General features: G+C 49.3%; 48 protein-coding genes. 28 read left to right on the forward strand and 20 right to left on the reverse strand.

Annotated features, from left to right (window positions below; translation table 11 throughout):
* Positions 1–72: 72 nt before the first annotated feature.
* Together COV46_08010 and COV46_08015 are read right to left on the reverse strand one after the other, a co-directional pair.
* The gene (locus COV46_08010) at positions 73–1,824 is read right to left on the reverse strand and encodes a phosphoenolpyruvate synthase (protein ID PIR16472.1); all 1,752 of its coding nucleotides are present in this window, start codon (positions 1,822–1,824) and stop codon (positions 73–75) included.
* Positions 1,825–1,954: 130 nt separating this feature from the next.
* Positions 1,955–3,208 (reverse strand): glutamate dehydrogenase, encoded by a 1,254-nt coding sequence (locus COV46_08015; GenBank protein PIR16473.1) that lies wholly within the window; start codon positions 3,206–3,208, stop codon positions 1,955–1,957.
* 169 nt (positions 3,209–3,377) lie between these two features.
* On the opposite strand from COV46_08015, the gene pyrG reads away from it, so the two are divergent.
* The 5 genes from pyrG to COV46_08040 are packed head-to-tail and all read left to right on the forward strand — an operon-like array spanning position 3,378 to position 8,937.
* Complete coding sequence (gene pyrG, locus COV46_08020; protein PIR16526.1) at positions 3,378–5,063, forward strand: CTP synthetase; 1,686 nt, start codon at positions 3,378–3,380, stop codon at positions 5,061–5,063.
* Between the two features lie 53 nt (positions 5,064–5,116).
* Positions 5,117–6,607: an RNA polymerase sigma-54 factor gene (gene rpoN / locus COV46_08025; protein PIR16474.1), complete on the forward strand. Its 1,491-nt coding sequence runs from the start codon at positions 5,117–5,119 to the stop codon at positions 6,605–6,607.
* A complete protein-coding gene (gene raiA / locus COV46_08030) occupies positions 6,607–6,906 on the forward strand; it encodes a ribosomal subunit interface protein (GenBank protein ID PIR16475.1) in 300 nt (99 codons plus the stop codon). The genes rpoN and raiA overlap by 1 nt, the downstream gene beginning before the upstream one ends.
* Positions 6,907–6,916: 10 nt before the next feature.
* A complete protein-coding gene (gene trxB, locus COV46_08035) occupies positions 6,917–7,852 on the forward strand; it encodes a thioredoxin-disulfide reductase (protein ID PIR16476.1) in 936 nt (311 codons plus the stop codon).
* Positions 7,853–7,896: 44 nt separating this feature from the next.
* Entirely contained in the window at positions 7,897–8,937 is a 1,041-nt protein-coding gene (locus COV46_08040) for a hypothetical protein (GenBank protein PIR16477.1), read from the forward strand.
* Between the two features lie 66 nt (positions 8,938–9,003).
* Here the strand turns inward: COV46_08040 and COV46_08045 are convergent, their stop codons facing one another.
* Together COV46_08045 and COV46_08050 are read right to left on the reverse strand one after the other, a co-directional pair.
* Positions 9,004–9,465, reverse strand: a complete 462-nt coding sequence (locus COV46_08045) for a single-stranded DNA-binding protein (GenBank protein PIR16478.1) — start codon at positions 9,463–9,465, stop codon at positions 9,004–9,006.
* A 64-nt stretch (positions 9,466–9,529) separates the two neighbouring features.
* A complete protein-coding gene (locus COV46_08050; GenBank protein ID PIR16479.1) occupies positions 9,530–10,210 on the reverse strand; it encodes a hypothetical protein in 681 nt (226 codons plus the stop codon).
* A 215-nt stretch (positions 10,211–10,425) separates the two neighbouring features.
* Here COV46_08050 and lgt point away from each other — a divergent pair, with 215 nt between their 5' ends.
* The 8 genes from lgt to maf all read left to right on the forward strand — a co-directional run bounded on the left by lgt (position 10,426) and on the right by maf (position 17,808).
* Positions 10,426–11,214: a prolipoprotein diacylglyceryl transferase gene (lgt, locus tag COV46_08055; GenBank protein PIR16480.1), complete on the forward strand. Its 789-nt coding sequence runs from the start codon at positions 10,426–10,428 to the stop codon at positions 11,212–11,214.
* The gene (locus COV46_08060) at positions 11,211–11,747 is read left to right on the forward strand and encodes a hypothetical protein (GenBank protein ID PIR16481.1); all 537 of its coding nucleotides are present in this window, start codon (positions 11,211–11,213) and stop codon (positions 11,745–11,747) included. Before lgt ends, COV46_08060 begins: the two co-directional genes overlap by 4 nt.
* Positions 11,748–11,820: 73 nt before the next feature.
* Positions 11,821–14,592: an isoleucine--tRNA ligase gene (locus COV46_08065; protein ID PIR16482.1), complete on the forward strand. Its 2,772-nt coding sequence runs from the start codon at positions 11,821–11,823 to the stop codon at positions 14,590–14,592.
* Between the two features lie 27 nt (positions 14,593–14,619).
* Entirely contained in the window at positions 14,620–15,114 is a 495-nt protein-coding gene (lspA, locus tag COV46_08070) for a signal peptidase II (GenBank protein PIR16483.1), read from the forward strand.
* A 94-nt stretch (positions 15,115–15,208) separates the two neighbouring features.
* The gene (locus tag COV46_08075) at positions 15,209–15,994 is read left to right on the forward strand and encodes a hypothetical protein (protein PIR16484.1); all 786 of its coding nucleotides are present in this window, start codon (positions 15,209–15,211) and stop codon (positions 15,992–15,994) included.
* A 2-nt stretch (positions 15,995–15,996) separates the two neighbouring features.
* Positions 15,997–16,674, forward strand: coding sequence for a hypothetical protein (locus COV46_08080; GenBank protein PIR16485.1), 678 nt, complete (start codon positions 15,997–15,999; stop codon positions 16,672–16,674).
* A gap of 57 nt (positions 16,675–16,731) precedes the next feature.
* Positions 16,732–17,157 carry a ferritin gene (locus COV46_08085; protein PIR16486.1) on the forward strand — a complete coding sequence of 142 codons (426 nt, stop codon included), beginning with the start codon at positions 16,732–16,734 and terminating at the stop codon, positions 17,155–17,157.
* A gap of 3 nt (positions 17,158–17,160) precedes the next feature.
* Entirely contained in the window at positions 17,161–17,808 is a 648-nt protein-coding gene (gene maf / locus COV46_08090) for a septum formation protein Maf (GenBank protein ID PIR16487.1), read from the forward strand.
* Here the strand turns inward: maf and COV46_08095 are convergent.
* Both COV46_08095 and COV46_08100 read right to left on the reverse strand, forming a co-directional pair.
* On the reverse strand, positions 17,761–18,717 hold the full coding sequence (locus COV46_08095) for a tRNA dihydrouridine synthase DusB (protein ID PIR16488.1): 957 nt from the start codon (positions 18,715–18,717) through the stop codon (positions 17,761–17,763). The genes maf and COV46_08095 overlap by 48 nt on opposite strands.
* A gap of 41 nt (positions 18,718–18,758) precedes the next feature.
* A complete protein-coding gene (locus COV46_08100; protein PIR16489.1) occupies positions 18,759–19,223 on the reverse strand; it encodes a tRNA-specific adenosine deaminase in 465 nt (154 codons plus the stop codon).
* A 152-nt stretch (positions 19,224–19,375) separates the two neighbouring features.
* On the opposite strand from COV46_08100, the gene COV46_08105 reads away from it, so the two are divergent.
* Positions 19,376–20,347, forward strand: coding sequence for a hypothetical protein (locus COV46_08105; protein ID PIR16490.1), 972 nt, complete (start codon positions 19,376–19,378; stop codon positions 20,345–20,347).
* A gap of 19 nt (positions 20,348–20,366) precedes the next feature.
* Positions 20,367–21,404, forward strand: coding sequence for a radical SAM protein (locus tag COV46_08110; protein PIR16491.1), 1,038 nt, complete (start codon positions 20,367–20,369; stop codon positions 21,402–21,404).
* Positions 21,405–21,424: 20 nt separating this feature from the next.
* Here COV46_08110 and bamA read toward each other — a convergent pair whose 3' ends face one another.
* The 3 genes from bamA to mpl are packed head-to-tail and all read right to left on the reverse strand — an operon-like array spanning position 21,425 to position 28,703.
* Complete coding sequence (gene bamA, locus COV46_08115) at positions 21,425–24,115, reverse strand: outer membrane protein assembly factor BamA (protein PIR16492.1); 2,691 nt, start codon at positions 24,113–24,115, stop codon at positions 21,425–21,427.
* The gene (locus COV46_08120) at positions 24,112–27,297 is read right to left on the reverse strand and encodes a hypothetical protein (GenBank protein PIR16493.1); all 3,186 of its coding nucleotides are present in this window, start codon (positions 27,295–27,297) and stop codon (positions 24,112–24,114) included. The genes bamA and COV46_08120 overlap by 4 nt, the downstream gene beginning before the upstream one ends.
* On the reverse strand, positions 27,294–28,703 hold the full coding sequence (gene mpl, locus COV46_08125) for a UDP-N-acetylmuramate:L-alanyl-gamma-D-glutamyl-meso-diaminopimelate ligase (protein PIR16494.1): 1,410 nt from the start codon (positions 28,701–28,703) through the stop codon (positions 27,294–27,296). Before mpl ends, COV46_08120 begins: the two co-directional genes overlap by 4 nt.
* Before the next feature lie 109 nt (positions 28,704–28,812).
* On the opposite strand from mpl, the gene COV46_08130 reads away from it, so the two are divergent.
* Positions 28,813–29,313 (forward strand): gamma carbonic anhydrase family protein, encoded by a 501-nt coding sequence (locus tag COV46_08130; GenBank protein PIR16495.1) that lies wholly within the window; start codon positions 28,813–28,815, stop codon positions 29,311–29,313.
* Here the strand turns inward: COV46_08130 and COV46_08135 are convergent.
* Positions 29,310–30,410, reverse strand: coding sequence for a serine hydrolase (locus tag COV46_08135; GenBank protein ID PIR16496.1), 1,101 nt, complete (start codon positions 30,408–30,410; stop codon positions 29,310–29,312). The genes COV46_08130 and COV46_08135 overlap by 4 nt on opposite strands.
* Positions 30,411–30,490: 80 nt before the next feature.
* Positions 30,491–31,417, reverse strand: a complete 927-nt coding sequence (locus COV46_08140; protein PIR16497.1) for an LD-carboxypeptidase — start codon at positions 31,415–31,417, stop codon at positions 30,491–30,493.
* Between the two features lie 139 nt (positions 31,418–31,556).
* Here COV46_08140 and COV46_08145 point away from each other — a divergent pair, with 139 nt between their 5' ends.
* Positions 31,557–32,078, forward strand: a complete 522-nt coding sequence (locus tag COV46_08145; GenBank protein ID PIR16527.1) for a hypothetical protein — start codon at positions 31,557–31,559, stop codon at positions 32,076–32,078.
* Here COV46_08145 and COV46_08150 read toward each other — a convergent pair.
* A complete protein-coding gene (locus tag COV46_08150; GenBank protein ID PIR16498.1) occupies positions 32,075–32,494 on the reverse strand; it encodes a hypothetical protein in 420 nt (139 codons plus the stop codon). The two genes, COV46_08145 and COV46_08150, sit on opposite strands and share 4 nt — an antisense overlap.
* Positions 32,495–32,591: 97 nt before the next feature.
* Positions 32,592–32,924 carry a hypothetical protein gene (locus COV46_08155; GenBank protein ID PIR16499.1) on the reverse strand — a complete coding sequence of 111 codons (333 nt, stop codon included), beginning with the start codon at positions 32,922–32,924 and terminating at the stop codon, positions 32,592–32,594.
* A 128-nt stretch (positions 32,925–33,052) separates the two neighbouring features.
* Between COV46_08155 and COV46_08160 the strand changes: the two genes are divergently transcribed.
* Both COV46_08160 and COV46_08165 read left to right on the forward strand, forming a co-directional pair.
* Positions 33,053–33,853 (forward strand): hypothetical protein, encoded by an 801-nt coding sequence (locus tag COV46_08160; GenBank protein PIR16500.1) that lies wholly within the window; start codon positions 33,053–33,055, stop codon positions 33,851–33,853.
* Entirely contained in the window at positions 33,850–35,193 is a 1,344-nt protein-coding gene (locus COV46_08165; protein PIR16501.1) for a hypothetical protein, read from the forward strand. The genes COV46_08160 and COV46_08165 overlap by 4 nt, the downstream gene beginning before the upstream one ends.
* Here the strand turns inward: COV46_08165 and COV46_08170 are convergent.
* Positions 35,162–36,217: a 4-hydroxy-2-oxovalerate aldolase gene (locus COV46_08170; GenBank protein ID PIR16502.1), complete on the reverse strand. Its 1,056-nt coding sequence runs from the start codon at positions 36,215–36,217 to the stop codon at positions 35,162–35,164. The genes COV46_08165 and COV46_08170 overlap by 32 nt on opposite strands.
* 34 nt (positions 36,218–36,251) lie before the next feature.
* Positions 36,252–37,451, reverse strand: a complete 1,200-nt coding sequence (locus COV46_08175) for a hypothetical protein (GenBank protein ID PIR16503.1) — start codon at positions 37,449–37,451, stop codon at positions 36,252–36,254.
* Between the two features lie 86 nt (positions 37,452–37,537).
* On the opposite strand from COV46_08175, the gene COV46_08180 reads away from it, so the two are divergent.
* Positions 37,538–39,103 carry a hypothetical protein gene (locus tag COV46_08180; GenBank protein ID PIR16504.1) on the forward strand — a complete coding sequence of 522 codons (1,566 nt, stop codon included), beginning with the start codon at positions 37,538–37,540 and terminating at the stop codon, positions 39,101–39,103.
* Here COV46_08180 and COV46_08185 read toward each other — a convergent pair.
* The 3 genes from COV46_08185 to COV46_08195 form a co-directional block, all read right to left on the reverse strand.
* Positions 39,084–40,847, reverse strand: coding sequence for a hypothetical protein (locus COV46_08185; protein ID PIR16505.1), 1,764 nt, complete (start codon positions 40,845–40,847; stop codon positions 39,084–39,086). The two genes, COV46_08180 and COV46_08185, sit on opposite strands and share 20 nt — an antisense overlap.
* Positions 40,848–40,860: 13 nt before the next feature.
* Positions 40,861–41,994 carry an ATPase gene (locus tag COV46_08190; GenBank protein ID PIR16506.1) on the reverse strand — a complete coding sequence of 378 codons (1,134 nt, stop codon included), beginning with the start codon at positions 41,992–41,994 and terminating at the stop codon, positions 40,861–40,863.
* Between the two features lie 64 nt (positions 41,995–42,058).
* Entirely contained in the window at positions 42,059–42,148 is a 90-nt protein-coding gene (locus COV46_08195; protein PIR16528.1) for a hypothetical protein, read from the reverse strand.
* 365 nt (positions 42,149–42,513) lie between these two features.
* Here COV46_08195 and COV46_08200 point away from each other — a divergent pair, with 365 nt between their 5' ends.
* Positions 42,514–42,729, forward strand: a complete 216-nt coding sequence (locus COV46_08200) for a hypothetical protein (GenBank protein ID PIR16507.1) — start codon at positions 42,514–42,516, stop codon at positions 42,727–42,729.
* Positions 42,693–42,959, forward strand: coding sequence for a type II toxin-antitoxin system mRNA interferase toxin, RelE/StbE family (locus tag COV46_08205; protein PIR16508.1), 267 nt, complete (start codon positions 42,693–42,695; stop codon positions 42,957–42,959). Before COV46_08200 ends, COV46_08205 begins: the two co-directional genes overlap by 37 nt.
* Here the strand turns inward: COV46_08205 and COV46_08210 are convergent.
* The gene (locus COV46_08210) at positions 42,952–44,331 is read right to left on the reverse strand and encodes a DNA repair protein RadA (GenBank protein ID PIR16509.1); all 1,380 of its coding nucleotides are present in this window, start codon (positions 44,329–44,331) and stop codon (positions 42,952–42,954) included. The genes COV46_08205 and COV46_08210 overlap by 8 nt on opposite strands.
* A 165-nt stretch (positions 44,332–44,496) precedes the next feature.
* Between COV46_08210 and COV46_08215 the strand changes: the two genes are divergently transcribed.
* From COV46_08215 to recA, 5 genes are all read left to right on the forward strand, one after another.
* A complete protein-coding gene (locus COV46_08215; protein PIR16510.1) occupies positions 44,497–44,886 on the forward strand; it encodes a hypothetical protein in 390 nt (129 codons plus the stop codon).
* On the forward strand, positions 44,879–45,334 hold the full coding sequence (locus COV46_08220) for a phosphatidylglycerophosphatase A (GenBank protein PIR16511.1): 456 nt from the start codon (positions 44,879–44,881) through the stop codon (positions 45,332–45,334). The genes COV46_08215 and COV46_08220 overlap by 8 nt, the downstream gene beginning before the upstream one ends.
* 69 nt (positions 45,335–45,403) lie before the next feature.
* Positions 45,404–46,624: a competence/damage-inducible protein A gene (locus COV46_08225; GenBank protein ID PIR16512.1), complete on the forward strand. Its 1,221-nt coding sequence runs from the start codon at positions 45,404–45,406 to the stop codon at positions 46,622–46,624.
* Entirely contained in the window at positions 46,621–47,244 is a 624-nt protein-coding gene (locus COV46_08230; GenBank protein ID PIR16513.1) for an RNA 2',3'-cyclic phosphodiesterase, read from the forward strand. Before COV46_08225 ends, COV46_08230 begins: the two co-directional genes overlap by 4 nt.
* Before the next feature lie 28 nt (positions 47,245–47,272).
* On the forward strand, positions 47,273–48,346 hold the full coding sequence (gene recA, locus COV46_08235) for a recombinase RecA (GenBank protein ID PIR16514.1): 1,074 nt from the start codon (positions 47,273–47,275) through the stop codon (positions 48,344–48,346).
* 77 nt (positions 48,347–48,423) lie between these two features.
* Here the strand turns inward: recA and COV46_08240 are convergent, their stop codons facing one another.
* Positions 48,424–48,828, reverse strand: a complete 405-nt coding sequence (locus COV46_08240; GenBank protein PIR16515.1) for a hypothetical protein — start codon at positions 48,826–48,828, stop codon at positions 48,424–48,426.
* A 103-nt stretch (positions 48,829–48,931) separates the two neighbouring features.
* Here COV46_08240 and COV46_08245 point away from each other — a divergent pair.
* Positions 48,932–49,818: alanine--tRNA ligase (locus COV46_08245; protein PIR16516.1), on the forward strand; the 887-nt coding region annotated here is incomplete at its 3' end.

Here is a 49,818-nt window from a genome sequence, read left to right on the forward strand (position 1 = left end):
ATCACAAATTTCAATGACCAATTGGAACTTGAGTCATTGTACATTCGTTCGACATTTGGATTTGGGCATTGGTCATTTAAGGTAGATGATCCCCTTCTCCAGGATTCCATTTAGCACGGCGTGCGCGTATCTTCCGCCCGAAACGGTCGGCACATGGATGATGGAGATCGTCTTTGAGAATTCCCTGTCATGTAAATTAGCTATCAGCTCATTGAACGAGTTATGCCTCTTGAATAACTCGGTATTGTAAATAGCGCCCTCTTCTTCTGGAAAGACCGGGACATAAAGTATGCCGTCCTCGATCAGGTCCTGAAAGAAATGCGTGCCGTAAGAGACCTCCGGCGCGTATCTTCCGGCGGCAAGTTCTATCAACATGGTGGCATTGCATATTTCGGAATATGTGGCGGGAACGCCAAGCTCCACCTTGCTCGATCCCCACCTGCCGGGGCCGACAAGTATGAAACGCTTGCCGAAAAGGACCTTGTTGACCCCGCCAACCACCCTTGCGACTGTGTGGCGTTCGTCGAGCGCGCACGCGAAATATCTTTCGGGGGATACGTGTACGATATATTCGATATTGTGGACAGAGCCTGTAGGAACATCTCTGCTGGACTTGAAAATGATATCCTCGCTTTTGACCTCCGGAAGCTCTTCAGGATTGTGTTCTTCCCGTTGTGTCAACGGCCTCGCCTGAAGGATGTTCAGCCTGAACTGGCCATCTTCAAGTTCTCCTGCAAATTCCATATCGACAGGACAGCCAAGTCCCTCTTCAAGTGTCTGCATAACGTCGCGCATCAATCGCGGGAAGTGAACGCCAGCCCACGGTTGTTGCAATATCCCGTCAAACGTGAGAACCGGCTTGTGGTTCGGCACCCAGAGCTTTGTTGCGGGCACGTACATCGTTTGTCCGTCGCGAAGTGAGAATAGTTTTTCTGCACCGGGGTAGCAGTCGAAGCCGTCGTGGACCACCTCATTGAAACCCATCGCTTTGAGAGAGTTGTTCTTGAGGTCCAGAACGTCCATTGTGGCTTGGGAATATTTTTCTATTTGCGGAGCTTCGTGTCCTTCGGGGCGCGAAGTGGGATGGCCCGGCGAGAAAAGTCTCGCGTAGCCCCTTCCTACAGCGCGGGTACCAAGGCCAAAGACGACGCGAACCAATCCGTCCTCTTTTACGACCTCTGAATGCCAGCAGTATCCGTTCTGTGAGAAACCCACTCCCGCAAGCAGTGGAAAGAAATACCCTTTATATTCCTGACCCACCGCGCGCTGTATCATCACCGCCATCTTTTCAATCTGTTCAAGATAGCCGTGCTTTCTTCTGTATTCGATGGCATTGGGGTGGCCTATGCTTGCATAGACGATCTTTATAGCGGTTGAAAGCTGCCGCCAGCGTTCTTCGCGTGAGCCCGTGTTCGCTATGAAAACGGTCGTGTACTTTCCGGCAAAGGACGTGCCGGTCCGGTCTTCCAGAACGCTGGATGATCTCACCGCCAGCGGATAGGTCATTCCCTCCCAGATGTCAGAGAACTTTTCATCTATCGTGTCAGGAAACTTCCCGAGCAGGACCGCCTCTTCGAACCTCTTGTAATCTTCGAATGAGCCTGAGTTGCATGCTTCAAGAGAGGACTTGAGATAATTTACGGCGATGAACTCGTCAAAGAGGTCGGTGGCGATGCATATCGTTCTTGGGAAATAGATGACCTTTTCAAAGGAAGGGTGTTTTTTTAGCACCTCTTCGGAGAGTATGTATGAGCGGGCCTTCCAGAAGCCGGTCGCCTTGCCTCCTATCGCCCCGCTGCCTATGACCCTTATCGCATCTTGCATAAAAAGTTGTTCAAAAGTGGTTTAAAGGCAGTTCAAAAGTTGTATGTGGATAGTAGCAAAAAGGGCGGGTGAAAGTCAATTTCCTTTCGCCCGCCCCCTAACTTAAGCACTTATGTACTTACGCACTTCTTCACACCCATCCGCGCAGTTTCATCGCCTCGGCCACTCTCTGCACAGAAACAAGGTATGCCGCGCTTCTCATGTGGACCTTGTGTTTCTTGTGCATATCGTAAACATCGTGAAAGGCCTTTGTCATCTTTGCGTCAAGTTTCTTGTAGACCTCGTCAACTTCCCAGTAGTGATTGTAGGCGTTTTGCACCATTTCAAAATAAGAGACCGTGACCCCTCCCGCGTTGCAGAGAAAGTCGGGTATCACAAAACATCCCTTTTTATAGAGTATCTCATCTGCCTCAGGCGTTGTCGGGCCGTTCGCAAGTTCTGCCGAGATCTTAGCCTTGATCTTATCGGCGTTCTTTGTGGTGATAACGTTCTCAAGCGCCGACGGGAAGAGGATATCAACGTTAAGTTCTAAAAGCTCTTCGTTCGTTATGGGCTTGCTTCCGGGGAATCCTTCTACCTTACCCGTTTCCAGTTTGTACTTAACAAGTTGATGTGGGTCCATCCCCTGTTCGCAGTAGACGCCGCCTTTAGAGTCGCTGGCCGCGATGCACCGGCTGCTTCCGAGCACTTCCTTCATTAACGTTGCAGCGTACTGACCGGCGTTACCGAAGCCCTGGATCGCATATGTTGCCTTTGAAGGCTCGATTCCCAGTCCCTTTGCGGCTTCACGAACCGTATATATTCCGCCCCTTGCGGTTGCATCGTTCCTTCCGAGCGATCCGCCTACCGGAATTGGCTTCCCGGTTATCATCCCCGGTTCATGACGCTGATAGATGGTCTCGAACTCATCCACCATCCATGCCATGATCTGAGGTGTGGTGTAGACATCAGGTGCCGGGCAGTCCTTATCTATGCCGACTATCCTTGACACCTGTCTCATATATCCGCGCGAAAGCTTTTCAAGTTCGTTCGCCGACATCTCTTTTGGATTGCAGATTATGCCGCCCTTGCCTCCGCCGAGGGGGATGTTCACCACGGCCGTTTTCCATGTCATCCATGCCGAGAGGGCGCGGACCGTATCGATAGTTTCTTCCGGATGGAAGCGGATGCCGCCCTTGCAGGGGCCGCGGGCATCATTGTATTGCACTCGGAAACCTTTGAAGACCTTCACCTGTCCGTTATCCATTCTTACGGGAATGGAGACGTGAAGCTCTCTCATCGGTTCGCGCAACATTGCGTGAGTGCCGGAGTCAAGGCCCAAAAGTTTGGCGGCTTCGTCCAACTGTGCCTGCGCGATCTTGAACGGGTTTAACTGTTCTGTCATATGGTATCCTCCCAGATAGGTTTTTTTGGTGGCCAATCCCCCATTATAACGATTTCACTGTCCCTAGCACTTTAACTTTTCAAGTCAAGCCAATCGTTTTTTTGAGGTCCCTTGAAAATATCTTTGACTCTTTTGTTTCGTCAGACTATAGGAAAGTTCCAAGATGCCGATGAAAACAAAGTTCATTTTCGTTACCGGCGGGGTCGTCAGTTCGTTGGGCAAAGGCATAGCATCCGCTTCTATAGCGGCTTTGCTTGAGAACCGCGGCCTCAAGGTAACAATCCAGAAACTAGATCCATACATCAACGTGGATCCGGGGACGATGAGCCCATTCCAGCACGGTGAGGTCTTTGTCACGGATGATGGCGCCGAGACCGATCTTGATCTAGGTCATTACGAAAGGTTCACATCGATCAGGACCGCCAAGGTGAACAATTTCACCACAGGCAAGATCTACGAATCGGTCATTCAAAAAGAGAGAAGAGGGGATTATTTAGGAAGGACCGTTCAGGTCATCCCTCATATAACCGACGAGATCAAGGCTTCCATAATGAAGGCCGCGGGTAACGTGGACGTCTTGATGGTAGAGATAGGCGGAACGGTTGGCGATATTGAAAGCCTTCCCTTCTTGGAGGCCATTCGCCAGTTCAAGGCCGATGTAGGCAAAGATAACGTCATTTATATCCATTTAACCCTCATCCCGCATATTGCTGCTGCGGGAGAGCTAAAGACAAAACCCACACAGCACAGCGTACAAAAATTGCGCGAGATAGGCATTCAGCCCGATATACTTCTTTGCAGGTGCGACCGCGAGGTTGCAAAGGAGCTCAAGGCAAAGATAGCCCTTTTCTGCAATATAGACCAGGACGCTGTTTTTACCGCTCAGGATGTAGCCTCCATATATGATGTCCCCTTAAAGTTCCACGAACAGGGGCTCGACGAAAAGATCGTTGAGATACTCAATATCTGGACCCGCACGCCCGATATGAAGATGTGGAAGGAGCAAAAAGAGAGGCGCGAAAAGATGACCTCCGTAACAAAGATAGCCGTCGTCGGGAAATATGTACATTTGATAGACTCATACAAGAGTCTGAACGAGTCATTAAAGCACGGTGGCTTTGCAAATGATACCAAAGTTGAGCTTACTTTCATAGATTCCGAGATGATCGAATCTGGGGACCCAGAAGAGATATTAAAAGATGTCGACGGAGTACTTGTGCCGGGAGGTTTTGGAGAAAGAGGGACAGAAGGGAAGATAAAGGCCATTAAGTTCGCACGTGAACACAAGGTCCCGTTCTTTGGGATATGTCTTGGAATGCAGATGGCGGTCGTTGAGTTTGCAAGGCATGTTGTCGGCCTAAAGGGGGCAAATTCCACAGAGTTCGACGAAAAGACCCCCCATCCCGTGATAGATCTCATGGAAGAGCAAAAGGCGGTCACGACCAAGGGCGCCACAATGAGGCTCGGAGCCTACCCCTGTTCGATAGAAAAGGGGACCAAGGCACATGTGGCCTATGGCGAAAAAGAGATATCTGAGCGACATCGCCACCGCTATGAATTCAACAATAACTACCTTGATGAATTGAAGTCCAAGGGTCTTATAATCTCCGGAGTTTACCTCCAAGCGAACCTTGTTGAGATAGTGGAGCTACAAGATCACCCATGGTTCCTTGGGTGTCAATTTCATCCCGAATTCAAGTCAAGACCGTTTGATGCCCATCCCCTCTTCGCTAGGTTCATAGAGGCTTCGGCGGCATGTGCAAAACGCGCCGAGTGGCAGGAACAGAAAGATAAGGTCGGGGTCAAAACAGAGGTAAATGCCGCTGAAATTGTCAAGGCCGAAAAAAAGGCATGAAATTTGCATGCTTGACTGTCTTTTCCTTCACTGCTATTATCAACCCATAAATTATGGCTATCGAGATCAAACAGGGATTCAAGCTTTCACAACAACTTGTCGTTACCCCCCAGCTTCAGCAGGCCATTAAGCTTCTTCAGCTCTCAAGGCTGGAACTTACCACGATGATCCAGAAGGAGCTGACGGAAAATCCGGTCCTTGAAGAAGAGGATAATGACGAAGAGGCTACGCAGGAGCTAAAGGAGTCGTCAAAGGGGGAGCTTCACGAAAAGGCCAAGGACGAAGATAAGGGCCATGATCATGTATCGGAAGAGGTTGGCACGAAGGACGGTCAGTTAAAGGAACCCGCTGATTTTGACTGGGAAAACTACCTTGATAAATACAACGCCGCCGACTCAAGGGCGCTCCCCGCGATATCTGAATCACCCGAAGACCTCCCGACCTACGAAAACACGCTGACGAGGTCCGAATCTCTGGCTGAACACCTTTTATGGCAACTTCACCTTTCAAACTTTTCCGAAGGCGAGATTAGGGTTGGTGAAGAGATAATAGGCAATATAAATGACGATGGCTATCTTCAGTCGTCAATAGAAGAGCTTTCTTCAAAGACCGGTTTTTCATCCGAAATAGTCGAGCGCGTCCTCAAAAAGATACAGAAATTCGATCCCCCCGGCATTGCTTCAAGGGACATCAAAGAGTGCCTTACGAACCAGGCCCGTTATCTGGGAGATGATTCTATACGGATCATAAAGATGATAGAAGAGCACCTGCCGGACCTTGAAAAACATAATTATCAGGCGATAGCCAAGAAACAGGCGCTGACCGTTGATAAGATCAAAGAGCTGGCCCATGTAATTGCCAATATGGAGCCCAAGCCGGGGCGGTCATATAATCAGGAAAATCCTCAATATATAACGCCGGATGTTTATATCCATAAGCTTGGCGAGGAATATATCGTGGTGCTTAATGAAGACGGTCTTCCCAAACTTCAGATATCTAATTTTTATAGAAGAATGCTTTCGCGGGAAGATGGTGTTGCCGGCGCCACCAAGGAATATATCCAGAACAAGTTAAAATCCGCCATGTGGCTGATAAAGAGTATTCATCAGCGTCAGCGGACGCTTTACAAGGTCACAAAGAGCATTGTTAAACATCAGACCGATTTTTTGGACAAGGGAGTGGCGTTCCTAAAACCGATGGTGCTGAAAGACGTTGCCGGTGATATCAGCATGCACGAATCTACCATTTCCCGCGTTACGACCAACAAGTTCGTCCATACGCCAAAGGGTATATTTGAGCTGAAATATTTCTTCAACTCCAAGGTCGGAAGCATGACGGGCGAGGGTGATGTGGCCTCTGAAGCGGTAAAGGACAGGATCCAAAAGCTCATCACATCCGAGGACCCCAAGAAACCTCTCTCCGATCAGGACATAATGGACATTTTAAAGGAGCAGTTCAAGATAGATGTTGCAAGAAGAACGGTGGCAAAATACCGCGAGATGATGAGGATACCTACTTCGTCTCGCAGAAGGAGGAGAGATTAATGGAAACTTCATTCACATTCAGGGATATCGAGGCCACAGAGGGTCTTAAAGAGCACACCCTTTCAAAGTTCACAAAGTTCGACAAGTTTCTTATCAAGCCTATCTCGGCGCACATCATCCTATGTAAGGACGGCTTTCTGCACAAGGCCGAGATAACGATCAACGCCAATGGCAAACGCTATGTGAGCATGGAAGAGACGAACGATATGTATCTTTCTATCGATCAGGCTGTAGAAAAGCTGGTGCATCAGCTACACAAAGATAAGGAAAAGACAAAGGATCGCCACAAGCGTACTTAAAGCAGCTTCAATGACAGAGAAACTCATCATCCTAGGAAGTGGTCCGGCCGGCTACACCGCGGCGATCTACGCGGCTCGCTCGGGGCTTGAGCCCTTGCTCGTTGAAGGGGTTCAGCCAGGCGGCCAGCTCACGATCACAACGGATGTCGATAACTATCCGGGGTTCCCGAAGGGGATACAAGGCCCGGACCTGATGATCGCCATGAGGGAACAGGCAGAGCGTTTCGGCACGAGGATCTCTTCCGGAAATGTGATAAAGGTCGAATTGAAGAAAAGGCCGTTTAAACTCTCTACAGAAGATAAAAGCCACGAATGCGAAACTTTGATCGTTGCGACCGGAGCTACAGCCAGGTGGATAGGCCTGGAATCGGAACAAAAGCTTCGCGGTAAGGGTGTCTCGGCCTGTGCTACCTGCGACGGTTTCTTTTTCAAGAACCGGCGCGTGGTGGTCGTTGGCGGAGGGGATACGGCGCTGGAAGAGGCGCTCTACCTTGCCAATTTTGCTGGGAGCGTCGATATGGTTCACAGGCGGGACGAATTTCGCGCATCAAAGGCGATGCAGGAGCGCGTTAAGAATAACAAGAAGATAACCGTTATCTGGGATTCGGTGGTCGAAGATATAAATGACGTTTCAAAGAACAAGGTTACATCGGTCGTCCTTAAGAACGTGAAGGATAATAAGTTAAAAGAACATCCATGCGACGGCGTATTTGTGGCGATAGGGCATGAGCCGAACACCGTCCTCTTTGATGGGGTTCTTCAAAGGGATGAAAAAGGTTATCTGATCACGCGTCAGGGTTCAACATATACGAACATTGAAGGTGTCTTTGCCGCCGGAGATGTCGCGGATCCGGTCTATCGTCAGGCGGTAACGGCGGCCGGGAGCGGATGTGCGGCCGCGATAGACGCGGAGCGCTGGCTTCAATCAAAGAGTTTGTCACCCTGAGCCCCTCGACTCGTTTCACTTGCTCGGGATAAACTTAGCTAAGAATGACAAATAAGTTATATCTATTTTTTATCTGTTCTTCTGTTTTTCTTGCTTCCTGTTTCTTGCTTCCTGCTTCTTCCTTTGCATTTGAGTACACATCCAAAGGTCCTTTGACCCTTCGTAGCCAGAACCCGGTATATCTTGAATTTTTGAACCTTGAACCGACGACCGCAACGGTCATTCCCGAAGGGACGCTTTGGGCAAGGATAGACAACGCCTATTCCAATATATATGAAGAAGGGCACGGGGCGAACAACTCGGAGCTACTCGACATGGAGCTCTTGCGTACCGCCATTCATCTCAATTACGGCGTGTATGAGAACATGGAGGTGGGCATTGAGATACCGTTCATCAGGCACGATTCGGGATTTCTGGACGGCTTCATACAAAAATATCACAACTTCTTTGGATTTCCCAACGGCGGACGCGACCATGTGGGGAACAACGAGTTCCACTATTATTTTACACAAGGCGGAAGCAGGATGTATAATGTGAACCAACAGGCGTTCGGTATCGGCGACATAACTTTCAGTTTTAAACATAATTTCATTCATGAAGAAGAGAATGTCCCGGCTGTTGCCTGGCTCTTTTACTTCAAGTTTCCGACGGGAGATTGTGCAAATGGTATGGGGAGCGGAAATCCTGACATCGGTTTTGCCACGGCGCTTCAAAAGACGTTCGACAGATGGCACACGTTCCTTAACTTGGGCTATTTTGTGAACGGCGGACACGATTATCTGCAGAACTATCTCAACGATGTCTATTTTTCCTACGTTTTGGGAGGAGAGTATAGCGTCTCTCACCCCGTTTCTCTCGTTGCCCAGATAAACGGCGGAACGCCGCTACTTGCCGACGCAGGTTTCATCCAATGGGATTCTTTTCCAATGGACCTGCAACTTGGCGCCAAGGGGGAGCACATCGTCACATGGGGACCGGTATATGCCCTGACGTGGCAGGGGGCCTTTACGGAAGACCTGAACCCAAACGGCCCTTCGATAGACTTCACCGTATTTGGAAGTATCGGATTTAAATTCGACCTGTAAGAGATTCTGTCATCCATTCAAAAGCAGGGACCTCGAGCATGTAAATGAGTTCGCGGGGACGACCGGTCAAAACGGTATGTCACTGTCAGAATTCGGCAGTGCATCGTCGACAGGAAAACCGGGCGTCGATGTGTCGCCGAAGGATGGCGCCCCGACGCCTGATTCAAATTCTGCCGCACGGCCCTTGCCTGCGCCCGTTGGCGCGCCCAGGAACTGCATTCTTTGTGCCACGACCTCTGTCGTGTAGCGCTTGCCGCCTTCTTTATCTGTCCACTCGCGGGTTTGAAGCTTTCCTTCGATATATACCTGGCGGCCCTTTGAAAGATATTCTCTGCACAATTCGGCCTGTTTTCCCCAAACAACGACCCTATGCCATTCGGTCTTTTCGGCCTTTTGTCCGCTCTTGTCCATCCAGCGTTCGTTGGTTGCCATGCGCAGAGTTGCAACCGTCTGACCGCTCCCTGTGGAACGCACCTCGGGGTCTGCTCCCAGGTTTCCGATGAGTATTACTTTGTTCACACTTGCCATATTAAGCCTCCTTACCCCGTTCTACGGGGCTTATTGGTTTACAGGCTCATTTCGCGAGCCCGTGTTATTTGATCTTGCCGGAAAGCTCTTTATTCATCTTTTTCCACATTGAATAATCGCGGTGGTTCTTCCACTGTGGCGTCAGGTTTCGCGCCACCAGAAGCTCAGATGCTGCCTCTTTGTTCTTTCCAGCCTCAAGATATGCCTCGGACAGGTAGATATGATTCTCGGGATAATTATGGTCTATCTGGACCGCCATTTGTAGATAGCTTATGGCCTTATCGAGATCGCGTCTTATGCCGTTCTTTGAGACTATAGTTTCCGGCATGTCGGTGTAGATCTTGCCCATCATTCTGTAGGCGCCGCCATGGTCGAGTTTTTCGTTCAAAGAGATGACCTTTTCGCAGTCCTTTATCATGCCCTTAATGCCTGTTTGATATCCAATAACATGCGCCGAATAGTAGATGCCGGTATTGATGCCCCGGTAGTAATAGCACTCTGCCTCTTCCGGGTTCTTCATTACGCATTCGTCCGCATATGCAATACCCTCTTGGGCAAATTTTGCCTTAAGCTGCTTGTCGCCTGTGTTCTCGGCGCTAAATGAGGCGTCGCGCGAATCCTGCCAGAGCGACTCGTTAAGAGTTTGTGGACGGTTATTTGCAGTTGACGGTTGTTTTGAATTTGTGGCGCATGAAACTACCGACGCAACAAGCACTAATATCGGGAGGACCTTATAGAATCGCATAACGCGAGAGTTCCTATCATCGAAGGGGAATGGCCGCAAGCGTTATTTCTTCTCCTAATGTTCGATCATGCGACCTTGGATCCCCATATTCTTAGCATTTTTCTTGAAGATTTTCATAAAAAGATTTGTCTTAGGCGACCTAAGAACTAACCGTGGTTCTTGCTAAATTTTAACTTTACAATAACGGGGCTCTCTTCTACTATCCCGCCTCATATATGCATCCAATATTATTTAAGATACCGCTTTTTGATGGGCTTACCATATTTACATACGGGGCCCTTGTTGCGTTCGGCTTTTTCATGGGAATTCTCTACATCTCCTACGAATCCAAAAGGGTTGGCGAGGATCCGGCCAAGGCATTAGATCTTGTCTTTTGGATAATTGTGGCCGCCCTGATCGGTTCGCGGGCATATTATGTGCTTGTCACCGAACCGGGGATTTTGCTTGGCGATCCGCTGGCGCTCGTCAAGATATGGAAGGGCGGGCTTGTATTTCAGGGCGGTGTTCTAGGTGCCTTTATAGTCGGCATATGGTGGATACGTCGCCACAAGCTTCCGCTCTTTAAATATTTGGACATATTTGCCCCGGCTATTCCTTTAGGGCATTTCTTTGGCCGCCTAGGTTGTTTTATGTCGGGATGTTGTCATGGGCGCACGGCGCCGGCAGGTTCGTGGCTTGCCGTTATATTTCCGGCCGACCCGAGTTCATTTGCCCCTTCGGGAGGGCCACTTTATGCAACACAGCTAATGGAGGCGGCTGGAGAGCTGGCAATATTCTTGGCGCTCTTTTTTTTCAGGAAGCATAAGAGGTTTGACGGCCAGCTAATGGTCTTGTATATGGCGGCCTACGCCATTTTAAGGTTTGTCGTAGAATTCTATCGCGGCGTCGAAACCCGCAACCTTATATTTGGCACCTTCTCGGTGGCACAGCTTGTAAGTGTTATCATGGTTATATTTGCCGTATGGATCTGGGTCAGACAGAGCAGGAAGGCGGAGGGATTATGAGCAGAAAAATAAGATATGAAGCGGGAAGCAGGAGGCCGGAGGCAGGATTAATTCATTTGACATTCCTGTTTCTTGCTTCGTGCGTCTTGCTTCACTCTTCCTGCGCCGATCCCTCCATCCATGCAAGCGAGAGAGAGGTGGCGACAGTTTCAAGGATCTTTAATGCGACCCCGAACGATGCCTACTACGCGGTAAGGTGGGCATTAAAGACAGACGGATACAATATCAACAAAGAGGACCTTGATAACGGGATGGTGGTGAGCGGCTGGCTCCCTTCTAAGGTCGATTCGTTCTATATCGATCCCTTCGGGCCGGAGCATAAGGATTACGGTACCAACGGCGCATATTACAGGCTAAGCATTAAGATAACTCCCGAGGACGGCAAGACAAAGGTAGAGGTCACCTCCCTCGTAAAGAGCATCGTGCCTCACCTGAGATCGAGCGAGATACAGGAGAAGAAGGTGCTAAGAAAGATGGCAGATTATTTGCGTAAGGCCGATATCGACGTGACGAACGTGGGAATAGAAGAGTAGTGCGTAAGTTCGAAGCGCACAAGCATGCCCCGAGCGTAGTCGAGTGGTTGGGGGAGATGAGGAGAAACGAAAGATGGACTATAAAAGCACGTTGAATTTACCCAAGACCGATTTTCCGATGAAGGCCGACCTGGCCAACAAAGAACCGGTGATGGTGAAAAAATGGGACGATGAGAAGCTGTATCACAAGCTTTTGGACCTTCATAAAAAGGATAAAAAGTTCATACTTCACGATGGGCCTCCATATGCCAACGGTCATGTCCATTTGGGGACCGCGCTCAATAAGATAATAAAGGATTTCGTGGTCAAGTCGCGCGCGATGATGGGGAACTATACACCTTATGTGCCCGGATGGGATTGTCACGGAATGCCCATCGAGCATCAGGTGATGAAGAATCTTGGACCAAAGGCAAAGGAGACCAGCCTTACCGATATCCGCCACAAATGCCGAGAGTATGCCAATAAGTTCTTTGCCATACAGCGCGACGAGTTCAAGCGCCTGGGATGCCTGGGCGAATGGGAAAACCCCTACATGACGATGTCTTTCCAGTATGAGTCGTCCATTTTGGGGGCCTTGGCCGATCTGGTGAAGGACGGTTATGTTACAAGAGGCCTTCGTCCCATTCACTGGTGCGCAACATGTAAGACCGCGCTGGCTGAGGCAGAGGTAGAGTACGGCGACCATTCGTCCCCCTCGATATACGTCAAATTTAAGCTGGAGGGGGCTAAGCCCTTCGGCGATCGGGCCTTCTTTGTGATATGGACGACGACCCCGTGGACCATCCCCGCGAACCTTGCAATTGCGGTCCATCCGGACCTTGAATATGTAGGATTAAAAGTGGCCGGCGAGACACTCATAGTTGCCGAGCCCCTGGTGGAGGCGGTCAAGACCTCGTGGGGCATTTCCGAAGCGGAGGTCGTCAAGAAGATCAGCGGTAAGAAGCTGGAAGGCCTTGAGACAAAGCATCCCCTGATAAATAGATCGTCCGTAATAATACTTGCCGACTTTGTGACAACGGATACCGGCACGGGGTGCGTTCACATCGCCCCGGGTCACGGAGCAGAGGATTTCCAGATAGGAATGAAGTATGGCATTCCCGTTCTTAACCCTGTCGATGCGGCGGGGAATTATACAAAAGAGGTGGCGATAACTTCTCTCGAGGGGATGAATATCTTCAAGGCTAACCCCGTAGTCGTGGACCTTTTAAGCAAGGAGGGGGCCCTCATCAAGAGCGAAGCGGTCTCTCACAGTTATCCCCATTGCTGGAGATGCAAACAGCCGCTTATCTTCCGGGCGACCGAACAGTGGTTCCTAAGTATCGACCATAACGGTCTTCGCAAGAGGGCTCTTTCCGAGATAGACGGCATCAAGTGGATACCGACGTGGGGTCACGACCGAATATATAACATGGTGGAGACACGTCCCGACTGGTGTCTGTCGCGCCAGCGCTACTGGGGCGTTCCTATCCCTGCGGTCGATTGCAAAAAATGCGGGGAAACGACCCTTGATCAAAAAATAATAGCAAAACTTCGCGACGAATCGCTCAAACATGGATGCGACATCTGGTTCGAATGGGACATAGAAAAATTCCTGCCGGAAGGTTTTAAGTGTCCTTGCGGCTCAAAAGAGTTCGTTAAGCACACCGACATCTTGGATGTCTGGTTCGATTCTTCGGTGAGTCAGCGCGCCGTTCTTGAAGAAGGTCACAAGTTAGGATGGCCATGCGACCTTTATTTTGAAGGCGTGGACCAGCATCGCGGGTGGTTTCAGGTATCTCTTTTGACATCAGTTGCGAACAGAGGCGCCGCGCCCTACAAGGCGGTCCTGACCCACGGGCTCATTTTGGATGAGCAACAAAAGAAGATGAGCAAATCCTTAGGGAACGTTGTGGCCACGGAAGAGGTGATCTCAAAATTCGGCGCCGACGTGCTAAGACTTCTCTTTGCATCCGTCGATTACACCAGCGATATAAGCTTCTCCAAAAAGATGCTCGAGCTCACCGGCGAGGCCTACAGAAAGATAAGGAACACTACCAAATATCTTTTGAGCAACGTGAGCGATTTTGATCCCGACAAGGACGCTGTGAAGGACGAACATCTGACAGAAATAGACAGGTGGGCGCTTCACAGACTGCAGATGCTGACGCAAAAGATTCGTTCGTGCTATGAGACATACGAGTTCCACATGGTCTATCATGCGCTGAACGAGTTCTGCACAGTTGCCATGAGCGCGTTCTATCTCGATATCTTAAAGGACAGGCTCTATTGCGAAAAGAAGGACGGCGTTTTAAGGCGTTCCGCTCAAACGGTCGTCTGGAAGATCCTAGATTCTATACTGAGGCTTACGGCTCCGGTACTGAGTTTTACCTCTGAAGAGGCTTGGGGATACGCCCCTAACTATAAGGGTAAGGCGGAGACTGCTGTTCTATCGACGCTCCCAAAGGTTGAAGAGAGATATCTGAATGAAGAACTTGCCGCAAGGTGGGAGGCGTTCATCAATATAAGGGGCGAGGCAACAAAGATCTTAGAGCGCGCAAGAAAAGATAAGATAATAGGCAATTCGCTCGAGGCCGCGCTTGTTTTCGAGTGTACAGACGACCTCAAAAAGTTCATAGAAAGTTTTGGTTCCGACCTCCCCGACCTTTTCATAGTTTCACAGGTGAAGTTCGGTAAGGTTTCGGGCGATTACACGCTGGCAAGCGAAGACATCGAAGGCCTCAAGGTGGGCGTTGTTAAATCGGGAGGCACTAAATGCTCAAGGTGCTGGAAATATGCCACCGATGTAGGCGCGGAGCCGGCCCATCCTGAGGCGTGTGGAAGATGTGCGGGGGTTGTGAGCGCTTAAGTGCGTAAGTTGATAGTTTGGGGGAATATGCAATTTAAATATAGATGTCTGGCAGTTATTGCGCCCCTGGTCTTCATTTTGGATCAGATCACGAAATATTTTGTCGTCGAAAAGATGCCTTTGGGCTCGTCCACCCCTGTGGTGAACGGTTATTTTGATATCGTTCATTATACAAATGCGGGGGCGGCCTTCGGATTCTTATCCAGCCTTTCCGCATCTTTGAGAACGCCGTTCTTTTATGCGGTCTCGGTCATAGCCCTTATTGTTATCATTATATATATGGTCAAATTGCCGGCGGCGGACAGGATCATGCCGGTAGCCCTTTCTCTGGTAGTGGGCGGAATATTTGGCAACGGTATCGACCGCGTCCGTTGCGGGCACGTAACAGACTTTTTATCGGTCCATATCGGTAGCAAGGCCCTTTGGGGCATTAACCTTGAATGGCCGGCATTCAATGTGGCCGATTCCGCGATAACCGTTGCAATGGCGCTTTTAATAATAAGTGCGTTTAGAAAACAGTGAGATTGTCATTCTGAGCGAAGCGAAGAATCTAGTGAATGCAATTATTTATATGCATTGGATCCTTCGCTGACGCTCACGATGACATTTGATTCGTATGAGGCCATTTCTCTTTCACATAGGCTCGGCCGGCGTTCCGGCATTCTTTTTCATGATAATGATAGCGGCTCTGGCCGCTACATGGGCGGCCCTGAAGTTCGCGAGGCGCGAGAAACTTTCCGAGATCGCTGTCTTAGACCTTGCCATTATAGCGATAATCGCCTCAATGATAGGCGCCAGACTTTTTCATGTTTTCATGGAGGCGCCCGACTACTACTGGGAAAAGCCGATACGTGTCCTCTTTTTCTGGCAGGGAGGATTTGTTTCTCTCGGCGCATTTATTGCCACCATATTTTCATGGTGGGCATATTTTAAGATCAAACGCCTGAACGCCCCTCAATATTTCGATCTGGCGGCAAATGTTGCCCCCATCATCATATTCTTTGTGAGGCTCGGTTGTTTTCTTAACGGTTGCTGTTACGGAAAACCTGCGACGCACTGGCCCTATGTCATATTCTCGAACCCCGCTTCCACCGCATTTGCCATGAATCACGGTAATATCCCATTATTTCCGACGCAGAACTATTTCATGCTCAATGCGATCGTTATGTTCTTCTTTCTCCTTCTGGTGAGGAAATACAGAAAATTCTATGGAGAGGTGGGCGCGGCCTTCCTCATGTATGAAGGGATTAGCCGTTTCTTCATTGAATTCATGCGCGGTGATGACGACAGGGGTATGTGGTTCGGCGGCATCCTTTCCACCGGCCAGATAGTCATGGCGCTCTTTTTCGGCGCCGGGATGTTAATGTGGCTCATGTGTAGAAAATTTAAGGTTAAGAACTAGAGATGCAGAGCGGCATTTCAAGATCAAAGATCATTTTTGAGGTCGGACTCACAACGGTCCTTCTTATTGTCTTCGCCCGCTTTCTCTACAGTTCCCAGAACGTCCCCTTTGTAGGTAAATATTATGCCACCATCTTTGCGGTATCATTCCTTTATGTGCCGGTCATGGTCCTTTGGCTCCGAAAAAGGCCCATAGATTTTCTGGATAACTCGTTCGGGATGTTCCTTAAGGGTGTCGTTTATTTTATCGTCACAGCTCTTATAGTATATCCGCCATATCTTCTATGCGCACATTTCTGGATGACGTGGGTATATGGCCACCAGAACTTTGTCATTGCCCCATTCCCCGATATCTGGAAAATAGCGGTCTTTCAGGTCCTTCTTGTGGCGCTTCCCGAAGAGTTCTTCTTCCGGGGATATATGCAGACGACGCTTGACAGGGTATTTCCCAAAAAATGGCGCATTCTTGGCGCTAACTTAGGATGGGCGTGGATCATCACCTGCGCGGTATTTGCATTCTCGCACTCATTCGTTCACTATGCATGGTGGCATTTTTCGATATTCTTTCCGGCCCTTCTATTTGGCTGGCTCCGCGAAAAGACCGGTTCCATTACGGCGCCGGTGCTTTTTCACGCCCTTGCGAACGTCGCAAGCGACTGGATAAATAGAAGCTATTTTTAAATATTGACCTTAAGATTCTATCGGATAATGTGCGAAAAAACAACAAGGGGGTAATGTATGGTGCAAAAAGCGAGTACAAAGTTGATAGAGATGATGAACCAGGCCGTTGCCAGGGAGATCCAGGTATCGGTCCAGTATATGTGGCAGCACGTAATGGCCACGGGCCTTCATGCAGCGGCCATCTCGGACGTCTTCGAGGACATCGCCAAGGACGAGATGAAGCATGCGGAGAGAATCGCTGAAAGGATATTTTATTTCAACGAGATTCCTACAACGAAGCCGTCACCCATCGAAGTAGGAAAGGGTATTAAACAGATGCTTCAGCTGGATGCCAAGGCCGAAGAAGAGGCGATAACTCTTTATAAGGACATCATCAAGGTTGCCGACAGCGAGGGCGACTCTACGACAAGGCTTCTTTTCGAAGAGATCCTCTCCGACGAAGAAAACCATCACGACAAATTCACAACGCTTTTGGAAGAATAGTAAGTGTTCTTACAGCGCAGAAAAATAATCCTGGCGTCCCGCTCACCGGCGAGGCGCCAGATCTTGATTGAGGCCGGGCTTAAGCTCGATGTCAAATTTCCGGATATCGACGAGTCGAGGCTTTTGCGCGAACCAGTTTCACGATACGCCGTTCGTGTTGCACACGAAAAGGCCAGAAAGATAGCAGAAGAATATTCATGTCATCCCCGCCGCGAATGCGGGGATCCGGCTAGCCCGCTAGATTCCCGCTTACGTGGGAATGACTTTCCTGTTGTTATCGGCGTCGATACGATAATAGCGCTTGGCAACAAGATATTCGGAAAGCCTTCGAACAGGGAAGAGGCCAAGAAATTCTTAAGAGCCCTCTCCGGAAGATGGCACAAGGTCTATAGCGGAACCGTCGTGATAGATACCATCCGCAACAAGACGATCAAAAAACTTGTTGTCTCCAAGGTAAGGTTCACAAAACTTTCGGAAGATATGATCGACTGGTATGTTTCGACCGGCGAACCGCTGCGGGTTGCAGGCGCCTACGCCATCCAGTGGAAGGGGATGGCGCTTATCGAGGCGGTCAACGGCTGTTTCACGAACGTAATAGGCATTTCAATTCCAGTTCTTATGGGCATGCTCAAAAAGCTCAAGGCTGTTTAGGGCCTTGGTTATAGTGGTCGCGGCATTCAGCTCCGAAAGCAGTTCCTTGTACCCGCGCATACCTTTTAGATATTTAGACAGGAACTTGCGCATCATGGCTATTGTATGGCGCTCTTCCTCCTTGAACCGAATGCTTAGCTCGATATGTCTTTTGATGAGCGCGAACTTTTCCTCTAAGGTCGGCGCCGGTCCGCCTTGTATCTCTCTGAATATCCATGGGTTGGCTATCGCGGCTCGGCCTATCATTATGCCGTCACAGCCTGTCTCTTTGAACATCTGCTCCGCGGTTTCACGGCTGACGATGTCGCCGTTGCCGATGACAGGTATTTTAACGGCATCTTTGACCGCGGCTGTCATCTTCCAATCGGAATGTCCTTTAAAGACCTGCTCTCTTGTACGCGGGTGAACAATCACGGCGTCGGCGCCTGCGCCTTCGGCTATTTTTGCGATTTCAACCGCGTTCTTCGAATTATCGTCCCAGCCGGAACGAAATTTTACGGTCAGAGGGCCGCTATAGACCGCGCGAACCGCCTTTATTATGGCCTCGGCGACCGTCGGTGTCTTCATCAGGGCCGAACCTTCGCCGCGTTTAACGACCTTCCGTACGGGACAGCCCATATTTATATCGATGAGGTCGAATGGGAGCTTTTGTAATATGGGAATAGCTGCCGCAAAACTTTCGGGCTTGGAGCCGAAGAGCTGGACCCCGAAAGGTGTTGCGCGCGGGTCGTTAACGACAAGTTTGAGTGTCTTTTTCTGTGCGCGTCTGACCGCCTCGGAGGCGACCATTTCCGAGAAAACAAGTCCTGCGCCAAGTTTGGCCACGATTATCCTCCATGGGAGGTCGGAGTATCCAGCTAGCGGTGCCGCTATTACGTTATTCTTTAGTTTTAAGCTGCCAATTTTCATAACAACGGAAGTCTGAAGTCAGAGGTCTGATGTCAGACCCTTTATTTCCGATTTCTGACCTCAGACCTCCGACATCTTAGTCTTTCAAAAAAGTTGCTCAAGAGCTTGCCGCATTCGTCGGCCATAACTCCGCTTGTGATCTCGATCTGATGATTCAATCTTTCATCGCAGGAAAGATCGAAAAGCGAACCGCATGCGCCCGCCTTAGGATCCTTGCAACCATATACTATCCTCTTCACCCTTGCCTGCAGGCAAGCCCCCATGCACATGATGCACGGTTCGCAGGTGACATAGATGGTCACCTCGTCAAACCTCCACGACGGAAGCGGCCTCGCCTTAACGATTTTTTCCAAAACCAGAATCTCGGCGTGACCGAGCGGATCGCTCGTCGTCTCACGAATGTTATGCGCGCGTCCGATCACAGAATCGCCTAAGACCGCAACCGCACCGATAGGGACCTCGTCTATTTCTAAGGCAAGTTTTGCCTCGGCAATAGCTTCTGTCATGAATATTTGGTCGTTAGTCGTCATATAAATGAGGTGGTGTTTTGCGGCAACACGCTTCGCACATATAGTCAAGTGAAAAAATTAGCAAGTGCCTTCGCATAATGAAAAAAATCTTGCGCTAAGGCGGATAATTTGCTACCTGTACATCCACCATGATACTACAATATATACAGATCAGTGAGATCAACGGCAGTGACGACAGTTTTCGCGTCACCTTTGCTCCGGTGCTCGACGAGCTCAAAGAATCGATCAAGAGCGTGGGCGTGATCAACCCTATTACCCTCCGCCACACCCAAGAGGGGACATATCAGGTGGTCACAGGGTATAAAAGGTTCCTTGCCTGTCAGGAGCTCAACCGCCAGACCATTCCGGCGCTTATTTATGAGCCGCACGATCTGTCGCCCATGCAGGCCTTCCTTTACAATATACACGATAATAACTTTTCGCGTGAGTTGAATATTATTGAAAAGTTCAATGTCTGCACAAAGCTCATAAAGGTCTTTTCGGTAAGCGAAGAAGAGGTCGTAAAGAACTATCTTTCGCTTTTGAGAGAAGAACCAAGCTACAAGATACTTCACCAGTATCTCTCTCTGGGCCAGTTAATAGAGCCAATGAAGGCGCATATCGTTCGGCACGGCGCCGCCCTTTCGAGCGGGAACAGGATAGCAGAGTTCACCCCTTCTACCCAGACGTCGCTTTTGAACGTCCTTACGCACATTAACCCCAGCACCAACAAGCTGAACGAACTTTTAACGCTTATCAGAGAGATCTCCGCACGCGACGGCACCTCGGTCGAAGAGATACTTCAGCGTTACCAGCTCTTAACGATAGTCGCCGATCCGAGCGTTGCGGCCCCGGAAAAGGTCGCGGCCCTTCGCCAGACGCTTCGCAGTGTAAGGTTGCCGCATCTGACCGAACGCCAGAAACAGCTGACCTCTCTCATCGAGAACCTTCAGCTGCCTCAAACGGCTCGCCTTGTTGCCGATCCTTATTTTGAGGATCCTAAGCTCAAGCTTGAATACCAATTCAGCGCCCCCGAAGAGCTTAGCAAGCTTATATCTTCGTTGCAGGTAGCCTTCGAAAAACAACAGTGGCACTCGATATTCGAATGGTACCGCGCCTAAGCGTAGTGTTGTTTACATCATGAGCGCAAAAGCTAAACAGTTCGACCAGATCTGGATAGGTAAAGAGGCGCTCCTTTATCCCTCTACCCACATGATTTGCGAAAGACTTCCAAACGTCCCATTTGACATCGTCGATGACGTTCATATCTTGAAACATCCGTCCGATATTAATCTATCCAAGCGTCAATTGGTCCTTACCGTCAACAAGGGGGCCTCATTCAAACCGTGCCAGGGAATGAGCGAAGGGGTTGTCTGTTGCGGATATCATACGATAGATCTTGCTTCTGGGTGCAATTGCGACTGCAGCTACTGCATCCTTCAGCACTATCTTGCCAATAATCCGATGACGGCCATCTATGTCAACATCGAGGAGATACTGGGTAACGTCAAAAAACATTTGGAATCGCACAAGGATATTCATTTCAGGATAGGAACGGGCGAACTTTCCGACAGTCTCGCCTATGATCACATAACCGGCTATTCAAAGACCGTCGTCAGATTTTTTGCCACTCAAAGTAACGCCACCTTCGAGTTCAAGACGAAGACGGTCAATATAGACAACCTCCTTTCTATCAAACACGGCGGCAGGACAGTGGTATCGTGGTCGGTGAATCCCCAAGGCATAATAGATTCGGAGGAGAAGAACTCGGCCTCGCTTAAAGAGAGGGTCGAAGCCGCCAAAGCTTGTGTTGGCGCTGGCTACAGAGTGGGTTTCCATTTTGACCCGATGATAAATTATCCCGGCTGGGAGAACGATTACAAAGAGGTCATCGACGAGATATTTAGCTACGTTCAACCGATGTCCGTTGCTTGGATAAGTCTCGGCTCGTTACGTTTTCCGCATACGCTCAAAGCGATAGCCGAGAAGAGATTCCCTTTGTCTCGGATCTTTTGCGGAGAATTTATTCCTGCCAACGGCAAGATGCGCTATTTCAGGCCCATAAGAGAGGAGATGTACAAGAAGATGCGCTCATGGATAACGGAAAAGGCGCCGCTGGTAGTTCCCTACCTTTGCATGGAAACCAAGACAGTCTGCGATCGCTACGACTCCTACTAAAGTATAGCGTTCATTTTTGATTAAAATATGTAGCCGAAGGTGAAGTGGAAGCGGCCGAAGGGTTCGCCGGCTCTCCTGTCAAGCGCAACACCGTAGTCGACGCGCATTGGACCGACCGGGGTTGTATAACGGAGGCCTCCGCCGGCCGCGCGCCGAGTGTTGTACCAGCCTGTCTGATTGAACTCGTCGAAAAGGGCGCCCATGTCATAGAAGCCCGCCAGCCTGAAGTTGCCGTAGATCTTTGTTGAAAGCTCGGTGTTATATATCCACCTACTCCTTCCACCGGTGGGGTTTCCGGCCGTGTTCACAGGGCCTAATGATGCGAACGAATAGCCCCTGATCGTATTATCGCCGCCCATCAGGAAGAGTTGGTTAGAAGGGACGGAGATATTGTGGCCTAGCGTTTCGATGCGCCCGACCCTGAAGTTGTTCGAGAGAATGAAATATTTCAGGAATCCGTAATATTGTGCAAGCGCCCATGTTAGTTTGGTGAAGTTAGCCCCGACACCTTCGATCTCGTTATAAAAACCCACACCGGCCATCGTATATATGCCTCTTGTAGGTTCTGCAAAGTTGTTCCTTGTGTCCCAGCTAACGGAGAGAGAAACGTTCGATACCGTGTTGTTACGGAGAGAATCGGCATCTGCCGCCGTCGAAGACCCCTTTATAAAATAGTTCCTCTGCAACTCCCATTTGGCTAGGACGCCGGTCCTGTGATATCTTCTGAAGAATCCGAACCCGCCTCCGCCCTGAAGGTAGGTATAGACAAGGTTATCCTGATACTGAAGCCATGTTGATGTGGTGAGTTCAAAGTCGCTTCCCAAAAATCTTGGGTCTGTCCACGACATCTCGCCTCTGGAGAGCCTTTTACCACCCGTGAGCGCTAGGTTGCTCCTCTTTGCGTAGCCGAAGGTGTTGAGGTTCGTAAATATCAGCGAACCTGTGAAGAGTTGATCGGTCGAGTATCCTAGCTCCACGTTCATTATGAAAGGTTTCTGCTCTTCTACGCTCACCTTAAGATGGACTATATCCGCCATTTCGCTAAGACCGACAGGCTCGATGTTGACGCTGTTAAAGGCGCCCATGCGCCTTAGTCCCAACTTTGAGTCGACTATCTTCTTATAACTGTAGGGTTCGCCTTCGTGTATCGACATCGACTTTTTGATGGATGCTGTTGCTGTAAGAGAGTTGCCCACCGCCAGCACCTCGCCTATCTTTACCAGCGGACCTTCGTTGATGTCATAATTGATAACGGCCGAAAGTCCGTCAAGATCGGCCGACTGTGTTATCGTGGCATAAGGATAACCCGTGTCGGCGTAGAACTCCAGGAGCGATTTCTTATCGTTCTCCATTTCAAGAGGGTTGAAAGGTTTGTTTTTTCTATTCTTGAGTCTTTTCAAAAGAACTCTCTTCTTGTGGACGTTGTTGCCGTAGAAGTTCGTATGCTTAACTATCGTCCTTCCGTCCTCATCTATGGGGATGGTTATATCCACCCCTTCTTTTACCTCTGTTATCCGGGGCTTTCCTATCACGGTGTTCACGTAGCCCTCTTTATCATAGTAGAGCTTCATTCGTTCAAGGTCGTCTGCCATCACCATTTCGTTGTATATCCCTTTATTCGTAAGAGAAAGCTCGCGCGACTTCATCTCGTGTTTCAACTTGCCGGTCGAGATATTGTTGTTCCCTTCGAATTTAAGCCCGACTATCTTGATTTTGGGCCCCTCAACAATATTGAAGGTTATTATTATCGTGCCGTCCTTTTCCGTTCTTCTTGAGGATCCTGCCGTTGCGTCATCAAACCCATTCCTGTGATAATAATTCATGATGGATTTTTTGCTTGCATCTATCTCAAATTCGTCAAAGCTCCCCTCTTCGAATATCGTCACTGCCTTTCTTAATTTTCCCGAAGAGATCTTTTTATTGCCTGTGAAATTAACGCAGACCTTCGGGCCTTCGGTTACCTCTATGTCCACATCGATCCTTCCGGCATCGAGGTCTATTGCACGTTTTGCGATCTTTATATTGGCCCTTGGATAACCGTGTTTGTGATAATATCCTTCGGTCTTTCTTATCGCCTCATTGAAATCGCGGGCGTTGTATCTAAACAATGGATTTATAACAGAGACAAGCCGTCCTTTTGGAAATGCGCGCATGCCGTTGATGTTTATCTCCCTGTATCTTAAAATAGAGCCGCGTTTGATCTTGTAGATCACGTCGACGTCCTTGCTGTATTCGTTCCAGCCCTCATCGGCCGTTATCTTTGTATTGTAAAAACCCTCACGATCGTAGAACGCCGCGAGCTTTGGAACCTGTCCCTCGATCCGGTCGTTCGTGTACATATCGCCGGGGCGGATCGTCAGATACTTCTTTACCCTCTTCTCAATGAATGGATAGTTCCCCTGGATGTCAATATCACCGATAAGGATAGCCTCCTTAAGGAAGAGGTTTATCTCCATGCCGCCGTCAGCCGCAGTCATCGTGTCGACGTTTATCGTTTCAAATACTCCCCATTTGCGCAGGTAGTCGATCGATTCGTCCAGTTTTTGAGGAGAGAACTCATCGCCAATATTTATAGGAAGCATGTTCCTTATCTGTGCCTCTGTTGTCTTTCCTGCCGAACTATCGGTTATGTTTATATTGATGGCCTTGATGGGCGCAGCCTGCAACGAAGCGCTTACGAACATCATTGCTATGATAGCGCGAATTCTCATCTTTCGTTGAACCTCAATGAAAGGCTGAACTTGTATTGCTGCCCTGTGGAAGATTCGCCGTTGAGCATCAGATAGTCGGTCAATAGATAGTTCGCCCTCACGTTTTGTTGCGAGTCCTGAGCGTTTATGTTGGTGTAGAACTCAAAGAGCATCCTGTCGCTTAACTGTTTTCCAAGATAGAGCTTGGATATCTGAAGATTGCCGGATGACGAGGAGCCCTGTTTACCGGGCGTGTCGCCAGCTTCCAGCCTGAACGTATCGAGTTTTGTGAACTTTGTCACGGGGCTTTCCAGCATGTGTGAGATCTGGCTTGCGGCCATCGATTGTCCAAATCCGGAAGACGTCTGTGAATCGCGTATCTCCTGTTCTGTCACACCGAACAGGAGAAGTGATACAATGTCTCTCTGGTCCATCGCCTTCGTTGCCGAGAGGTCGAGCGCCAGATTATCGACCCTTCCGTGGATCGTGATAGTTATGACAAGGTCGGGAATGCTTGGAACTTCATGTTCGGCGGTTATCTCGATATATGGGTTTGTATAGGGGTCGCGGAACTCAACAAAACCCTTTGTGATCGTGAAGTCCTTGCCTAGATAATGGACCTTCCCTTCGGGGGTCTCAATTATCCCGGTTATTATCGGTTTTTCAACCGTCCCCTTTGCATCGATATCCACCTTTAGCCATATGTCGCCGATGTTGTTCTTTATCCTCACGTCGCCAGAGTTCTTTATCTTAAGGTCTAGGCGGACCGTTTTACCCAGAGGTGTCCCTTTTTTCTTCTCCGGTATCGATGATTTTTTCAATCCCTCTAATATCACGAAATTCTTAGTGTACCGCGTATCGATTATGTTCACATCGCCTGAAATGATGGAACTGCTCTTCGTGCCGGCCCACTTGGCGTCGGAGGCGAATTCTACTTTTAAGGTCCGTTCGGGATTTACATATCTTAGGCTCTCACAATCACATGAGACGTCGAACTTTGATGGGGCGAGGTTCTCGTGCGAAACGTAGCCACTAACGGCGAATTCTCCGTCGTCAACGAGCCCTTTAAGGTCGTCGGTTCGCAGTGTATGGCCTTCGAACTTCACGCTCCCCTTTACGTGTTCAAGGCGCCTTTGAAGAATTCGCGAATAGATGTAGGTGTCGCCGAAGGTGAGCCTTCCGTTAATAGAAGGATTTGAAGTTGGCCCTGATATTTTAAGAGAGCCTTCTATCGGCCCTTCGGCTTCGCGCAGGTACTCCCTGAACACAGAGAGCTTCTGGGCATCTATCGATCCCGAAAGAGTGATATCGCTATTCCCCTTTGGAACGTAAGTGCCGGCTATTTTCGCCGCGCCATAGTTGATGTTCTTTATCTGCCAGCTTAGGTTGCGGCTCTTGTAGTTTATATCGAAAGAGAGGTCAGGGAGAGGCTTTCCGTAGGCCCGAAATCCGCCGGTCTCAAAATCCATGTTTACAGGCGATGAGAATAGCACCGGTTCCATGTTCGGTATGAGTATCTCGGCATCCGTTATCTTTATCTTTTTAAATCCCATGTTGGAGGCGGCCGTAAGTTTTTGAAAACTGACACCCGCCACCGAGCCGTCGCTCGCCTCTATATCAAGTTTGCCCTTATATGTCCTCTGGGGTCCGTCCAGCACAAGATGTCCGCTTCCCATGCCATGAATGCCATATTCCCTGAAGCTTTTTGAGAGGTCATTATCATACGCCTTGGCGTCAATGTGAAGGTTCTTGGGACGCGGTTCGTTCCCTACCTTGGCCCCATATTTTATTTTGAGCGTGATATCGCCGGTCCTTTTGCCGCTCTGCTCGAGCTCTCCTATGAGCGTCAGCTCGTGGTAAGAGGCCTCTATCTTTGCGTGCGCGCGATCTGTCTCTATCTTGTAGTATCCGCTTACACCTGTTGTATAGGCATCGCCGACCACCTTAAAGTTCTTTGCCCAGCCGTTTATGGTGGCGTTGGCGTTGGCTGTGCCAAATATAGGATGAAATTTCTCATCGCCGAACCTGCCGAACACGGCTGCCAGGGGGGCTTCCTTCGCTTCGCAGGTTATATCGATCTTCTTACCGGGGATGTTCACGCCCCCCTTAACCGCGATCTCTCCTTCCTTTATCTTTACGAGCGTGTTTTCAAGATTTGCAACACCGTTCTTCCACGTTATTTCAGACCTGATATTGACGGGGTCTAATGGTTCTTTGATGTGCGTAAGATCTATCTTTGCCGAGCCGGTTGTCTTTGCTATGTCGAGGCCGACCCCATTGGCGGTCACCTCTCCTTGAATATGCCCCGAGGTATCAATTAAGGGATTATAGGTTCCAAGTCTTGGGAACGGCATGGGCTCGGGTATCTTAAGCTCGGCCTTATATTTTTCGGTTGCGAGGTTAAACTCAAAAGCGCCCTTGAGCGTTTTGCCGCCGCTCTTTATCTGAAAGTCCGAGAGCTTAAAATTCTTATCTTTAACTTCAAGGTTGGCAGAGAGGTTGTTTATTGTGGCGTTGGTGAGAACAAGGTCGGCGATATTAAGCCGGCCGCGTATAGAATTGACATAAGGAGGCGCGTTGGTCCAGTCGCCCAGAGATGTCTTTCCGACAATAGAAACGTTCCCTGCCGAGTAGCTCCCGTCATCTTTTTTAAATTCGATGCCCTGGAGATTCACCGCTATACCGACATCGCCTGTCAGCCTTGGCCTGAACTCGAAATTAAGAGAGTCGGAAAGAAGGATGTTCCTGTCGGCAAAGTTAAGACGTGTGCCCGTTATCTCTCCGTTCTCAATTATCAGGTTCCGGAGGATAAAGAGTTTTTCGATGCTTATGTCGCCTGCCTTCTCTTTTTTACCTGATATCTCCGGGAAGAACGCATCAAGCCCGTCGACCGAAAGCTTATTGATAATGAGCTTTCCGCGTAGAAAATTAATGGGGCTGTACCTAAGTTCTATCCTGTCTGTGGAGACCCTTATCTTGCTCTTTTCGTTCTCGTAGGAGAATGCTCCCAGAACTACGCGGTTTCTAAGGACGTCGAACTTAAGGTTCGACACCTTTATCTGAAAATGACTCTTGTTGATGACGCCAAGGAGAGCGTTTTGAACGGCGGGCGAGTTTATAGTGTAGTAGATAGCGGAAAGAATGGCAAAAACGAACGTAAGTGCCACAAGCAGGGCTAGAAAACTGGCGTGTCTTTTCTTCATTTAAGCCTTTTCAGGATCTTTTCGTGTATATTATCGAAGCCGCCGTTGGACATCAAAAGCACAACGTCGCCGTTCCGGGCGGTCTTGGCCACAAATTCAATTATCTTATCGGTATTTTCAAAGGTGTAAGCGGTTCCGCCCTTGGCGTTGATCTCGGAGATGATCCCGTTAACATCAAGGCGCTCTTTTTCGGGTACTTTTTCGGGTTTAAAGAGCCCGGCGATCACAGACATGTCCGATTCTTTAAATGCCGCAGGAAATTCTTTCTGAAAGGTGTTTCGTTTGCTGGTGTTGGAGCGGGGTTCAAAAATAGATATAAGCCTTGATGACGGATATCGGAGTTTCATTGCGTGAATGGTCTCACGAATGGCGGTTGGATGGTGCGCGAAGTCGTCGATGACCGTAACTCCTCCGGCAACGCCTTTTATCTCCTGACGGCGCTTTATTCCTTCGAACAGTGGGAGGATATCTCCTAATTTTACCGGATCATCGCCAAGCTCCATGAGGAGTGCAAGAACTCCTACCGTGTTCTGCAAATTGTGGTCGCCGTACTGACTACTTTTGAACGACCTTTGACATGCTTTTGAACCACCCCTCGACTCCGCCCGGGGCACGCCTTTCCATAATATGAATTCGGTCCCTTCAGGCGACACCTTTACATCTGTTGGATAGTACCCGTCATTCTTCTTTGCTCCGTACATCACCACCTTGCATTTGGCCTTTTTTGAAAGTTTTACTGTGTTTTCGCTGTCCGCGCACGCTACAAGAAGTCCGTCGCCGGGTATTCTTTCGACCAATTTTTCAAAAGAGCTCATTACATGAGAAAGGTCCCTGTAGATATCCGCATGGTCAAACTCGACCGGCCCTAAGATAACGTTGCTTGCACGGTAATGTAAGAACTTGGGTCCCTTGTCAAAGAAAGCGGTGTCGTATTCATCTCCTTCGACCACGAAATATGGAGGCTTGCCTATCTTCGCGCTGGTCTTAAGATTGTTCCCGACCCCTCCTATCATGAAGCCGGGGCTGTACCCGAGCGCTTCAAGGAGCCATGCACAAAGAGTGGAGGTCGTGGTTTTCCCGTGCGTGCCGGCAACCACTATGGAGCGTCTCTCCATTATGAAGAATAGGGTAAGGGCCTCGGGCATCGAGAGATATCTGATGCCTTCATTTATCACCTCATCGGCCTCGGGATTCCCTTTTGAAATAACGTTGCCGATGACGACCATGTCGGGGGCGGCCTTTTTAATGTTCTCGGCGCTGTATCCTTTGAAAACCGGAATTTCGTTCTTCTCCAGCTCAACCGACATGGGAGGATAGATATCCTGATCCGAGCCGGTCACTTCAAACTTTGCCTTCTTTAGAAGCACGGCAAGCGAACCCATACCGGTTCCGCAAATGCCTATCATGTGTATCTTTTTAGTTGTCACGAAAAAACCTTTCTGTTAATAGCTAAATTGCCAAAATAAATCAATATTTACAATAACTTTCTGTCTAAATCAACTTGTGGAGGCAACAATGTTAATAAAACACGCAGGAAACGAGCCAAAAATGGAAAAAGAGGTCTTTATAGCCGGGAACGCGAGCGTAATAGGAAAAGTGGAGATGGGAGAAAGGAGCTCGGTCTGGTTCGGCGCCGTGATAAGGGGCGATGACAACTCTATAAAGATAGGGGGCAGAACGAACATCCAAGACCTCTCCGTGCTTCATGTGGACGAAAGGCACGATGTGCAGATAGGCGATGACTGCGTAGTAGGTCACCGCGTGATAATCCATGGGGCTCACATTGGGAGCAGATGTCTAATTGGAATGGGGTCAATAGTTATGAACGGCGCAAAAGTTGGGGACGATTGCATAATCGGTGCGGGTGCGCTTGTTACCGAGGATCAGGAGATTCCACCGCGCTCGCTTGTGATAGGATTTCCCGCCAAGATTAAGCGCCAGTTAACAACCGAAGAAGTAACAATGATACCAACCCTTGCAATGGGTTACACCAAAAGAGCCGCAAGCTACATTTAAACAATAAGCGATTCAAAGATCAAGTTGTGAAGGTAGGGCCTGAACGACTTGATCTTTTCGTTGGTGGTGGTTGGGTGAATGCGGTTTGAAAGCAGAACTACCCAGAAATCCTTTTCCAGATCTATCCACATGGAACAGCCGGTGTAACCCAAGTGTCCTATCGACCTTTTGGAGAAGTGGGAACCGGCCTGCGAATTCGTGTGCTGGGAGGGGGTGTCCCATCCAAGTAGCCACGTTGAATCGAAAAGCGTCTGGTGGAACGGCAGAAATCTCTGTACGACTTCCTGGGAGACGCACTTTTCGGAAAAAGCGCATGTCTCTTTGTAACTTTTAACAAGTGCCGGGATGAATTTGCCTATATCGGTCGTTGTAGAAAAGAGTCCGGCATGTCCTGCAACGCCTCCCATGGCGTAACAATTCTGGTCGTGAACCTCGCCTTTCATCACCTTGTGGCGCCATGGGCAGTCTTCGGTGGGGGCAAACTCTGTTATCTGTGATCGGTTATCGGTTATCGGTTTCAAAGGGACGAAGAACGTGTTTGCAAGGCCGAGAGGTTTGGCTATTTTTTCAAGGAATAGTTTGTCGAGCGTCTTCTTGCACAATTTCTCTATCATTTCGCCGAGCAGGATAAAGCCGATGTCTGAATATATACTCCCCGTTCCCGGGACGTACTCAAGCGGTTCTCTGCAACATTCATCTATTATTTGAAGCTTACCCGATGGTGTTCCTATGTTATCTGCAGGCACCGTCTGGTAATATGGTTCCCATGCGGGAAGGCCTGACGAGTGGGACAGAAGCTCTTTTATAGTTATCGGCCTCTTTGTATCGCACTGGCATTGCGGTAGAAAGGCCTGCACCCCTTCATCGAGTCTTATCTTGTCGTCCGTAACCATTTGCATGAGGAGCGTGGTTGTAGAGATCGGTTTCGTGAGAGAAGCGATATCGAAGATGGCCTCAAGTGTTGCGTTGCCGTAGGCCTCGTGAAGAAGAGTTCTTCCATTCTTTACGACAAGCAGCTGCGCGGACGGAAAGACCCCGCTGTCCACCGCCTCATTCATCGCATTTTGAACTTGTCGAGTCATGGTATTTCCTGTCATCCTGACCCCGAACCTGTCGAGGGGGAAGGATCCCGTTTATCCAGTGTGTTATCGGGATTCTTCGGTCACCCCAGGCTCGCTCAGAATGACAATGCAGATTCCACAATTTCGAGCTCCAGAGGCTCTGTCCTTAGCCGCGCTTTTACACCCAGCGGAAGCGTTACGAATAAACTCTTAAGATCAAGATGTCCTGTGGGAAAATTCGTGACTATAGGTCCTGGAAAATCGCCGAGCGTGGTGTCTAGCGTCTTTTTTAGCCACGCGGTCTTTTCGTTCTTATTGAGCTTTAGACCCAGCGTCCCGAACACTATTCCCTTTACATTACGCAATAGTCCCGCCGCCTTTAGATGTGTGAGCATCCGGTCATAAACATAAACCGGTTCTCCCACGTCTTCCAAAAATAATATCGCATCGTCGGTGGGGAGCTCGTAGGGCGTTCCAATAGATGTAGTGACAAGGCTTAAGCAACCGCCGATAAGTGTGCCTTCCGCCGTCCCCTTTTTGAACGCCTTGGCGCCGTTCACGGGGAGTCTGCCGGCAGGGGAGGCAGAACTAAGAAGCCCAAAAAGTATATCAATGGTCTTTTGCGGCGCATGTTTCAGATGTCTTGCAATGGTTGGGCCGTAAAACGAGCCGCCGATCCCATGATGATATAAATAGATGTGAAGGGCGGTTATGTCACTGTAGCCGAAGACTATCTTTGGATTTGCCTTGATGGTCTCGATGTCAAGGAGCGGCAATATTCTCTGAGTACCGTAGCCGCCTCTGGCAAAACATATTGCTTTGACGGCAGATTCGGCAAAGAAACTATTGATCTCATCTGCGCGGCGTTCGTCCGTTCCTGCAAGGTAGCGGTCCTTGGCGAAGATGTCTTTACGGAAAGTCACCTTAAAACCGAGCGCGCGGAGTTTTTTTACCGCGAATACGAACTCGGCTCTGGCGAACGGGCTTGCAGGAGCCGCGACGGCTATAAGGTCGTCTTTTTGCAATGTCCCTGGCTTAATCATATTGACACACCCACTTATATAGTATTAGTAAAAAAGTGACAATAGTAATGTCATTCTGATGCCGAAGCCCGAAGGGACTCGTTCGTTTGGCTGCGAAAGATTCTTCGCTGCGCCCAGGATGACGAGAGGGAGATATAACATGGATTTTTGGGCACTGGTGAAGAAGAGAAGATCGGTAAGAAAGTTCGATCCAAAGAGACCCGTTTCAGAGGAGCAGACGGATAAGATCTTAGAGGCCGCCATCTGGGCGCCATCTGCCGGCAACATGCAGTGCTGGCGTTTCTTTGTTGTGAGAAATCCTGAAGTTAAGGACCAGCTAGCTATTAGGGCAGGGCACCAGCCGTTCTTAAATGATGCGCCGGTCCTTATTGTTGTATGCGCCGATCTTGCGCAGATTGCCCATTCATACGGAAGCCGCGGTAGCGAGACCTTCGCAATTCAGGACACCGCCGCCGCGATAGAGAACATCCTCTTGGCGGTCACGGACCTTGGCCTTGCCGCCTGCTGGATAGGGGCCTTCGACGAAGGTCGCGTCTCCAATATCCTTAAATTGGAAGAAGGCATTCGTCCTCTAGCGATGCTTCCGATAGGATATGCCGCCGACGATCCCCGGCCTCCCAGAAGAAGACCGCTGAGCGAGGTTGTGAAAAGAATAGATTAAACGTTGAACTTGAAGTGGATTATATCGCCGTCTTTGATCACGTAGTCGCGTCCTTCGCTGCGGATCCTGCCGGCGGCGTGGATCGCGTGTTCGTCGCCCATTTTCGTCAGCTCGTCATACGAATATACCTCTCGAATGAAGCCTAAGAACTTATTTCCAAGACCTTCGCCTGAGTGGGCGTTCTTGACAAGTCCCGCGATATCGACGAATTCAACGGTCGTTGGCACCGTTCGCTCCGGTTTGAATTTGTCGGCTATATCATTCAGACGTTTGTCAGGAACCTGGACCATTCCTTCATTATGGTCCTTCGTGCAGAATGGATAATTTTCGGCAAGGACATGCGCCGCGGTCAGGGAATTGAATATCGTGGATTTTCCAACGTTCGGTAGTCCGACTATGCCGCAATTAAAGCCCATAAGCCGCGCCAAAACTATAATGCGACATTCTTATAGTCAAGCGATTACTGTTTTGGATGGGTTACGAAAGAAATCCTGTGGGTTTAATTACAGGTTTTTAGGCCTTTCCGCCGGTTCCGCTGCCGCTGTTGCTGCCGCTGCCCGAGCCAAGTGGAGAGCTCCCCGAGCTGGACTGCGATTGTACCGGATTTCCTATGGCATAGGAATTCTGGGTCGTTATCATCATCCTTCTTTTTGCCTTTATCAGCGCAAGCTGGCTCCTGCCGGCCATGAGCGCCGACTGTCTTATCTGCGAGTTGGCCGCCATTCTCTCGCGCTCTTTTTGATTGTTAAGCGAGAGCTCCTGCTTAGCCTGCTGTTTTTCGGTCCTCTCCTTTGTGTCGGTATATTGCCAAGCAGAGAATGTTAGGCTGGCTATGGCTACTACCATAAAGTATCTTATCCTCCGTTATTATTATCGGTGGCACTATACCCTAAAGTTGCTAAAATTAGAAATATTTTTTTCATCCCCCTAATTCTCTTGAAAACGGCCCTTTCAAGGGGTAAGAAAGGCCGTAGATGTTGCCACCTAAGGTATTAATAACGCTTGAGATATCAAAGCCGGAGTGGCCGGTTCCCGGGTCTCTCGTCGCAGGGCTCAAAAAAAGATTTCCCTCCATCGTTTTTTTGAAGGACCTCAAAAATATTAAAGACGCCGATATAATATTCGGCTGGACCATGGGCGCCCATTCGGTTGCTAAGGCGACAAGGCTCAAATGGTTCCATACCGCAGGGGTGCAATATGAAGATATCCTTCCAAAGGAGCTCTTCAAAAGGGCGGTCGTTACCAATTCCCGCGGCGTCTGGGGGAAATATATAGCAGCAGAGTTCTTCTCGCACCTTAAAGTGGTGAAAGGGAAGAGGGCCGGGATAATAGGTTTCGGCGGGATAGGGCAGGAACTGGCAAGGGAGGCGAAAAAGCGCGGGATGAAGGTGTTCATGGCGGGGCGTGTGGACGATCACAGGGAGGTCCTTAAGGGGTCGGATGTTGTATTTGTCGCCGTTCCCCTTACCAAAAAGACCGATGGGATGATCGGGGCGAAGGATTTCGGTCTTATGAAGAAGGGTGTCATTATAATGAGCTCTTCCAGGCCCGCGGTCATAAATAAACGGGCGCTTATTAATGCGGTCAGAGGCAAAAAAATGAAATTCGCGCTTTTAGACAGCCTGTGGCCACAAGATGTCACAAAGATCAAAGGCGTTAAAACATTTCCACACGCCTCGCCTTTATTGTATAATGCCTGGCCTCTCATGTTCGCTATCTTTGAAGAGAACCTGAAGAGATATATCGCAAAAAGGCCGCTTAAGAACATTCTATGACCATAAAAAAGGCCGCACTCATCACAGCGCTTGACCCGGAGAACCCCTACAGCCGGATAGCCGTGAACCTTGGCCTTTTGAACATCGCCGCAAGTGTCAAGACCAAGGTGGATGTCCATATAGTGGATAGTCTGGGATCTATATTCAGGCTAAGGCCCGATATCGTGGGCATCTCATCGGTGACCGAGAACTACGGGCGCGCCATAAATATGGCGAAAGAGATAAAGATGGAGCTCAACGTTCCTATCGTTATAGGAGGCACGCACATAAGCGCCCTGCCGGAGTCTTTGGACAGGGTCTTCAGCGCAGGGATAATAGGCGAGGGAGAAGAGACCTTTTCGGAGATATTAAGCCGGTATCCTGATTTGAGCAAAGTGGACGGCCTTGTCCGCTGGAGCGGCGATTCTCTCGCATTTACCCCTTCGCGCAGGATGATCAAATGCCTCGATTCGCTCCCGTTGCCCGACTGGAAGAGATGGGTGGAGCGGCCGGGACTTCCTTATGTAATGACCTCGCGGGGATGCCCATACAAATGTTCGTTCTGCTCGAGCCCCGTTCAATGGGGTTCGGTAAGGCTTCATTCGCCCGAAAGGGTGCTTCAGGAGATAAGGCTCATCCGGGAGCTCTACGGATCCAGACATATTAAGTTCTTCGACGATATTTTTATCCTGGATAAGAAACGCGTAAAAAAGATAGTGGAGATGATAGATTCGGAAGGGTTGAACAAAAGGATCACCTTCAGTTGTTTTTCAAGGGCCGATCTTATCGATAAGGAGACTGCGGCGCTTCTTCTTAAAGGGAACGTAAGGTTCGTTTCGCTAGGGATAGAATCGGGGTCATCTAAGGTGGCAAAGGCGCTCAAAGGGACCTGTTCAGCTCCTGCGCACAACCAGCGCGTAGTTGATATGCTTCATACTGAAGGATTTTACACGGGATGTCTCTTCATTATCGGGTCGCCCACCGAAACAGAGAAGGACCTTATAAAGACGCTCAAGTTCATAGAAAAGAACGAAAAGAAGATGTTCGAGATCGAGATAAATCCTTACATTGTCCGGCCCGGGACCCCGTTCTGGAAAAAGGCGGTCAAAAAGAAACTGGTCTACAACGAAATGAACTGGGAGCTTCTGAAGGATTATTCACTTCTCAATTTTTTCGATCCCGACAGGTACGTCTATGTCAATGAGCACATGCCTTACGAAAAATTCCTTGAATATGTGGAGCGTTTCAAGGAGATATTCAAGCGGGTAGTGATGGACCCAAAGAAGATGTCGATGTTTAGAGGTCTTATAGGGCCGGAAGACATACCCGTTAAATTGGCGGAAGAAGACCTATCCTCTTGAACACGTCGTTCTCGTCGTGTCCCAGTTTTGCGAGAATATCCCCCACCTGGTCCAGCGTGATGTCCCTGCCGGCGGGAAACTTTGCCAGCTGGTCGATTATGTCGTACATGGGGACCTTTATCTCCTTCGCTATTATCTCAAGCAGCGTGAACGGAAAGAAATCCCTTTCTTTGTAGGCAAGGTACGCCTCGCTTGCGGGTGCGTCGGGGAAATATTGAAGGAGCTTTAGATATATTTCGTCGGCGGCGTCAAGAAGGACCCTTTCGTTGAAAGGACATTTGTAACCAGCTTTTTTAAGGAGGAGGGCAAGGATCTCCAGAGGGACGTTGCCGCTTCCGCGCCCCACACCGTGAAGGCTTGCGTCCACAAAGTCGGCCCCGGATTCGATGGCGGCCAGGGTGTTAGCTACAGCAAGTCCTAAGTTGTTGTGCGCGTGAAAACCGACCGGTCTTTTAGACGCCTCTTTGGCGTAGCCGATATATTCCGGAACGAGGGAAGGCACCAGACAGCCCGCGGTGTCGACCACATATATAACGTCGGCGCCGTACTCCGCGAGCTTTTTTGCGGCAACGGAGACGCTTTTTGGAGCGATACTTGTCGAGCGCATTATCTGCGCAAAGACCTTGAGCCCCATTTTTTTGCATGCGGGGATCAGGTATTTGAGCGTTTCGGGAAATACCACGTTGCAGGCGAGCCTTACAAAATCGAGCTGCTTTGCCACCAGCTTCAGGTCCTCTAACCTGAATATGGGAGGACTTCCTATCACGCCGAGCTTCAGAGGTTTCTTGGCCCCTTTGAGGGCCGCCCTTGCCGCCTTGATCTGTTCTTCGTCCGAGGTCTCGCAGGGCATTCCCGCCTTGCCGGCGCCGAAGCCGACGCCGTGGCCTATTTCGACCCATTCAACGCCTATCTTTTGCAGCTTTTTTACAATGTCCTTGACGTTCCCTGCCGTGAACTTGAACGCCACGGCGTAGGAGCCGTCCCTTACCGTTACGTCTATTATGTTTATCTTTCTGCCTGCCATATTGGCTCCTTTTGTAGCACCAAAAAGACCCGATTCATAGAAAATTGTAACGTTCGTTCCTTATGATACCGTCCCAGTAGGGGACTATCTTTTTGTCCCTTGTTACCGTATCGAGATTGAGCCCTCTTATCTCTTCGTAGTCAATGTTGTGACTGTCCGGCCATGAAAAGAGGACGAGCGCAAAGACAGGCCGTCTTGGGTCCCGCGGGTCGAACGAGACAAGCCTTGAGGCGTTGGGCTTTCCGACATATTTGGAGAGGTATCTCTCCATCATGCAAGGCTCGCTCTTTAGTCCAAGCTTTTGCGATATGACGGGGTCCATAAGGAACCCAAAATATTCAATATTGAAATAGTAGGCGTTGGGAAAGGCGTTCTTTGAGAGCCAGTGATCAAGTATGATCTCGTAAGGTATCCTGGCCTCTGCCGCCAGCCGCTTGATGAAATCGGAGAGGAATATGTTCTTTTCGCCGATATTCCTTCCTATGCCGGTTGCAACGCGTGCCCTGACCTGAAAGATAAAGTCGTTATTGTTCAGGGCATAGTTCATGATCCTTCCGAACTGGTCCTCGTTTATCCCCTTGGCCATGGTGAAAGAGAGCTGTGTTCTGATGCCGTATTCTTTGACGTTGGCAAGTGCTTTTAGTTTTATTTTGAGAAGCCTTGCGTTCTCTATCTTCTTAAAGACCCTGTCGGTGAACCCGTTCATGGAAAAATTAAGGTAGGAAAGACCGGCGTTCTTAAGGGACCTGACATAAGAATGGTTAGAGAGTCGTACCCCGTTGGTCACGACAGCGGTCATCTTGTTTCTCAAGGCGGCGTAACTTATCATCTCGGGAAGCTTTTCGTGTAGAGTGGGTTCGCCTCCGGAGAATATTATGGTGTGTCCCGGATAGGTCCTTATGAGCTCCTTGACATCGTTCAACTTAAAGTTGAGCCTCTTGTCCCTTTCCGTAAGGTAGCAGAGGCGGCAGTTCAGGTTGCATTCGTGAGCGATATTTATCATCAGCATTCTTTGCGAGGGTGGATATGGCTCTTTTTTATATCTTCCCTTAATGACCCTCTTAAAGAAGTTAAGGTCCTTTTCAAGGATCCCTTCGGTTATTCCGTGCTTAGGGCACTTTTTTAGGATGACGGCCTTCCCGTTCTTTGCAACTACCTGCGCGCTCACTATCCTGTAACATTCGCTACAGAGGCCTTTGGTTTTTTTCTTGAGAAGGTCCATAAATGTTATCATCCTTCGACACGCTCAGGATGAACGGGCCTCGATTCTACCACTAACTAAGATGGACAACAAACTAAAATTATAGTAATGATAATAACATGCCTCTAAAGATCGCACTTGTTCAGGTGGCCGACTTTGAGAAGCTCTATCACGTCCTTTATAATACCATCGGAAATTTTGCGGACGGTCCCGCGCCCGAGGCGAAGGGATTTATAGAAACGATCAAGAGGAGCCGAAAGCCCATCTATTCGCCTTATCCGCTGGGGATTCTGGCGCTCGCCGCCTACGCAAGGGAGAAGTTCGGGAAAAAGGTCGAGATTTCTGTCATCGACATGCTTCAGCAGAGGATAACTTCCGAAGAGCTTCTGGAGCGTCTTGACGGGATATCGCCAGATGTCGTGGGTTTAAGCGGTTTCTCCTTCTATGCCGACGAGATCCACAAGGTGGCCGGGCTCATCAAGAAAAAGGACAAGAAGTGCGTAGTTGCCTTGGGCGGTCCTTACGCCTCGGCGTCCACAAAACGCGCGGCGGGAGACAAGAATATTGACATTGTGGCTTTTGGAGAGGGCGAACTTTCTTTCGAGGAGATAATAAAGAGGGCGCTTAAGAAAAAGGGATTTAAAGGGATAGACGGCACCGCCTGCAGGAGCGGGAAGGGCGTCATTGTAAACCCGCAGATGAAGTTAATAGAGAATATCGATTCGCTCCCTTTTCCGGCCGTCGATCTCATAGATGTTATGGGTTACTCCGGCCAGTCGCCGCCGGTCTTTCGCTACTTTGGCGTTCCATGGATGCTTACGTTCAATTCAAGAGGGTGCCCTTACAAATGCGCCTATTGCCACAACATCTTTGGCAAGAGGACGAGGTTCATGTCGGTCAAACGCACGTTCGACGAACTTTCATATTATTATAAGCGATACGGCATCAGGGAGTTTCATGTGTGGGACGACATTTTCAATCTGGACGTGAGGCGCGGGATCGAGCTTTCCAAAAGAATAAAGGCGCTCAAGGCGGATTTAAGGTTCTATTACATGGGCGGCCTCCGGGCGGACATAATGAAAAAAGAGCTTTTAGACGCCATGATAAAGGCGGGTGCCTGTTACGTTTTTTACGCGGTAGAGAGCGGCTCTCCAAGGATACAAAAACTTATCTCAAAGAACCTGGACCTTAAAAAGGCGGCCGAGGCGATAAACTTCACGGCCGATGCAGGGATACTGACCAACACCTATAACATGCTTGGGTTCCCGACCGAGACAAGGGAAGAGATGCAGATGACCGTTGATTACAACCTGAGGCTAAGGCACCATTCCATGCAGATGTTCAAGGTGATCCCCCAGGAGGGGACGCGGCTCTACGACATGGTAGAGGCCGGCAGAAGGTCCGCTACGGGGACGACCGACATGTATACGGAATATACCTCTACCGTGGGCGCCGGTGTGAAGCCGCAGGAGTTCGAGGCGATGGTCAGAAAGGGTTTTAGAGATTTCTATCTTGACCCCAAAAGGATAAGGCGCGTGCTCAAGATGACGTCACCGATCCTTTCAAAGGAAGAGATATGTGCTACCTACAACGTTTACCTTCGCACGTTAAAGGCCGGTGATATATCGTCTTCCTCGGATGAGGTGAGGAGGGAGCTTAAAAAGCTCAGGAAGTTCGAACCCTGACATAACCTGTTGAAGGCAGCTCTCCTTCCGCGGGAATAACCGAATATCTGTACATGACGGGACTTTTGGGCAGCCTTTGCAGGTCCTTTGCGCCTTTTCTTATGGCCTCGATCGTGATTTCCGGGTCGTATTGATATGTGACGGTGTAAGTATCGAATCCGCCCGTCTTTTTTATGGGAGAAATTTCTGTTTCATGTCTGTAGAGCTCCCGAACAGGCAGGGGGATGTCGGGTCCGTTAAAGAACGAGGCGAAGAAGGAATATATCTGTTTGACAAGGTTTTCACTTTCTGGGCGGCTTTTGACGGGCGTTGGCGCTTTGTGCCATTTCATGAAGAGATGGAGAGGGTCATTCTTTGCGAGCGATACATAAAGAGAGGACCAGTAGGCCATCATGAACCCGTCAAAGAGGAAATGATAGAGGTATTTCAGCATTTCCCTTTTTACATGTTTGGCCCTTATATAATAACAGCCAAGGAACATCTCTTTGTATCTAAGAAGCATTCTTTTGTCGAACGAGAGGTATATGCCGCCCGCCTGATCTGAATGAAAGCCGTCGTAGAGAAGGTCCTTCTTGTATGTTTCCGAAAGTTCGGTGTTGACGTCGCAGGAAAGTATGTGGAACCGGATGCTTTGCTTATCTGAGAACGCTTTTTTTATCTCATCCTGAAGTCGCAGGGTCATTTTGATCTCTTCGATGGTCTCTTCGGGGAAACCAATGATGAACGAGGCGGTTAGACCTATTTTTTCTGCCGCGGTGGCCTTTAGCGTTCTGGTCACGCATTTAAGGTCTATATCCTTCTTTATGCTCCTTTGTATCTTTGGGGAGCCCGATTCTATCCCGTAAAATATGCCGGTGCATCCGGCCTTTGACATTAGTTTGAGCAGTTCTTTGTTCACCGTGTTTATTCTGGTGCTGCAGCGCCATTTGATCTCGTTCTTTTCCTTTATGAGCTTATGGCAGAGTTCGATCACCTGCGCGCGGTTCGTTATAAATGTGTCGTCTACAAAGACTATGGTAGAGGTGTTGAAAATATTACTTAAGAACCTCATTTCAAGAAAGGCCCTTTCGACGCTCTTTCTCCTTGTCCTTTTCCCCCAATATCTTGCGGTGGCACAATATGTGCAGTGGAAAGGGCAGCCGCGGGTCATTTCTATCGGTACCTTTGTGTTTGGGTAGACGGGGTAGAGGTGGTAAGCCGGAAGGGGGAGGGTGTTGATGTCTTCGATGAGAGGGCGGCCGGGGTTCACTATTATATTTTTGCCATTACGGTAGGATATTCCCTGGATATTTGCGAGGGAAGAGCCGGTTTCCAGGGCGCCGGTCAGTTCCTTGAATGTCGTCTCCCCTTCGCCCCTTACGATTATATCCACCGGGAAATTTTTTAGTATATCGTTCGCACAGAACGTGGCCTGCGGACCGCCGAAGACGATTGTGGTTTCGGGTGAGATTTTTTTAAGCTCTGTTGCGATCTTAAGGGTGTGGTGAAAACATGCCGAAAATGTAGAGAAACCGACGAGGTCGCATTTTTTTGAATGGATGAGCCTGGCGGCGGTCTTTTCGAAGTCACGCCCGTATTTGATAGAACCGTTCCTTACAAGAAGGGTGAGGTCTATGACCTCTATTTTATGCTCCTGCGGCGAAAACATCCCGGCGATGGAGAGGAGGCCAAGCGGAACATATGGCAGGCTGTATCTTGGATATGCCGCGTTTATGGACACCTGCGGTATTAAACAGATCTTCATCGGTTTGCCAGGGTTAGCAAAATTCGCGACCCCATAATTTTTCTAAAAATATGTTCCATGGCAGAATAGTTACGCCGTCAACTTGCCTAGGCCTTTCTTCAAACGAAACAAGGATGAAATGTTTTAGAGAGCTCTCCTCTTTTAAAGCCATGAGCCCTTTGAGATCTCTCTTGGAGATGACGCTCTTTGCCTTGACTTCGATGGCGGCGATATCGTCAAGCACGAAATCGACCTCAAATCCTGAAATGGTGCGCCAGTAACTGATATCGCCCAGCTTATTGTAATCCACAAAGCTCTTCAGCTCATGGAACATGTAAGATTCGAATGCATCCCCATATTCAGGAGAACCCGATTGAAGCCCCTTGCGATGTTGCAGGTACCTTGCCACGCCGATATCAAAAAAATAGAATTTAGCGGTTGAAAAGGTCTTTCTGGTCCTGTTCTTCTTCCACACCTTCACTTCATCGGCTATTAATGTGTCCTTCAATATTTGGTAATACTCCTGAACGGTCGTTCTTGCCACTTGCGCATCGCTACCTATCTCTGTGAAGTTTATCATTTTACCGTTGCTTAAAGCTGCCACTTCCAAGAATCGGCTGAACGAGGGGATATTCCTCACAAGCCCTTCGGACGCTATTTCCTCTTTTAAATAATCACCCGTGTAACTTTCAAGGTCCTCGTGCGGGCTATTTGAAAAATAAATGGACGGTATGGTGCCCGTATCGAGGGCCTTTTTGAGGTTGAACCTCTCTTTAAGCTCTGCCCAAATGAAAGGATGCAGATGCCTTGACCTTGCCCTTCCGCCCAAAAGGTTCGCCCCGCCTCTTCTTAATTTTCTGGCGCTGGAACCTGTCAGCAGGAAATTAACGCCTTTCTCTTCTATTAATCTATGGACCTCGTTTAGAAGTGACGGCAGTTTTTGTATCTCATCTATAATAACGACCTTATTTTCGCCCAGCTCCTGTCCCAGCCTTTCGGGGGACCTGCTCAAAGAAAGAAGAGTGTGACTGTCTAAAAGGTTATATAAAGTGTATTTCGAAAGGGTCTCTTTTATTAAAGAGCTTTTACCCGTTTGCCTTGGGCCAAAGAGAAAATAAGATTTTTCTTTAATAATATCTGACAGTTGCAGTATTCTGGGTATATACATAACGCCTCACTTGTCGTCATATATCATAATATATGACGACTATGTTGTCAATTAAAAGTATTTGTCAATGTGGAGCAAGCATAAAATCTTTGGGAAAGCGTTCTAAATTTCGCTTTACCTGTTCATTAAGCCTTTTCGTGCTTACCCCATATATTTTTGCAAAAGGATCGGACCCCTAGGGGGGGGTATGTTTTTATAGTGTTGCGATGGATGAAGGGATGCTGTTTTATTCGCGTCGTGCAATGAAAGTGGTGTGAAAAAAGGGTCGGACCCTTTGAGGGTGGATGGTGAGGGGCCGAGGGGGAGGGGTTCAAATTAAAAAAAGGCCGCATCAAGGCGCCCTCACTGCCCCGCGCGGCCTTTGGCTTAACTTACTAGCTATGATTACGGCTGTTTAAACTCCTCCGCGCCAATGTCGATTTTTCCATCTGTAAGTCGTTGAGTGTTAAAAACGTCAAATGCGAGCTCATCTGCAACATCGGGCTGACAATATGGAGTGATTAGTTTAAAATTGAGGCCATGAAATCAAAAATAAAAGAGCAGTTTTTGACGGAGGCAAAGGGGCACAAAAGAGCGGTGGTTATTGACATAGACAGCTACAATGATCTTATGGAGGACGTTTTTGACCTAAGAACAGTTGCCGAGCGGAAAAATAATCCAAAGTGTCCATCAACTCATTTTATTCTTAAGCTGAAAAAATGGCATCTTATAAGCTTTTCTTTGATCATGATGTAGAAAAAGATCTAGCAAAAAACCCCAAAGTTGAAGTTCGTAAAGTAATGTTAAAGGTGATGAGACTGCATGAGAATCCTCATCCGCCGCAAAGTTTAAAACTTGAGAGCTCTGATAAAACATTCAGATTGCGTGTCGGAGATTATAGGACGATCTATCAAATCGATGAAGGCCCTAAAACTATAACGGTCTATCGCGTAAGACATCGAAAGGATGCGTACAGATCTAGATAAAACTAAGACACTCTTCCACCGTTGCGACCCCTATCGCCTCCATCCCCTTTGGCGGTTTTACTTTTGTGTTGGACCTAGGCATGAGCACGCGCTTGAATCCCATCTTGCTCGCCTCCGAGAGGCGCATTTCAATTCCCGATACCGCGCGTACCTCGCCCGTGAGGCCGACCTCGCCTAAGATCAGCGTGTGAGGGTCGATGGGCTTATTCTTGAAGCTCGACGTTATCGAGGTGATAATTCCAAGGTCGACCGCCGGCTCATTCACCTTAAGCCCTCCCGCAACGTTCAGAAAGATATCCTGATCGTTCAAATGAAGGCCCACGATCTTTTCGAGCACCGCCACCAAAAGCGCCACACGGCCCGAGTCCATGCCTATGGCCGTTCTTCTTGGTTGAGCAAATCCGGAAGAGGTGACAAGCGCCTGTATCTCAACAAGGACCGGCCGAGAACCTTCGAGCGAGGCCACAACCACAGAACCCGCGGCCCCTTCCGGCCTTTCGGCGAGAAAGAGGCTTGAAGGGTTTAAGACCTCTTTAAGACCCTTTCCCGTCATCTCAAAGACGCCTATCTCGTTAGTTGAGCCGAAGCGGTTCTTGACCGCGCGAAGGAGCCTGAACGGATGCCCGCGCTCCCCTTCGAAATAAAGGACCGTGTCTACCATGTGCTCCAGGACCTTTGGCCCGGCTATCGCGCCGTCCTTTGTAACGTGGCCCACGAGCATGGTAGATGTGCCGGAGGCCTTTGAATAATAAAGGAGCTGGCCGGCCGATTCGCGCACCTGGCTTACCGTTCCCGGTGCGCTCGTTATATTATTTGAATAGATGGTCTGAATGGAATCGACCGCGATGATAGAAGGCTTTAGTTTTTTTATCTCTTCTAAGAGTCGCTCAAGGCAGTTCTCGGTGAGGACGAATATCTCCTGCTGATCGACGCCAAGGCGCTCTGCCCTGAGTTTTATCTGCGGCGCCGATTCTTCGCCGGAGATGTATAGAACTTTCCTTCCTTGCTGGTTTGAAACCTTGCTGGCTGATGTTATGCTTCCCAGCGCCTGCATCACTATCGTAGATTTTCCTATTCCCGGGTCGCCGCCTATGAGAGTTACCGATCCGGGAACAAGTCCTCCGCCAAGGACGCGGTCGAGCTCTCCTATTCCTACCGGCCTGTGCGCGCTCTTGTCCGAGCTTATTTCCGGAAGGGGCGTTGGCGTGAAGTTGGCCGCCGGTGCCATTGAACTGCGGGCAGGTTTTATATCTTCGGATGCGGCCTCTTCGATATATGTGTTCCACTGGCCGCACTCGGGACAGCGCCCCATCCACTTTGGGGACTGGGCGCCGCAGTTCTGACACGAAAATACGGTCGATGATTTTGTCATGAATTGCCCATACTTCTAATAATTGTTCATGTCAACTGACGAAAACTGGACAGTTCTTTGAGATTCCGCCCATGTTTTTGTTGAAATCGTTGAGGAATTTTTCTGGCACCATTTTTGCTATATCAATTCTTGTCTTTTAAAGGGCTCGGTGCTAGGCGAAAAAGAATGAAAGGGGCACATATGACGGAAAAAAAGATGGGTCATATTTTAACCGAGGTCAAATTACTCAGGGACGATATGGTCACAGGATTCGGTAAGGTGGATAAGCGGTTCGATGAGGTGGATAAGCGATTCGATGAGGTGGATAAGCGGTTCGATGAGGTGGATAAAAGATTCAATAAAAATGAAAAGGACATGGCCGAAACCAACAGGCTTGCCCAAAGGGCGAATGTCCTGTTTGAAAAGCTCAACTCAGATGTTCAGCAAATTGCTGAGGGAGTGATCGAGGTCAGGATGATAGCCAGAAAGCTGGATAATCACGAAGATCGATTGGTTGACCTTGAATGGAAGAGCGAGATACATGAAAAGGCCCTTAAAAAGGTGAGTAATGGATAGAGTCATTAAGCTGTTCGCGACCGGCCTCGGCCTTGGGTATCTGCCAAAAGCGCCGGGCACTTTCGGCACCCTCCTTGGTGTACCGCTCTTTTGGGCCCTCGCGGGGTTGCCGCTGATACACTACATAACGTTTCTCATGGTCTTTATCGTTCTTTCATCGTGGATATCAGACAGGGCGCAAGCCCTTTTCGGCGTTGATGACCCAAAGACGGTCGTAATAGATGAGGTGGCCGGTTTTCTGGTGGCCGTTGCCGGGCACCCTTTCGGATGGAAAACGGTTCTCATCGCCTTTGCGCTTTTCAGGGTCTTCGATATCGTGAAACCGTTCCCCGTTAGAACGATAGATGATCGCATGCACAACGGTTTTGGCATCGTCTTGGATGATGTTCTGGCCGGAGTCTATGCGAATGTATGTTTGATTATATTGTCGTCATTGCGAGCCCTTTAGGGCGAAGCAATCCCCTTTGTGAAATCGCGCAATGGAGATTGCTTCGTCACTTACGTTCCTCGCAATGACATGTGTGTTATGAAGATAGCCATAGTAACAACAGGCGACGAGATAATGAGCGGTAACGTGGTAGACACGAATTCCGCGTGGCTCGCCGACAAATGCTGGATGCTGGGCCACGAGGTGGTGTGGCACGGCGGCGTTCCCGACCGCGAAGATGCGATAGGAGAGATGTGCAAACTTGCCGCAGAATATGCCGAAATAGTCTTTGTTAGCGGCGGGCTTGGCGCAACGCTCGACGATATAACGGTTGAGTCAGCCGCAAAGGCCTTCGGCAAAAAACTCATCCTTCACGAAGATATCTGGAACGGCATACAGGCCTTCTTTAAAAAAGTCGGCCGTGAATGCACAGATAACAATAAACGCCAGTCATATATCCCCGAAGGCGGAAAGCCTTTGACCAACAGGGTGGGGACGGCCCCCGGCGTTCAGGTAAAGTTAGGACCGGCCATATTTTTCTTTCTCCCCGGCGTTCCAAGGGAGCTTTATCAGATATTCAACGATTCTATCTTTCCCTGGCTGAAAGAGAAGGCCGGCGAACATATCTATTCGCAAAAGTTCCTGCGATGTTTCGGGATACCCGAGGCCAGTTTTGACGAGCGTCTGAAAGGTTTGGAGCTTGGCGACGTAAGGATGTCGTTTCGGGCCTCGTATCCAGAGGTGAAGATAAAGCTGGTGATCGGTAAAACAGAAGAAGAGCTAAAAAAAACAGAGATGCTGATCAGGAAACGGCTGGGCGATCATATATTCGGCGAGAACGATGATACACTTGAAGCGGTGGTCGGAAAGCTCCTGCAGAAAAAGAAGATGACCCTAGCCGTTGCCGAATCGTGTACGGGCGGGCGGATTGCTAACCTGTTAACCGATGTTCCGGGCGCATCGCAGTGGTTCGAACGCGGCATTATTTCATATTCCAATGTTTCAAAGACAGATATGCTGGGGGTCAAAGAGGAAACCATCAAAGAGCATGGCGCCGTGAGCGAAGAGTGCGCAAAAGAGATGGCCGAAGGCGTTCGTAAGGTTAGCGGCGCTTCTCTGGGCCTTTCTGTTACCGGCGTTGCGGGGCCGTCAGGCGGCACAAAAGAGAATCCTCTGGGCACGGTTCATATTGCCCTTGCAAGCGAAAGCAGAACAAGGCATATAAGTTACTGTCACCCTCGTGAGCGCGACCTGTTCAAGGCGTTGACCTCATATGAGGCGCTTGATCTTGTAAGAAGATATCTATTATGACGAAAATTCGTTCATTCCTCGCATTTGATATTCCGCCCGAGGTGAAACAGAAGCTTTCGCGCCTCATCTCGGACTTTTCCAAGAAAGAGAAGGGAGTGAAGTGGCTCAACGCTTCACTGCTTCACGTTACCATGAAGTTCTTCGGCGATGTTGAAGAAGAACTGCTCATGGGTGACATTGTAGATTCCATAGGATCCGTTACAAGTTCTTGTGCTCCGGTATCGCTTGATTGTCAGGGGCTTGGGGTCTTTCCTAACTGGAAATATCCAAATGTCATCTGGGCGGGATTTTTGGGCGATGTTGAGCTGGTCCTTTCGATGCAGGCAGAACTAGAAAAGGCGCTCGCAAAATATCCCATTAAAAAGGACGATCGGGCGTTCAGACTTCACCTGACCATCGGTCGCGCGAAAGAGTTGAAGAGCACGAGCCTTCTTATGAAGCAGATAAATGAGCTGGGTCCCATCAGCTTTGGCAAGGTGGTGATAGATCATCTTACATTATACAAAAGTGTGTTGACAAAAGAGGGAAGTGTTTATACGGCCCTGAAGAAATTCGATCTAAAGAAGGACGAAGCCAGAAACCGGAAGTCAGATGTCAGATCTCAGACCTCCGACACCTGACATCAAACTATAACAAAGGAGATATTATATGGAAACCGTAACCCAGGCAAACGCGGGGAGCCGCGAGAAGACGATCGGCGTTGCAATAGCAACGATCGAAAAGCAGTTCGGAAAGGGCGCCATTATGCGCCTCGGAAAGGACGACAAGGTAGCTAACGTTGCAACGGTGCCATCGGGCTCGTTGTCACTCGACGTCGCTTTAGGCGTCGGCGGATATCCGCGCGGACGCATCATTGAGATATACGGACCCGAATCAGGCGGCAAGACAACTCTTGCTCTTCAGGCGATAGCAGAGGCCCAGCAACTCGGCGGTGTTGCGGCCTTTATAGATGCAGAGCATGCGCTTGGCGTTGAATATGCGCGCAAACTCGGTGTTAAGATAGAGGACCTGCTTATTTCTCAGCCTGATACCGGTGAGCAGGCACTGGAAATAGCCGAGACCTTGGTTCGAAGCGGTGCCATGGACGTTATAGTGGTCGATTCGGTCGCCGCGCTCGTTCCAAAGAGTGAGCTTGAAGGTGAAATGGGCGACGCCACGATGGGCGCGCAGGCCCGCCTCATGAGCCAGGCGCTTCGCAAGCTTACGGCGGCGGTGGCAAAGTCAAAGACCATCCTCATATTCATCAACCAGATAAGGATGAAGATCGGCGTATTCTTCGGCAACCCCGAAACAACTACCGGCGGGAACGCCCTTAAGTTCTACGCGAGCGTTCGCCTTGATATCAGGCGCACGAGCGCCATCAAGAAGGGAGAAGAGGTCGTTGGAAGCCGCACGCGCGTGAAGGTGGTGAAGAACAAGGTGGCTCCTCCGTTCAAGCAGGCCGAGTTCGACCTTTACTACGGTGTGGGCATCGATAAGGCCGGCGACATTCTGGACCTCGCAAGCGAGCTCGGAATAGTGGAAAAGAGCGGCGCATGGTATTCCTACAAGGGTGAGAAGTTCGCTCAAGGCCGCGATTCGGCGGTCGAGTATTTAAAGGGAAACCCGAAGATGCTGAACACGCTCGAAACGGCCGTGAGGGCCAACTACGGTCTTACCAGGACCGATACTCCGGCAACAAAGGCCGCGGCGCCGGCGCCGGAAGTTAAAAAGACAAAGTAATCGAACATTCTATAGGTAATAAAAAACCCTCCCTGCATCGAAGCGGAGAGGGTTTTTGTTTTAAGATCAAGTAAAGACTACTTTGCCTGTGCGTTCATCTTGAAAGGGATGATTATCCTGTCGCTCGGGTTCACGTTCGTCTTGAATGCGTCGGCTCTTGCCACTCCGAAATATTTATATGTGAGACCGTTGCTGCCGTCCTTCGTGAAAAGTTCGGGGCATTTCACAGGAACCGTCTCGCAGCGGACATTTCCGGAGGAGATGGCCTTTCTTGTGGAGCTCATGGATACCTTCTCGTACCCTTTGTGTCCGAACTTTGCGCAGTAATCGATGGCCTTTTTATCTGCCATCGCCTCGGCCCTCTCTTTTGCCGAAAAATTCACGTTCGCAGGTGTCTGAGACGAATTAACAAGTGTGCGTGCACATGAAGAGATGAGGAACATCATTGCCATGGCGGTCATTTTTGCGTAGGAACTCTTCATTATATTGATATCGTCGGCAGAATTTGAAAATAGTTGCTAGAATAATTCATTTACCGCCCAAAATTCTTGCCTAAAAGGCTTTATTTGTGTAGGTCTTACCGCCATGAGATCATCAGAGCTGAGGGATAAATTCCTTAAATATTTCGAGGGGAACGCCCATAAACGCCTCCCTTCATCATCTTTGGTGCCGGCGAACGACCCGACGCTTTTCTTTACCAACGCCGGAATGGTCCAGTTCAAGGACGTCTTCTTGGGCCACGACAAGCGTGATTGTAAACGCGCCACCACATCACAAAAGTGTATGCGCGTTTCCGGTAAACATAACGATCTCGAACAGGTGGGTTTGACCCCAAGGCATCATACTTTCTTCGAAATGCTCGGCAATTTCTCTTTCGGAGATTATTTTAAGAAAGAGGCCATAGCTTACGGCTGGGAGTTCCTCACCAAGACCATTGGCATCCCCGCCGACCGTCTTTGCATCACCGTATATAATGATGATGACGAGGCAGAAAAACTTTGGCTCAAGCATGTTGAAAAGAACCGCATCTTCCGCCTTGGCGAGAAGGATAACTTCTGGGTGATGGGCGATACCGGCCCATGCGGGCCATGTTCCGAGCTCCATTTTGACCGCGTCCCCGGTTCAAAGGTGACTACAAAGGACCTGGAATCGGACCGATTCATGGAGATATGGAACCTTGTATTTATGCAGTTTGAAAGGGGTAGCGACGGCAAGATGAAGCCGCTTGCCAAACCCTCCATCGATACCGGCATGGGGCTTGAACGCCTTGCGGCCGTGGTCGAAGGCGTGGAAGGGAACTACGAGACCGATCTCTTCATGCCGGTCATCAGAAAAATAGAGAAGATAACCGGCAAAAAATATGAAAGGCAATATGGTGCAGTCACATCCGCCAGCTTAAGCACCGACGCACTAACGCACTTACGAACTGATTTTTCCATGCGCGTCATTGCGGACCATATTCGTGCATCCGC

The organism is Deltaproteobacteria bacterium CG11_big_fil_rev_8_21_14_0_20_49_13, assembly GCA_002796305.1.
In the GTDB taxonomy this organism is placed as follows: Bacteria; UBA10199; UBA10199.

What these genes read in the sequence shown, in the direction of transcription:
- COV46_08010 (PIR16472.1), bottom strand. Translation starts at nt 1,824, where the DNA reads ATGCAAGATGCGATAAGGGTCATAGGCAGCGGGGCGATAGGAGGCAAG.
- COV46_08015 (PIR16473.1), bottom strand. Translation starts at nt 3,208, where the DNA reads ATGACAGAACAGTTAAACCCGTTCAAGATCGCGCAGGCACAGTTGGAC.
- pyrG (PIR16526.1), top strand. Translation starts at nt 3,378, where the DNA reads ATGAAAACAAAGTTCATTTTCGTTACCGGCGGGGTCGTCAGTTCGTTG.
- rpoN (PIR16474.1), top strand. Translation starts at nt 5,117, where the DNA reads ATGGCTATCGAGATCAAACAGGGATTCAAGCTTTCACAACAACTTGTC.
- raiA (PIR16475.1), top strand. Translation starts at nt 6,607, where the DNA reads ATGGAAACTTCATTCACATTCAGGGATATCGAGGCCACAGAGGGTCTT.
- trxB (PIR16476.1), top strand. Translation starts at nt 6,917, where the DNA reads ATGACAGAGAAACTCATCATCCTAGGAAGTGGTCCGGCCGGCTACACC.
- COV46_08040 (PIR16477.1), top strand. Translation starts at nt 7,897, where the DNA reads ATGACAAATAAGTTATATCTATTTTTTATCTGTTCTTCTGTTTTTCTT.
- COV46_08045 (PIR16478.1), bottom strand. Translation starts at nt 9,465, where the DNA reads ATGGCAAGTGTGAACAAAGTAATACTCATCGGAAACCTGGGAGCAGAC.
- COV46_08050 (PIR16479.1), bottom strand. Translation starts at nt 10,210, where the DNA reads ATGCGATTCTATAAGGTCCTCCCGATATTAGTGCTTGTTGCGTCGGTA.
- lgt (PIR16480.1), top strand. Translation starts at nt 10,426, where the DNA reads ATGCATCCAATATTATTTAAGATACCGCTTTTTGATGGGCTTACCATA.
- COV46_08060 (PIR16481.1), top strand. Translation starts at nt 11,211, where the DNA reads ATGAGCAGAAAAATAAGATATGAAGCGGGAAGCAGGAGGCCGGAGGCA.
- COV46_08065 (PIR16482.1), top strand. Translation starts at nt 11,821, where the DNA reads ATGGACTATAAAAGCACGTTGAATTTACCCAAGACCGATTTTCCGATG.
- lspA (PIR16483.1), top strand. Translation starts at nt 14,620, where the DNA reads ATGCAATTTAAATATAGATGTCTGGCAGTTATTGCGCCCCTGGTCTTC.
- COV46_08075 (PIR16484.1), top strand. Translation starts at nt 15,209, where the DNA reads ATGAGGCCATTTCTCTTTCACATAGGCTCGGCCGGCGTTCCGGCATTC.
- COV46_08080 (PIR16485.1), top strand. Translation starts at nt 15,997, where the DNA reads ATGCAGAGCGGCATTTCAAGATCAAAGATCATTTTTGAGGTCGGACTC.
- COV46_08085 (PIR16486.1), top strand. Translation starts at nt 16,732, where the DNA reads ATGGTGCAAAAAGCGAGTACAAAGTTGATAGAGATGATGAACCAGGCC.
- COV46_08095 (PIR16488.1), bottom strand. Translation starts at nt 18,717, where the DNA reads ATGAAAATTGGCAGCTTAAAACTAAAGAATAACGTAATAGCGGCACCG.
- COV46_08100 (PIR16489.1), bottom strand. Translation starts at nt 19,223, where the DNA reads ATGACAGAAGCTATTGCCGAGGCAAAACTTGCCTTAGAAATAGACGAG.
- COV46_08105 (PIR16490.1), top strand. Translation starts at nt 19,376, where the DNA reads ATGATACTACAATATATACAGATCAGTGAGATCAACGGCAGTGACGAC.
- COV46_08110 (PIR16491.1), top strand. Translation starts at nt 20,367, where the DNA reads ATGAGCGCAAAAGCTAAACAGTTCGACCAGATCTGGATAGGTAAAGAG.
- bamA (PIR16492.1), bottom strand. Translation starts at nt 24,115, where the DNA reads ATGAGAATTCGCGCTATCATAGCAATGATGTTCGTAAGCGCTTCGTTG.
- COV46_08120 (PIR16493.1), bottom strand. Translation starts at nt 27,297, where the DNA reads ATGAAGAAAAGACACGCCAGTTTTCTAGCCCTGCTTGTGGCACTTACG.
- mpl (PIR16494.1), bottom strand. Translation starts at nt 28,703, where the DNA reads ATGATAGGCATTTGCGGAACCGGTATGGGTTCGCTTGCCGTGCTTCTA.
- COV46_08130 (PIR16495.1), top strand. Translation starts at nt 28,813, where the DNA reads ATGTTAATAAAACACGCAGGAAACGAGCCAAAAATGGAAAAAGAGGTC.
- COV46_08135 (PIR16496.1), bottom strand. Translation starts at nt 30,410, where the DNA reads ATGACAGGAAATACCATGACTCGACAAGTTCAAAATGCGATGAATGAG.
- COV46_08140 (PIR16497.1), bottom strand. Translation starts at nt 31,417, where the DNA reads ATGATTAAGCCAGGGACATTGCAAAAAGACGACCTTATAGCCGTCGCG.
- COV46_08145 (PIR16527.1), top strand. Translation starts at nt 31,557, where the DNA reads ATGGATTTTTGGGCACTGGTGAAGAAGAGAAGATCGGTAAGAAAGTTC.
- COV46_08150 (PIR16498.1), bottom strand. Translation starts at nt 32,494, where the DNA reads ATGGGCTTTAATTGCGGCATAGTCGGACTACCGAACGTTGGAAAATCC.
- COV46_08155 (PIR16499.1), bottom strand. Translation starts at nt 32,924, where the DNA reads ATGGTAGTAGCCATAGCCAGCCTAACATTCTCTGCTTGGCAATATACC.
- COV46_08160 (PIR16500.1), top strand. Translation starts at nt 33,053, where the DNA reads ATGTTGCCACCTAAGGTATTAATAACGCTTGAGATATCAAAGCCGGAG.
- COV46_08165 (PIR16501.1), top strand. Translation starts at nt 33,850, where the DNA reads ATGACCATAAAAAAGGCCGCACTCATCACAGCGCTTGACCCGGAGAAC.
- COV46_08170 (PIR16502.1), bottom strand. Translation starts at nt 36,217, where the DNA reads ATGGCAGGCAGAAAGATAAACATAATAGACGTAACGGTAAGGGACGGC.
- COV46_08175 (PIR16503.1), bottom strand. Translation starts at nt 37,451, where the DNA reads ATGATAACATTTATGGACCTTCTCAAGAAAAAAACCAAAGGCCTCTGT.
- COV46_08180 (PIR16504.1), top strand. Translation starts at nt 37,538, where the DNA reads ATGCCTCTAAAGATCGCACTTGTTCAGGTGGCCGACTTTGAGAAGCTC.
- COV46_08185 (PIR16505.1), bottom strand. Translation starts at nt 40,847, where the DNA reads ATGAAGATCTGTTTAATACCGCAGGTGTCCATAAACGCGGCATATCCA.
- COV46_08190 (PIR16506.1), bottom strand. Translation starts at nt 41,994, where the DNA reads ATGTATATACCCAGAATACTGCAACTGTCAGATATTATTAAAGAAAAA.
- COV46_08200 (PIR16507.1), top strand. Translation starts at nt 42,514, where the DNA reads ATGAAATCAAAAATAAAAGAGCAGTTTTTGACGGAGGCAAAGGGGCAC.
- COV46_08205 (PIR16508.1), top strand. Translation starts at nt 42,693, where the DNA reads ATGGCATCTTATAAGCTTTTCTTTGATCATGATGTAGAAAAAGATCTA.
- COV46_08210 (PIR16509.1), bottom strand. Translation starts at nt 44,331, where the DNA reads ATGACAAAATCATCGACCGTATTTTCGTGTCAGAACTGCGGCGCCCAG.
- COV46_08215 (PIR16510.1), top strand. Translation starts at nt 44,497, where the DNA reads ATGAAAGGGGCACATATGACGGAAAAAAAGATGGGTCATATTTTAACC.
- COV46_08220 (PIR16511.1), top strand. Translation starts at nt 44,879, where the DNA reads ATGGATAGAGTCATTAAGCTGTTCGCGACCGGCCTCGGCCTTGGGTAT.
- COV46_08225 (PIR16512.1), top strand. Translation starts at nt 45,404, where the DNA reads ATGTGTGTTATGAAGATAGCCATAGTAACAACAGGCGACGAGATAATG.
- COV46_08230 (PIR16513.1), top strand. Translation starts at nt 46,621, where the DNA reads ATGACGAAAATTCGTTCATTCCTCGCATTTGATATTCCGCCCGAGGTG.
- recA (PIR16514.1), top strand. Translation starts at nt 47,273, where the DNA reads ATGGAAACCGTAACCCAGGCAAACGCGGGGAGCCGCGAGAAGACGATC.
- COV46_08240 (PIR16515.1), bottom strand. Translation starts at nt 48,828, where the DNA reads ATGAAGAGTTCCTACGCAAAAATGACCGCCATGGCAATGATGTTCCTC.